Annotated in this window: 57 protein-coding genes (1 of these 57 cut by a window edge); 33 read left to right on the top strand and 24 right to left on the bottom strand. The window is 70.5% G+C overall.

Features of this window, described 5'->3' with window-relative positions:
• The 12 genes from QFW96_RS09675 to QFW96_RS09620 all read left to right on the top strand — a co-directional run.
• On the top strand, positions 1-519 hold the 3' portion of the coding sequence (locus QFW96_RS09675) for a DUF1295 domain-containing protein (RefSeq protein ID WP_281455244.1). 240 nt of this gene lie to the left of the window's left edge; 519 of the gene's 759 nt are visible here — the last part of the coding sequence; its start codon lies off the left edge, out of view; it ends in the stop codon at positions 517-519.
• A gap of 41 nt (positions 520-560) precedes the next feature.
• Positions 561-2054, top strand: coding sequence for a molybdopterin-dependent oxidoreductase (locus tag QFW96_RS09670; RefSeq protein ID WP_281455243.1), 1494 nt, complete (start codon positions 561-563; stop codon positions 2052-2054).
• An 89-nt stretch (positions 2055-2143) separates the two neighbouring features.
• Positions 2144-2806: a fasciclin domain-containing protein gene (locus tag QFW96_RS09665; protein ID WP_281455242.1), complete on the top strand. Its 663-nt coding sequence runs from the start codon at positions 2144-2146 to the stop codon at positions 2804-2806.
• A 196-nt stretch (positions 2807-3002) separates the two neighbouring features.
• Complete coding sequence (gdhA, locus tag QFW96_RS09660; protein WP_281455241.1) at positions 3003-4331, top strand: NADP-specific glutamate dehydrogenase; 1329 nt, start codon at positions 3003-3005, stop codon at positions 4329-4331.
• 231 nt (positions 4332-4562) lie between these two features.
• Complete coding sequence (locus QFW96_RS09655) at positions 4563-5495, top strand: YihY/virulence factor BrkB family protein (RefSeq protein WP_281455240.1); 933 nt, start codon at positions 4563-4565, stop codon at positions 5493-5495.
• A gap of 133 nt (positions 5496-5628) precedes the next feature.
• The gene (locus tag QFW96_RS09650) at positions 5629-6165 is read left to right on the top strand and encodes an RNA polymerase sigma factor (RefSeq protein WP_281455467.1); all 537 of its coding nucleotides are present in this window, start codon (positions 5629-5631) and stop codon (positions 6163-6165) included.
• A complete protein-coding gene (locus QFW96_RS09645; RefSeq protein ID WP_281455239.1) occupies positions 6158-6724 on the top strand; it encodes a hypothetical protein in 567 nt (188 codons plus the stop codon). The genes QFW96_RS09650 and QFW96_RS09645 overlap by 8 nt, the downstream gene beginning before the upstream one ends.
• A 132-nt stretch (positions 6725-6856) precedes the next feature.
• On the top strand, positions 6857-7381 hold the full coding sequence (locus tag QFW96_RS09640; protein WP_281455238.1) for an Asp23/Gls24 family envelope stress response protein: 525 nt from the start codon (positions 6857-6859) through the stop codon (positions 7379-7381).
• A gap of 47 nt (positions 7382-7428) precedes the next feature.
• Entirely contained in the window at positions 7429-7608 is a 180-nt protein-coding gene (locus tag QFW96_RS09635; RefSeq protein ID WP_281455237.1) for a hypothetical protein, read from the top strand.
• A complete protein-coding gene (locus QFW96_RS09630; protein WP_281455236.1) occupies positions 7605-7967 on the top strand; it encodes an Asp23/Gls24 family envelope stress response protein in 363 nt (120 codons plus the stop codon). The genes QFW96_RS09635 and QFW96_RS09630 overlap by 4 nt, the downstream gene beginning before the upstream one ends.
• A gap of 5 nt (positions 7968-7972) precedes the next feature.
• Positions 7973-8506 (top strand): DUF6286 domain-containing protein, encoded by a 534-nt coding sequence (locus QFW96_RS09625; protein WP_281455235.1) that lies wholly within the window; start codon positions 7973-7975, stop codon positions 8504-8506.
• The gene (locus tag QFW96_RS09620; RefSeq protein WP_281455234.1) at positions 8506-9129 is read left to right on the top strand and encodes an Asp23/Gls24 family envelope stress response protein; all 624 of its coding nucleotides are present in this window, start codon (positions 8506-8508) and stop codon (positions 9127-9129) included. The genes QFW96_RS09625 and QFW96_RS09620 overlap by 1 nt, the downstream gene beginning before the upstream one ends.
• On the opposite strand, the gene QFW96_RS09615 is transcribed toward QFW96_RS09620, so the two are convergent.
• Complete coding sequence (locus QFW96_RS09615; protein WP_281455233.1) at positions 9122-9769, bottom strand: DUF3159 domain-containing protein; 648 nt, start codon at positions 9767-9769, stop codon at positions 9122-9124. The two genes, QFW96_RS09620 and QFW96_RS09615, sit on opposite strands and share 8 nt — an antisense overlap.
• Positions 9766-11634, bottom strand: a complete 1869-nt coding sequence (locus QFW96_RS09610; protein WP_281455232.1) for a S9 family peptidase — start codon at positions 11632-11634, stop codon at positions 9766-9768. Before QFW96_RS09610 ends, QFW96_RS09615 begins: the two co-directional genes overlap by 4 nt.
• 156 nt (positions 11635-11790) lie before the next feature.
• Between QFW96_RS09610 and QFW96_RS09605 the strand changes: the two genes are divergently transcribed.
• Positions 11791-12516 carry a helix-turn-helix domain-containing protein gene (locus QFW96_RS09605; protein WP_281455231.1) on the top strand — a complete coding sequence of 242 codons (726 nt, stop codon included), beginning with the start codon at positions 11791-11793 and terminating at the stop codon, positions 12514-12516.
• Positions 12517-12707: 191 nt separating this feature from the next.
• On the opposite strand, the gene QFW96_RS09600 is transcribed toward QFW96_RS09605, so the two are convergent.
• From QFW96_RS09600 to QFW96_RS09580, 5 genes are all read right to left on the bottom strand, one after another.
• Positions 12708-14453 (bottom strand): ABC transporter permease subunit, encoded by a 1746-nt coding sequence (locus QFW96_RS09600; RefSeq protein ID WP_281455230.1) that lies wholly within the window; start codon positions 14451-14453, stop codon positions 12708-12710.
• Complete coding sequence (locus tag QFW96_RS09595) at positions 14450-15931, bottom strand: ABC transporter substrate-binding protein (protein WP_281455229.1); 1482 nt, start codon at positions 15929-15931, stop codon at positions 14450-14452. Before QFW96_RS09595 ends, QFW96_RS09600 begins: the two co-directional genes overlap by 4 nt.
• Positions 15932-15968: 37 nt before the next feature.
• Entirely contained in the window at positions 15969-17240 is a 1272-nt protein-coding gene (locus QFW96_RS09590; protein ID WP_281455228.1) for an MFS transporter, read from the bottom strand.
• Positions 17237-17791, bottom strand: a complete 555-nt coding sequence (locus tag QFW96_RS09585; protein WP_281455227.1) for a GNAT family N-acetyltransferase — start codon at positions 17789-17791, stop codon at positions 17237-17239. Before QFW96_RS09585 ends, QFW96_RS09590 begins: the two co-directional genes overlap by 4 nt.
• Positions 17792-17985: 194 nt before the next feature.
• The gene (locus QFW96_RS09580; RefSeq protein ID WP_281455226.1) at positions 17986-18819 is read right to left on the bottom strand and encodes a hypothetical protein; all 834 of its coding nucleotides are present in this window, start codon (positions 18817-18819) and stop codon (positions 17986-17988) included.
• A 205-nt stretch (positions 18820-19024) separates the two neighbouring features.
• On the opposite strand from QFW96_RS09580, the gene QFW96_RS09575 reads away from it, so the two are divergent.
• On the top strand, positions 19025-19561 hold the full coding sequence (locus QFW96_RS09575) for an RICIN domain-containing protein (RefSeq protein WP_281455225.1): 537 nt from the start codon (positions 19025-19027) through the stop codon (positions 19559-19561).
• 256 nt (positions 19562-19817) lie between these two features.
• Here QFW96_RS09575 and QFW96_RS09570 read toward each other — a convergent pair whose 3' ends face one another.
• From QFW96_RS09570 to QFW96_RS09560, 3 genes are all read right to left on the bottom strand, one after another.
• Entirely contained in the window at positions 19818-20174 is a 357-nt protein-coding gene (locus QFW96_RS09570) for a hypothetical protein (protein WP_281455224.1), read from the bottom strand.
• Between the two features lie 46 nt (positions 20175-20220).
• On the bottom strand, positions 20221-20457 hold the full coding sequence (locus QFW96_RS09565; protein ID WP_093413953.1) for a DUF397 domain-containing protein: 237 nt from the start codon (positions 20455-20457) through the stop codon (positions 20221-20223).
• Between the two features lie 234 nt (positions 20458-20691).
• Complete coding sequence (locus tag QFW96_RS09560) at positions 20692-21558, bottom strand: helix-turn-helix domain-containing protein (protein ID WP_281455223.1); 867 nt, start codon at positions 21556-21558, stop codon at positions 20692-20694.
• A gap of 271 nt (positions 21559-21829) precedes the next feature.
• Between QFW96_RS09560 and QFW96_RS09555 the strand changes: the two genes are divergently transcribed.
• The gene (locus QFW96_RS09555) at positions 21830-22624 is read left to right on the top strand and encodes an exodeoxyribonuclease III (RefSeq protein WP_281455222.1); all 795 of its coding nucleotides are present in this window, start codon (positions 21830-21832) and stop codon (positions 22622-22624) included.
• 80 nt (positions 22625-22704) lie between these two features.
• Positions 22705-23109 carry a hypothetical protein gene (locus tag QFW96_RS09550; RefSeq protein WP_281455221.1) on the top strand — a complete coding sequence of 135 codons (405 nt, stop codon included), beginning with the start codon at positions 22705-22707 and terminating at the stop codon, positions 23107-23109.
• Positions 23110-23253: 144 nt separating this feature from the next.
• Here QFW96_RS09550 and QFW96_RS09545 read toward each other — a convergent pair whose 3' ends face one another.
• From QFW96_RS09545 to QFW96_RS09530, 4 genes are all read right to left on the bottom strand, one after another.
• Complete coding sequence (locus tag QFW96_RS09545) at positions 23254-23772, bottom strand: hypothetical protein (protein ID WP_281455220.1); 519 nt, start codon at positions 23770-23772, stop codon at positions 23254-23256.
• A complete protein-coding gene (locus QFW96_RS09540; RefSeq protein WP_281455219.1) occupies positions 23769-23993 on the bottom strand; it encodes a hypothetical protein in 225 nt (74 codons plus the stop codon). Before QFW96_RS09540 ends, QFW96_RS09545 begins: the two co-directional genes overlap by 4 nt.
• A 53-nt stretch (positions 23994-24046) precedes the next feature.
• Positions 24047-25282 (bottom strand): NAD(P)/FAD-dependent oxidoreductase, encoded by a 1236-nt coding sequence (locus QFW96_RS09535; RefSeq protein WP_281455218.1) that lies wholly within the window; start codon positions 25280-25282, stop codon positions 24047-24049.
• Positions 25283-25455: 173 nt separating this feature from the next.
• Complete coding sequence (locus QFW96_RS09530; RefSeq protein ID WP_281455217.1) at positions 25456-26949, bottom strand: S8 family peptidase; 1494 nt, start codon at positions 26947-26949, stop codon at positions 25456-25458.
• Between the two features lie 175 nt (positions 26950-27124).
• On the opposite strand from QFW96_RS09530, the gene QFW96_RS09525 reads away from it, so the two are divergent.
• The 4 genes from QFW96_RS09525 (at position 27125) to yhjD (ending at position 32420) form a co-directional block, all read left to right on the top strand.
• On the top strand, positions 27125-29710 hold the full coding sequence (locus QFW96_RS09525) for a bifunctional FO biosynthesis protein CofGH (protein ID WP_281455216.1): 2586 nt from the start codon (positions 27125-27127) through the stop codon (positions 29708-29710).
• Between the two features lie 286 nt (positions 29711-29996).
• The gene (locus tag QFW96_RS09520) at positions 29997-30218 is read left to right on the top strand and encodes a hypothetical protein (RefSeq protein WP_281455215.1); all 222 of its coding nucleotides are present in this window, start codon (positions 29997-29999) and stop codon (positions 30216-30218) included.
• Between the two features lie 43 nt (positions 30219-30261).
• Positions 30262-31308 (top strand): tryptophan--tRNA ligase, encoded by a 1047-nt coding sequence (gene trpS, locus QFW96_RS09515; protein ID WP_281455214.1) that lies wholly within the window; start codon positions 30262-30264, stop codon positions 31306-31308.
• Between the two features lie 62 nt (positions 31309-31370).
• On the top strand, positions 31371-32420 hold the full coding sequence (gene yhjD, locus QFW96_RS09510) for an inner membrane protein YhjD (RefSeq protein ID WP_281455213.1): 1050 nt from the start codon (positions 31371-31373) through the stop codon (positions 32418-32420).
• A 43-nt stretch (positions 32421-32463) separates the two neighbouring features.
• Here the strand turns inward: yhjD and QFW96_RS09505 are convergent, their stop codons facing one another.
• Complete coding sequence (locus QFW96_RS09505; RefSeq protein WP_281455212.1) at positions 32464-33687, bottom strand: D-alanyl-D-alanine carboxypeptidase family protein; 1224 nt, start codon at positions 33685-33687, stop codon at positions 32464-32466.
• A gap of 162 nt (positions 33688-33849) precedes the next feature.
• On the opposite strand from QFW96_RS09505, the gene QFW96_RS09500 reads away from it, so the two are divergent.
• Entirely contained in the window at positions 33850-34077 is a 228-nt protein-coding gene (locus QFW96_RS09500) for an SCO4848 family membrane protein (RefSeq protein WP_281455211.1), read from the top strand.
• Positions 34078-34145: 68 nt separating this feature from the next.
• Here QFW96_RS09500 and QFW96_RS09495 read toward each other — a convergent pair whose 3' ends face one another.
• The 4 genes from QFW96_RS09495 to sdhC form a co-directional block, all read right to left on the bottom strand.
• Positions 34146-34931: a succinate dehydrogenase iron-sulfur subunit gene (locus QFW96_RS09495; RefSeq protein ID WP_281455210.1), complete on the bottom strand. Its 786-nt coding sequence runs from the start codon at positions 34929-34931 to the stop codon at positions 34146-34148.
• Positions 34931-36721, bottom strand: a complete 1791-nt coding sequence (gene sdhA, locus QFW96_RS09490; RefSeq protein ID WP_281455209.1) for a succinate dehydrogenase flavoprotein subunit — start codon at positions 36719-36721, stop codon at positions 34931-34933. Before sdhA ends, QFW96_RS09495 begins: the two co-directional genes overlap by 1 nt.
• A 72-nt stretch (positions 36722-36793) precedes the next feature.
• A complete protein-coding gene (locus QFW96_RS09485) occupies positions 36794-37213 on the bottom strand; it encodes a succinate dehydrogenase hydrophobic membrane anchor subunit (RefSeq protein WP_281455208.1) in 420 nt (139 codons plus the stop codon).
• Positions 37214-37219: 6 nt separating this feature from the next.
• The gene (gene sdhC, locus QFW96_RS09480; protein WP_281455207.1) at positions 37220-37654 is read right to left on the bottom strand and encodes a succinate dehydrogenase, cytochrome b556 subunit; all 435 of its coding nucleotides are present in this window, start codon (positions 37652-37654) and stop codon (positions 37220-37222) included.
• Between the two features lie 431 nt (positions 37655-38085).
• Here sdhC and QFW96_RS09475 point away from each other — a divergent pair, with 431 nt between their 5' ends.
• From QFW96_RS09475 to QFW96_RS09450, 6 genes are all read left to right on the top strand, one after another.
• The gene (locus tag QFW96_RS09475; RefSeq protein ID WP_281455206.1) at positions 38086-39249 is read left to right on the top strand and encodes a BMP family lipoprotein; all 1164 of its coding nucleotides are present in this window, start codon (positions 38086-38088) and stop codon (positions 39247-39249) included.
• A gap of 243 nt (positions 39250-39492) precedes the next feature.
• On the top strand, positions 39493-41025 hold the full coding sequence (locus QFW96_RS09470) for an ABC transporter ATP-binding protein (RefSeq protein WP_281455205.1): 1533 nt from the start codon (positions 39493-39495) through the stop codon (positions 41023-41025).
• Between the two features lie 70 nt (positions 41026-41095).
• Positions 41096-42184, top strand: coding sequence for an ABC transporter permease (locus tag QFW96_RS09465; RefSeq protein ID WP_281455204.1), 1089 nt, complete (start codon positions 41096-41098; stop codon positions 42182-42184).
• Positions 42181-43437: an ABC transporter permease gene (locus QFW96_RS09460; RefSeq protein WP_281455203.1), complete on the top strand. Its 1257-nt coding sequence runs from the start codon at positions 42181-42183 to the stop codon at positions 43435-43437. The genes QFW96_RS09465 and QFW96_RS09460 overlap by 4 nt, the downstream gene beginning before the upstream one ends.
• Positions 43438-43812, top strand: a complete 375-nt coding sequence (locus QFW96_RS09455) for a cytidine deaminase (RefSeq protein WP_281455202.1) — start codon at positions 43438-43440, stop codon at positions 43810-43812. It abuts the gene before it with no gap.
• A gap of 239 nt (positions 43813-44051) precedes the next feature.
• Positions 44052-45308 (top strand): thymidine phosphorylase, encoded by a 1257-nt coding sequence (locus QFW96_RS09450; protein ID WP_425524740.1) that lies wholly within the window; start codon positions 44052-44054, stop codon positions 45306-45308.
• Here QFW96_RS09450 and QFW96_RS09445 read toward each other — a convergent pair whose 3' ends face one another.
• A complete protein-coding gene (locus tag QFW96_RS09445; RefSeq protein WP_281455200.1) occupies positions 45309-46547 on the bottom strand; it encodes a coiled-coil domain-containing protein in 1239 nt (412 codons plus the stop codon).
• 345 nt (positions 46548-46892) lie between these two features.
• Here QFW96_RS09445 and QFW96_RS09440 point away from each other — a divergent pair, with 345 nt between their 5' ends.
• The 3 genes from QFW96_RS09440 to QFW96_RS09430 all read left to right on the top strand — a co-directional run bounded on the left by QFW96_RS09440 (position 46893) and on the right by QFW96_RS09430 (position 49522).
• The gene (locus QFW96_RS09440; protein ID WP_281455199.1) at positions 46893-47981 is read left to right on the top strand and encodes an adenosine deaminase; all 1089 of its coding nucleotides are present in this window, start codon (positions 46893-46895) and stop codon (positions 47979-47981) included.
• 103 nt (positions 47982-48084) lie between these two features.
• Entirely contained in the window at positions 48085-48849 is a 765-nt protein-coding gene (locus tag QFW96_RS09435; protein WP_281455198.1) for an IclR family transcriptional regulator, read from the top strand.
• 94 nt (positions 48850-48943) lie between these two features.
• Complete coding sequence (locus QFW96_RS09430) at positions 48944-49522, top strand: RNA polymerase sigma factor (RefSeq protein ID WP_281455197.1); 579 nt, start codon at positions 48944-48946, stop codon at positions 49520-49522.
• Here QFW96_RS09430 and QFW96_RS09425 read toward each other — a convergent pair whose 3' ends face one another.
• On the bottom strand, positions 49523-50749 hold the full coding sequence (locus tag QFW96_RS09425; protein WP_093413907.1) for a primosomal protein: 1227 nt from the start codon (positions 50747-50749) through the stop codon (positions 49523-49525). It abuts the gene before it with no gap.
• Between the two features lie 268 nt (positions 50750-51017).
• Between QFW96_RS09425 and QFW96_RS09420 the strand changes: the two genes are divergently transcribed.
• From QFW96_RS09420 to QFW96_RS09410, 3 genes are all read left to right on the top strand, one after another.
• Positions 51018-51599, top strand: coding sequence for an SMI1/KNR4 family protein (locus tag QFW96_RS09420; protein WP_281455196.1), 582 nt, complete (start codon positions 51018-51020; stop codon positions 51597-51599).
• Positions 51600-51886: 287 nt separating this feature from the next.
• Positions 51887-52237 carry a PadR family transcriptional regulator gene (locus tag QFW96_RS09415; protein WP_281455195.1) on the top strand — a complete coding sequence of 117 codons (351 nt, stop codon included), beginning with the start codon at positions 51887-51889 and terminating at the stop codon, positions 52235-52237.
• Positions 52234-52854 (top strand): HAAS signaling domain-containing protein, encoded by a 621-nt coding sequence (locus QFW96_RS09410; RefSeq protein WP_281455194.1) that lies wholly within the window; start codon positions 52234-52236, stop codon positions 52852-52854. The genes QFW96_RS09415 and QFW96_RS09410 overlap by 4 nt, the downstream gene beginning before the upstream one ends.
• A gap of 15 nt (positions 52855-52869) precedes the next feature.
• On the opposite strand, the gene QFW96_RS09405 is transcribed toward QFW96_RS09410, so the two are convergent.
• From QFW96_RS09405 to deoC, 3 genes are read right to left on the bottom strand one after another with little or no spacing between them, the layout of a single operon-like run.
• On the bottom strand, positions 52870-53742 hold the full coding sequence (locus tag QFW96_RS09405) for an aldehyde dehydrogenase family protein (protein ID WP_281455193.1): 873 nt from the start codon (positions 53740-53742) through the stop codon (positions 52870-52872).
• Positions 53735-55171, bottom strand: a complete 1437-nt coding sequence (locus tag QFW96_RS09400) for an aldehyde dehydrogenase family protein (protein ID WP_281455192.1) — start codon at positions 55169-55171, stop codon at positions 53735-53737. Before QFW96_RS09400 ends, QFW96_RS09405 begins: the two co-directional genes overlap by 8 nt.
• Positions 55171-56118 (bottom strand): deoxyribose-phosphate aldolase, encoded by a 948-nt coding sequence (gene deoC / locus QFW96_RS09395; RefSeq protein ID WP_281455191.1) that lies wholly within the window; start codon positions 56116-56118, stop codon positions 55171-55173. The genes QFW96_RS09400 and deoC overlap by 1 nt, the downstream gene beginning before the upstream one ends.
• Positions 56119-56497: the final 379 nt, after the last annotated feature.

Genomic DNA, 56497 nt, shown 5'->3' with positions numbered 1-56497 from the left:
CTGCCCGAGGACCCGCGGTACGTGACGATGGCGGCACGCGCGCGCCGGTTCCCCGCGTTGCGCATGTTCGCCCGCGTCTACCTGGTCCAGGGCGTGGCGATGTGGTTCGTCGCGCTGCCCGTGCTGTTCGCCGGCCCCGGCATCGGGGCCTGGAGCGCGGTCGGCACCGCCGTGTGGGCGGTCGGGATGTTCTTCGAGGCGGTCGGCGACGAGCAGCTGCGGCGCTTCCGAGCTGACCCCGCCAACGCCGGGAAGGTCCTCGATCGCGGGCTGTGGCGCTACACGCGCCACCCGAACTACTTCGGCGACGCCTGCGCGTGGTGGGGCGTCTACCTGATGGCCTGCCAGCACTGGCCGGGTCCGCTCACCGCGCTCTCGCCGGTGCTGATGACGTGGCTGCTCGCGCGGGGCACCGGCAAACCCCTGCTGGAGGAGCGGTTGCGCGAGCGGCGACCGGGTTATGCCGACTACGTCGAGCGCACCAGCGGTTTCCTGCCGATGCCGCCGAGAAGGCGCTGAGCCCGACCAATCCGGCCGGGACCTCGCGACGAACGAGGGGCATGAGATCAACCGCGATCCGCGCGCTTTCCGGGATGCTGGCCGTCGCGTCGGCTCTCGCCGCCGGGCACCTGCTCTCCGGGCTGGTCGAGCAGAACGCCTCCCCGTTCCTGGCCGTCGGGAACACCGCGATCGACCTGACCCCGGAACCGGTCAAGGCGCTGGCCATCCGGTGGTTCGGCGAATCGGACAAGCTCGTGCTGCTGGCGGGGATGGCGGTGGTCATCGGTCTGCTTGCGGCCGTCGCGGGGCTGGTGTCGCGCAGCGGGCCCGCACCCGGCGCGGTGCTGATCGCCGCGTTCGGGCTGCTGGGCGTCGTGGCGGCCGCGGCCCGGCCCGACGTGGGCGTGCTCGGGATGTTGCCCTCGCTGGCCGCCACCGTCGCCGGGGTGGGCGCGTTCGTCGCCCTGCACCGGTCCGCGTCCGAAGCCGAGCCGCCGGCGGGGCGGAGGCGGTTCCTGCTCACCGCCGGTGGTCTTGCGGCCGGGTCGTTGATCGGGGCTCTCGGCGGCTCCGCGCTGGCGCAGCGACCGGACGGCCGCGCGCGCGAAGCGCTCGCCCGTCGCGTTCCGGCGCCGCAGCCGATTCCGGGAGGCGCGGACTTCGCCGCCAACGGCACCCCGGCGTTCCGCACCTCGAACGCCGATTTCTACCGCGTGGACACCGCGCTGGCGGTTCCCCGGGTGGATCCGGATTCGTGGCGGTTGCGGGTTCACGGCATGGTCGATCGCGAGCTCGCGCTGTCCCTCGACGACCTGCTCCGCCGCCCGCAGGAGACTCGCACGATCACCATGACGTGCGTGTCCAACGAGGTCGGTGGTCCCTACACGTCGACCGCCGACTTCACCGGGGTGCCGATCCGGGACGTCCTGCGCGAAGCCGGAGTCCGTCCGGGAGCCGAGCAGGTCTTCAGCACCAGCATCGACGGGTACACCGCGGGCACCCCGGTCGACGTGCTCGCCGACCCGGACCGCCCCGCGCTGCTCGCCTACGGCATGAACGGAGAACCGCTGCCCGCCGAGCACGGGTTCCCCGTCCGGATGGTGACCTCCGGGCTCTACGGCTACGTCTCGGCCACCAAGTGGCTGGTCGACCTGGAGCTGACCACTTTCGACCGGGAGACCTACTGGGAGCAGCGGGGTTGGGCGCAGCGCGCGCCGATCAAGGCGCAGTCCCGAATCGACCGGCCGAAACCGTTCGAGAAGGTGCCCGCCGGGCGGTTCACCGCGGCGGGAACGGCGTGGGCGCAGCCGCACGGCATCGCCCGGGTCGAGGTCCGGGTGGACGGCGGCCCGTGGCGGGACGCGCAACTGTCCACAGAGGTCTCGGGCCACACCTGGCGGATGTGGCGCGCCGAGCTCGAACTCCCTCCCGGTGGGCGAACCGTGGAATGCCGGGCCACGGACCGGGCGGGCACCACGCAGACGCCGCAACGGGTGCCGACCGTCCCGGATGGAGCGACGGGCTGGCACTCGATCTTCTGCACCGCGAGATGACTTCCGAAATCTGCGCGATCGAACCAATCCCGCGCCGCACCTGGTCCGAATCCCGGATGACCGATGTTCGACAGAGGAGATGATGGTCCATGACCGCACTTCGCCGCACTGCCCTCGGTGCCGGTGCTGCGCTGCTCACCTTCGGGCTCGCCGCCTGCAGCGGGCAGTCCGCGCAGCAGCCGGCGGACGAGCCGCAGGCTCCCCCGCCACCGCCCCCGGTGCCGGCGGCGCCGATGCAGCAGGGCACGACCACGGCCGCGGACGTGTTCGGACCGGGTTGCGCCCAGGTTCCCACCGACCCGTCGAATCCCGGCTCGGTGCAGGGCATGATCGATGATCCGGTCGGCACCGCGGCCTCCAACAACCCGCTGCTGACCAAGTTGACCGCCGCGGTGAAGTCGGCGGGCCTGGTCGACACGTTGAACAAGTCCGACGCGCAGTACACCGTGTTCGCCCCCGCGGACCCGGCGTTCGACGCGATTCCGCCCGATCAGCTGCAGGCGATGCTGACCGACCCCGCCCAGAAGGAGGCGCTCACCAGCACCCTGACCTACCACGTGGTCCCGCAGCGGATGACCGCCGACGACCTGGGCAGGGCGGGCACCGTCGACACCGTTCAGGGCGGGCAGGTCAAGATCGAGGGATCCGGCGACCAGCTGAAGGTCAACGGTGCGAACGTGCTGTGCGGCAACGTCCCCACCGCCAACGCGACGGTCTTCGTCGTCGACCAGGTGCTCATGCCACCGCGCTGAGCGAGCGGGGCGAGCTCGGGCGCACCGAGCTCGCCCCGTCTCGCGGGTGGTTCAGCGGACCCGGCAGCAGGAGCGCGAAGACCGCCGATGATGTTTCCTCCGCGTCAATGTTCTGTTAGAAGCAGCACGAACGTTCTGCGTTGCCGACGACGAGGAGACTTCGCCCGTGATGAGCCGCGATCCGGATGGTCTGCAGTTGACAGCCGATGTCTACCGGGCCATCCAAGCCCGTGACGGGCACCAGCCCGAGTTCGGCCAAGCCGCCTACGAGGTCCTGGAGTCGTTGGAGCCGGCGCTCGCGCGGCGCCCCGAGTACCTGCGGTCCGGCGTGCTCGAACGGCTGTGCGAACCTGAGCGGCAGATCATCTTCCGGGTGCCGTGGATCGACGACGCGGGTGCGGTCAAGGTGAACCGGGGTTTCCGCGTCGAGTTCAACTCCGCGCTCGGGCCGTACAAGGGCGGACTCCGGTTCCACCCCTCGGTGAACATCGGCGTGATCAAGTTCCTCGGTTTCGAGCAGATCTTCAAGAACGCGCTCACCGGGCTGCCGCTCGGCGGCGGCAAAGGAGGTTCCGACTTCGACCCCAAGGGCAGATCCGACGCGGAGATCATGCGGTTCTGCCAGTCGTTCATGACCGAACTGCACCGCCACCTCGGCGAGCACACCGACGTGCCCGCAGGTGACATCGGGGTCGGGCGCCGCGAGATCGGGTACCTGTTCGGCCAGTACAAGCGCATCACCAACCGCTACGAGTCCGGCGTGCTCACCGGGAAGGGACTCGACTGGGGCGGGTCGCAGGTGCGGACGGAGGCGACCGGGTACGGCACGGTCTACTTCGTCGAGCAGATGCTGCGTGCTCGTGGAGACCGGTTCGACGGTCGCCGCGTGGTGGTGTCGGGGGCGGGCAACGTCGCGATCCACGCCGCGCGGAAGGCCGAGGAGCTCGGCGCCACGGTGGTGGCGATGTCGGACTCCGAGGGCTACGTCGTGGACGAGGCGGGCATCGACGTCGAGGCGGTGCAGGAGCTCAAGGAAGTCCGCGCCGGGCGCATCAAGGAGTACGCCGAGGGCCACGACCGCGCCGAGTTCGTCGAAGCCGGTTCGATCTGGGACGTGCCCTGCGCGATCGCGCTGCCCTGCGCCACCCAGAACGAGCTCGACGACGAGGCCGCCCTCGCCCTGGTGCGCAACGGCGTGGTCGCGGTCGGCGAGGGCGCGAACATGCCGACGACCCCGGCGGCGGTGAAGATCTTCCTCGACGCCGGGGTCGCCTTCGGACCGGGGAAGGCGGCCAACGCGGGCGGTGTCGCCACCTCCGGGCTCGAAATGCAGCAGAACGCCTCGCGGGATTCCTGGTCTTTCGAGGACACCGACGCGAGGCTGTCGAAGATCATGGCCGACATCCACAACGGGTGCCGGGCGACGGCCGAGGACCACGGAGCCCCCGGCAACCTCGTCCTGGGTGCGAACGTCGCAGGCTTCACCAGGGTCGCCGACACGATGCTCGACCTCGGAGTCATCTGAGGGCGCTTCGCCGGTTCGATCGGCGGTGGTCCTCGTCGTCGAACCAGGAGCCCGCGCCACCGCGGGCGAGCCGGGGACGCGCCGTTCCCCGCTCACCCGCGCGTGTCGGCGAGGCGGTTCGGCACGACATCGCCGAAAATCACGGATCTGGACCGTGACGCCGGAGCCCTCCCGCGCATCGGACAGTTCGTGATCGAAACGCAAGAGGCAGAGCGCTCGGAGGAGGGGGTCGTGCCGCACAAGGTCGTCGCACGGCTCCGGCACCCGCGCAACCGGCGGCTGCGGGGCCTGGTCCGGCTGACCGCCCGCACCGTGGAGAGCAGCGGCCGCTACCGGCTGACGGGCCTGGCCGGGGAAGCGGCGTTCTTCACCCTCACCTCCCTGCCGCCGGTCCTGCTGAGCGTGGTCGGCACGCTCGGCTACCTCGCCGGCTGGCTCGGCCGGGAGGGCACCATGATCGCGGTCGAGGAGACCTTGGTGCGGGCCGCCGGGACGGTGCTGTCGCCGCAGGCGATCGACCAACTGCTGCGGCCGGTGCTGGTCGAAGTCCTGGGTTCGGGACGGGCCGGGATCATCTCGATCGGTTTCGTGCTCGCGCTCTGGTCGGGGTCGACCGCGCTGAACGTCTACATCGACACGATCTCGGTGGTCTACGGCCTGGGCGGGCAGCGCGGCGTGGTGCGGCAGCGGTTGATGTCGGTGCTCGTGTACGTGGTGGGGCTGCTGGTGGCGCTGGTCCTGCTGCCGCTGCTGGCCGTCGGCCCGGCGGTGATCGCCGGGTGGGTCCCGCAGGCCGCGGGGCTGGTGTACGGGCTGTACTGGCCGCTGATCGTAATCGGATCGATCGCGTCGCTGAGCACGCTGTACATGGTCTCGGTCCCGATCCGCACGCCGTGGCACGAGCACGTCCCGGGCGCCGCGGTGGCGCTGGTGGTGTGGCTGCTGGGCAGCTTCGCGCTGCGGATCTACCTGAACGTCAGCCTGGAGAACTCGCCGGTCTACGGCGCGCTGGCCGCCCCGATGGGCGTGCTGCTGTGGCTGTACGTCACGGCGTTCGCCGTGCTGCTCGGCGGCGCGGTCAACGCCGAGCTCGACACCGTCCAGCCGTCCCGGGAGATCGCCATCGCCCGGCGGGCCGTCCGCGCGGGGGGAGGCACTTCGTGAACCGGCGCCCGAGAGCGCGCCGCGCGCCCGCGCGGCCGGAGAAGCACCTGGTGAGGACGCTGGCGGAGTCGCCGCGGTGGAGCTGCGGGAGATCCCGGACGTGACCGGGCGGGACGATACCGACCGGGACCTGATGGCCGCCGCCCAGCGCGGGGACGGCGTGGCCTTCGACGAGCTGGTCCGTCGGCACACCAACACCATGTACCGGGTCGCGTACCGCATCCTCGCGGACGCCGCGGAAGCCGAAGACGCGGTGCAGGAGGCGTGGGTCGCCGCGTGGCGCTCCCTCCGCCACTTCCGCAACGAGGCGGCGCCCACCACGTGGCTGTACCGGGTGGTGACCAACGCGGCACTCGCCCAGGTCCGGCGGCGCAAGCCGACGGTGCCGATCGACACCAGCGACGAGTCGATGAACCACTTGATCCCCGACGACGGGACGGGCAACCCGGAGGGCCACGCCGTGCGTTCGGAGGAGGCCGATCTGGTGCACCGGGCGATCGCCACCCTCGAACCGTCGCAACGGGTGCCGCTGGTGCTGCGCGAGTTCGAGGGCATGTCCTACGAAGAGATCGCCGAGGTGCTAGAGGTGAACACCGCCGCGCTGCGATCCCGGCTGCACCGCGCGCGGTTGGCCCTGCTGACGAGGTTGGAGGAGATGCGCCGTGGGTGAAGCGTCCTTCGACCCCGAGCAGCGGCTCAGCTGCGGGCACACCATCGGCGAGCTGGTCGAGCACCTCGCCGGGGACGCGCCGCCGGAGTTCGCCGCGCACGTCGCGAGCTGCCCGCACTGCCAGGCTGCCATGGCGGGCTTCGGTCCTGGCTGGGCCCCGGTCCGCCGCGCCGCGGAGGTCGCCGTCGAAACGCCGAACGGCCTGCTTGATCGGGCGTTGCTCACCGCGCGGCGCGCCCGGGGGCTGGACAGCGGTCCGTTGATCGAGATCGCGCAGGACGGCGGTGCGCTGCGCGTGACGCCGCACGCCGCGCTGGTGCTGGCACGACGGCTGAGCGCGGAACTGCTCGCGAACGTCCCCGGCGCCCGCGTGCTGGCCTGCACCGGCGACTCGCAGGAGATCTGCGTGGAGCTGGAGGTGAGCTACGGATCGGCGGCACCCGAGCTGGCCACGAGACTTCGGACGGATCTGGAGGACGCGCTGCGGGTCACGCTCGGTCCCGGCGTTCCGGCGGTGTGGGTGCGCATCGCCGATGTGGTGCCCCCCGAGGCGACCTGACGGTTGAGGTGTGTTTCAGCTCACTCTTCCGTCACGGTCGGTCGGGCACCCGCATCTGACTGTTCGTCGGCAGCGACCCGGCCCGTGAACCGCACGGCCCGGCCGCGAGCGATCGAGCGGAAGGAATCAGCAATGGCCCAGTCGAGCGGAAGCACCAACCAGCGCACCGAGACCCAGACCACCCAGCCGTCCGGGGGTTCTTCGCTGACCACCGGTTCCGGCGTGGTCCCGGCCCGACCGGCGGACGAGACGTCGCACGGCAAGACCACGATCGCCGCCGCAGTGGTGCAGAAGATCGCGGGGATCGCCGCGCGCGAGATCTCCGGCGTGCACGCGATGGGCGGCGGGGTCTCCCGTGCGTTCGGCGCGATCCGCGAGCGCATCCCGGGCGGCAGCGGCACCTCGTCGACCTCGGGCGTGCAGGTCGAGGTGGGTGAGAAGCAGGCGGCGATCGATCTGGACATCGTCGTGGAGTACGGCGCGTCCATCGTGGAGATCGCCCGCGCCGTTCGCGGCAACGTCATCAACGGCGTGGAGCGGATGACCGGTCTGGAAGTCATCGAGGTCAACATCGCGGTCAACGACATCCACCTGCCCTCGGACGACGACGAATCCGGCGACGGCGTTTCCGCGGGGGCGTCCGCCCGCGTCGAATGATCGTGCGCTTCCCGGAACGTGGTTCGACGAGCAGGGAGGTTGTGGCGATGAACGGTGCGCAGGCGGGGGTGCTGGCCGGGTTGATCCTCGGTGTGGCCGCCGCGGCAGGAGGTTTCACCGGTTTCCTGGTGGCGCTGGTGCTCGGAACGATCGGTTTGGTCGTCGGCCGGGCGCTGGACGGGGAACTGGACGTCGATGAGCTCCTCGGCCGGGGCAGGGACCGTTGAGCGCCCCGGCCGCCGAGCGGAGCGCAGCGGAGGTCGAGTCCGCTCGGGTCCCGGAAGAGCGCGGATCGCTGCGGATCGACCGCGGCGTGCTTCGCAAGATCGTCGAGCACGCCGCGGCCCGAGTCCCGGGAACCGAGCGCACCCGACGTGGTCCGAGGGCGACGCTCTCCGGGCCGGACGCGGAGCTGCGCATCCGCTTGGACCTGGCGGTGGGCTACCCGGCGCCGGTGCGCGAGACCGTCCGCGCGGTCCGCGGCGCGGTGCGCGACGAGCTGACCCGGCTTGCCGGTGCCGGAGTGCTGAACGTGGAGGTCACCGTCTCCGCCTTGGTGCCCGCCCAACGAGATCGAGTGGAGTGAATCCCGTGCGCGTCGTCGTCCGTTCGCTCACGTCGCTGGCCGGGCTGGTCGTCGTGGCCGCCGGTGCGCTGCTGGTCGTGGAGATCGTCGGAATCTGGTTGCGACCGGGCTCCGGCGGGGTGCTCGTGCCCTGGGCGGACGCCCGGCCCGAGTTGACGGGGTGGACCTGGCGCGACGTCCCGGTGCTGGTCGTCGCGGCCGGCTGCGTGGTCGTGGGCCTGGTGCTGCTGGTGGTTTCGCTGTCCGCGGGGCATCGAGCGATCCGGTTGCTCGACCCGGCCCCGGAAGTGACCGCGACGTCGGATTCGCGTTCGCTGGCCCGCTTGGTCGGGCACCGGGTGCGAGCCGAGGACGGGGTGGCGGCTGCTGCGGTGACCGCGCGTCGGCGACGGGTCCGGGTGAAGGTGACCGGGCGGTTCCGCACCACCGGTGACCTGCGCGAGCGGGTCGCGGAAGCGGCGTCCGCCGCAGTCGGGACGCTGCCGCTGCAACGCAGCCCGCGCGTGTCGGTGTCGGTCTCTCCGGCGAAGGAGCGGTGATGGAACAGGTGGGAGGACCGGTGGACGACGCGAGGCCGAGCAGCACACCGGTCGGACGATCGTTGGGCTTCGAACGCTCGCTGCTGATCGTGCTGGCGTTCGTGCTGCTGGCCGCCGGGGCGTCGGCGCTGGTGGTCGGACTGGGCCTCCTCGGGCGGTTCCGCGCGGAGCGGCCGGTGCTGGACCCGGTGCTGCAGGACTGGGTCGGAGCGAACCGCGTGCCCGCCCTCGCCGCGGGCGTTGCCCTGGGAGTGCTGCTGGTGGTCCTCGGAGGCTGGTGGGTGCTGCGCTCGCTGCGCCCGGAGCGGCGACCGGACGTGCTGCTGGCGGACGAGTCCGGTGGTTCGGCCATCGTCACCGCCGTCGCACTGGCCAACGCGGTGCGCGACGACGCCGAGCAGGTCACCGGGGTCAGCAGTGCCCGGGTGCGGATGGCGGGCACCGAGAACCGGCCGCACCTGCGGCTTGCGCTGTCCTTGCAGGAGGGCGCGGACGTGCGCGGCGTGTGGGCCGAGCTGGACGAGAAGGTCCTGGCGCGAGCCCGCCGGGCGTTGGAGGCCGAGCGGCTGCCGGCCGCGGTCCACTTCCGCCTGGAACGCGCGGCCGGTCGCCGGGTCACCTGACCGGCTGCGGTGGCGAGGCCATGGACTCCACGACCTTGGTGGTGTGGCGGAAGGCCCAGAGGACCACCAACGCCGCCAGGGCAGTCAGCGGTGTTCCCATGGCGATCTTGGCGAAAGCCAGCCAGCCCGTGGCGTCTTCGAGGTAGAGCCATTCCTTGACCACGAAGCGGGCTGCGAACACCGCCAGCACCGCCAGCGACGCCAGGTAGTGGGCGCGGAGAGCGGACCGGTTCCGGCGCCAGGTGTTCCCGCCGCCGTGGAAGAGGCTCCAGATGACGCCGGTCAGCGGGCGACCGACGAGCATCGAGGCGAGCACGACCACCGCCCCGGCGAGGCTGGCCCAGATCCCGATCAGGAAGAAGTCCTTCGCCGACCCGGTCAGCGCCGCGACACCGCCGGCCGCAGCGATGGCGATCACGCCGCCCAGGGCCGAGGAGAGGCGTTCCCCGCGCAGCACCCGCACACCGGTGAGCACCAGCGCCGCCGCGAGGGCGACGCCGATCGCAACCATGAGCGGCAGGAACGGGACCGCGGTCACGAACACCACCACCGGCAGGGCGGTGTAGAGCATCCCCATCGGCCCGCCGACACCGTCGACCAGGGCCTGCTTCACGTCGGTGGGCTTCTCGGTCGCGGTCATCGGGCGTCTCCTATGTGGCGGGCGAGGAAGCGGTCGGCGGCGCGGAACATGGTCACCCGGTTCTCCGGGTTGACCACGGCGTGCCCCTCGTCGGGGAACACCAGGTATTCGACGTCGAGGCCGCGAGCGCGGGCCGCCTCGACGATCAGGTCGGATTCGCCCTGCACGACGCGGGCGTCGTTGGCTCCCTGCACGACCAGCAGCGGCGAGCGGATCTTGTCGACGTGGCTGATCGGCGAGCGTGCCAGCATGTCGGCCTCCTGCTCGGGATCGGCCGGGTCGCCGACGTAGCGGAACCAGTTGGTGATCAGGGCGGGTTTGACGAACTCGGGCTGGGTGCGCATGAAGTTCGCCAGGTCGGAGATGCCCACGTAGTCGACGACGGCCGCGAACCGGTCGGGCGTGAACGTGGCGCCGACCAGCGCCGCGTAGCCGCCGTACGAACCGCCCATGATCGCCACCCGGTCCGGGTCGGCGTAGCCCCGCTCGATCGCCCAGTCCACGGCGTCGATGAGGTCGTCGTGCATCTTGCCCGCGAACTCGCCGATCGCGGCCTGCATGTGCGCCTTGCCGAACCCGTCCGAACCCCGGAAGTTGACCTGCAGCACCGCGTACCCGCGGTTGGCCAGCAGCTGCACCAGCGGGTTGAAGCCCCAGTGGTCGCGGTGCCACGGCCCGCCGTGCACCAGCAGCACCATCGGCAGCCCCGAGGGCTCCGCGCCGACCGGCAGCGTCAGGTACGACGGCAGCTCCAGCCCGTCGCGCGCGTTGATCGTCACCGGTGTCATCGGGGCCAGCGACTCGGGGTCGAGGTGCTCGTAGGGCTTGAACAGCAACCGCTTCTCGCCCGTGGCGTGGTCGTAGAACCAGGTCGCGCCCGGATCGCGGTCGTGCTGGAACGACACGATCCAGCGCTGCCCGGCGTCGTCGGACGACAGCTCGCCCACATCGCCGTCGGAGAGCTTCTCCAGCTCGGCCAGCACCTCGGCGAAGTGCGGGTCGATCGGGCGGATCTCCTGGCGCGCGCCCCGGTAGCGGGCGCCCAGCAGCTCGCCGCGCCGGTCGAGGACGAACGTCGCGGGCGCGGTCGGGAACACCTTCGGGATCGGGTCCAGGTCGAACGTCGGGTGGCTGTCGACCTCGGTCCGCTCGCCGGTGGCCAGGTCGACGCGGACCAGCCGCGAGCGGTCGCCGTCCTCGTACGAGCCGATCCACATGCCGGTGCCGTCGGGCGTCATCTGCGACAGGTGGCCCACCGGGTGGTCGGCTCCCGGGAGCAGCACGACGCGGTGCAGCTCGCCGTCGGCGTCCGGGCGCAGCAGTTCGAGGTCGCCGTCGGCGGTGAGACCGGTGACGAGCAGTTCACCGGAGGCCTGGAACCAGCTGCGTCCGAGCCCGGGACTCCGGCCGAGCAGGGTGAGCTCGCCGGTGGCGACGTCGAGCTCGTGCAGGTCGAACTCGGCCGGGGTGCGCGCGTTGAGCAGGACGGTGAGCTTGCCGGGCCGGCCGATCGACGGTTCCGCCGAGACGACCCGGGCTCCTGGGAACGGCGTCAGGTCCACCGCGGGCACGCCCGGGGCGTGGACGTCGGCGCGGTGCAGGTGCCAGTTCTCGTCGCCCCCGGAATCCTGCAGGTAGAGCAGCCAGCGCGGGTCGTCGGCCCAGTGGAAGTTCTCGACGCTGCGGGTCTCGTCGGCGGTCACGCACAGCGGTTCGGAACCGGGTTCGAGGTCCTGCACCCACACGTTGAGGCGGTTCTTCCACGGCGCGAGGAAGGCGATCCGGGTGCCGTCCGGCGAGATGCGGGCTTTGAGCCGGTGCGGGTCGCTGAACAGGCTCTCGACCGAGAGGTGAGCGGGTTTCATGGTGGTTCCCCCATGTCGGTGTCGGTGGAACCAGTCCAAGGCGTGCCGCTGCGGCATGCTCAATAGCCTGGAGCGGTGATGCGCGTCACGGTTGACCGTGCCGCAGCGGCACGGTTTTCACTGGAACCGCAATCCACGAGGGACGAGGAGAGACCGGTGGCCTGGAGCACCCGTGAAATCGCCGAGCTGGCGGGCACGAGCCTGCGCGCGGTCCGGCACTACCACGAGGTCGGGCTCCTCGACGAGCCCGAACGGCGGGCCAACGGCTACAAGCAGTACGGCGTCGCCCACCTGGTGCGGCTGCTGCGCATCAAGCGCCTGGTCGACCTCGGTTTCTCGCTGTCCCAGATCGCCGCCATGGGCGACGCCGACACGCACCCGGAGGAAGCCCTGCGCGCACTGGACGCGGAACTCGCCGCCACCATCGAACGACTCCAGCGGGCCCGCGTCGAACTCGGCCTCCTGCTGAACCAGTCCGCACCCACCGACCTGCCGCCCGAGCTCGGGCCGGTCGCCGGCGACGTGGAGATGACCGAGGCGGACCGCAACTTCCTCGTCGTGATGTCCCGGGTCGTCGGGCCGCGAGCGCTGGAGACCTACGCGGAGATGCTGCGCACCACCGCCGAGGAGGCCACGCTGCCGGAGTTCGACCACATGGCCCCCGACGCCGACGAGGCCACCCGGCAGTCGGTGGCCGAGACCCTCGCCGAACTCACCCGAGGTCTCTACGAGAAGCACCCCGGCCTGCGCGACCTCGACGCCGACGCCCCGGGCGGCGCCCGACACGCCTGGCAGACAGCGGGCAAAGCCCTCGTCGACCTCTACAACCCCGCCCAACTCGACGTCCTCACCAGAGTCCACCACCTCGTCCGCGGCGCCTGACGGCTCTGGGGGCGGGACATTCCACGCGAAATGCCGTTCGTTGGGGGTAACGACATTTCATCACCCGATCACGCCCCACCTTCGGTTGGTGCGTGGTCACCAGTGGACAGTTTTAGCCATAATCACCCATGATCAATGTCCCTTTTGTCCGGACAGTTATGGCTAAAACCGTCACCTGCCGAGGGGGAGCTTCACCGCAACCTCGGTGCTCTCGCTCGATCGTGTGGTGTGGGGGTGTCAGCGGGGTGTGCGGGGGTGAGGGCTGCTGTGAGGCCGAGGAGGGTCAGGCCTGCGGTGGGGAAGGCGACCGCCCAGGGAGCGGTCTCGGCGTAGTCCAGGGACTGGGCGAGGATCGCGCCCCACTCCGGGGAGTCGTGCGGAGCCGCGAGACCGAGGTAGCCGAGGCCCGCCAGGGCCAAGGCGTTGTGCGGCAACCGGATCAGGGCGTGGCGCAGCACCGGCGGCAGCACCGACGGGACCAGGTGGCGGCGCGCGACGTGCGCGCGTCCGGCGCCGGAAGCCCGTGCGGCGCGGACGAATCCCGCGTCGCGGACCTCGGCCACCAGCGTCCGCGTGTGCACCGCCAGCGGGATCCACGCCACGGCGCCGACCGCGACCAGGGCACCGGCCATCCCGGGCCCGGCGACCGCGGCGACCACGATCCCGGCCAGCACCGGCGGCACCGCGTTGAGCACGTCGGCCACGCCGGCGCGAGCGCGCGTCATGCCCACGACAACCCCGATGACCAGCGAGATCGTGCCGATGACGAGTGATCCGCCGATGCTCAGCAGCGCGCCGTGCCCGAAGCGGGCCAGCAGGTCCCGGCCCAGCGCGTCGGTGCCGAACGGGTGCGCCGCCGTCGGCGGCGCGAGCCGGTCGGTCAACGAGATCGCGCTCGGGTCCCGCAGCAGCCCGGCCACCACTGCCACCGCCAGCACCCCGGCCGCCGCCAGCGCCCAGCGCGCGCTCCCTCCGGAGTCCGATGTGGACTGCGGCAGTCCTGCGCCGCGGAGCGCCGGGCCCAGCATCCATCGGTGCGCGAGCACCCCGACCCCGCCGAAGGCCAGGCCCAGCAGCGCGAGCACGATCACGCAGCCCTGCACCACCGGCAGGTCCTGGGCCAGCACCGCGTGCAGCGCCGTCGCCCCGAGCCCGGGGATCGCGAAGACCGTCTCGACCACGATGCCCGACCCCAGCAGCCCGACGAACAGCAGCACCAGCTGCGGCACCGTCACCGCCACCGCGCGCCGCAGCACGGCCCGCAGCACCACCCGGCGGCGCACGCCGTTGGCCCGCCACACCCGCACCCACGGCTCCGACAGCGCGCCGTCGATCGCGCTGGCCAGCACCCGGCTCAACGCCCCGGCGGCCGGAAGTCCCAGTGCCAGCGCGGGAAGCGGCATGTTCGCCGGACCCGTCCAGCCCGACGTCGGCGCCAGCCGCCAGTGCACGGCCACCACCACGAGAAGGCCTGCGGCCAGCAGGAACTCGGGCAACGCCGCCAGCACCGCGCCGACGGCCACAGCGCCCCGCCCGACCCCACCGGTGCCGCGCGCCGCCCGCCGCAGGCTCGGGGCGAGCACCAGCAGCGCGCACACCAGCGACACCAGGGCGGCCACCAGCGCCAGCGTCACCGAGACACCGATGGCCGGACCGACCGATTCCGACACCGGCACGCCGCTGACCCAGGAACGCCCGAAGTCGCCGCGCACCGCACCGCCCAGCCAGCTCAGCGCACCGGTGAGCGGGTCGTCGGGAATCCCCGCCTCGCGGCGGATCGCGGCGAGCACCGCCGGGTCGAGCTCCTGCTCGGCGGAGCGGGCGCGCAGCACCGTCTGCGCCGGGTCATCGCCGCTGAGCCACGGCAGCGCGCCCACCACGAACGCGGGAACGAGAACCGCTCCTGCGGCCAGGAGCGGGAAGCGCAGGAACCTCATGCGCCGAGCGCGGTTTCGGCCGTGATCAGCCTGTGGTCGAACCCGTCCTGAGCCACGCCGCGCACGCCGGGAGCGACGCCGATGCGGGTCCGCTCGTGCGCGATCGGCACGACCGCGTCGGTGCCGATGACCTGCTCGGCGATGCGCACCGCGGCGCGCTCGCGCTCCTCGATCGGTGCGGAGCGGGCCGCGTCGACGGCGGCGTCGATCGCCGGATCGCACAGCCGCGACAGGTTGTAGGCGCCGTCGCAGGTCCAGTCGCTGCTCAGGTAGCTGATCGGGTCGCCGGTGTCGACGGAGTAGTTGCGGGCCCCGATCACCACGTCGTAGCTGCCGGAGAGCAGGTCGGACTCGATCGTCGAGTACTCCTGCGCGACCACGTCGCTCACCTGGAACCCGGCGGCGCGCAGGTTCTCGGCCACCACCGAGGCGATCTCGGGCAGCTCGGGGCGCTCGTCGTAGGTGGCGATGCGGATCGTGCCGCGCGCCGCCCCCGGTGCCGTCGCGGGACGCGGCGCCTCCCCGGCCCACGGGCTCGCGGGCCCGAACAGCCCTCGCGCGGGATCCGCCTGACCTGCGTAGACGCCCTGGGCGATGGCGACCGGGTCGATGGCCTGCCGCGCCGCCGCGCGCGTCGCCGGATCGGCGAACACCGCCGAGCGGGTGTTGAGGTGCGCGCCGACGAGCCGGGGCAGCGGCACGTCGAGGACCTCGTTGCCGGAGACGGTCGGCAGCTGCGAGACCGGCACGGTGTCGACCACGTCGACCTCGCCCGCGCGCAGCGCGTTCGCGCGGCTCGCGCCGTCGGCGATGAACCGCGCGTCGATCCCGGCGGTCTTCGGCGGCCCGCCCCAGTAGCCGGGGTTGGCGCTCAACGTCGCGCCGGAGGTGCCCTGCACCGAATCCAGCGCGTAGGGGCCGGTTCCGGCGCGCACCGGGTTCGGCGCGGCCGGGTCGGCGTAGGCCGATGGCGCGAGGATCGCCAGCTGGGGCGCGGTGAGCCGCTGCGGCAGGATCGGGTCCGGCTCGGCGGTGGTGATCTCCAGCGTCCGCTCGCCCGCGGCCCTCGCCGTCAGCTGCACGCCCTTGATCGCCCGCGGCGGGGTGGTCGCGGTGGTGACGTGGTTGATCGACGCGGCCGCGTTCTCGGCGGTCAGCGGCGTGCCGTCGTGGAAGGTGACGCCGGGGCGCAGGTTCAGCCGCAGCGTGCGGGGATCGGTCTGCTCCCAGCTCTCGGCGAGGCCGGGGCGCGGCATGCCGTCGGCGTCGAGGACGGTGAGGGTTTCGGTGGTGCCGAGCTTGGTGAGCAGCAGCGCGTCGTCGCTGTAGGGCGAGAGGTTCGCGACCGGCTGGAACGACAGCGCCACACCGAGCCGGTTCTCCGCGCCGCCTCCGGGAGCGGCGGCGAAGCAGCCGGAGAGCACGAGCGCACCGGCTAACAGCGCGACGACGCGAGCGAATCGGTGGGGCGAGGGCATGCGGGTACGAACCTCCTAGGGTGCAGGAACACCCAGATTAATGAGAACGACTTTCATTCCTGTACCGCTTGGCGAGTGCCAGCAGCGTGAGGCCACCCACAGCGGGCAGCGCGGCCAGCACCGCCCACGGCACCGGAGCCATCGGCCCCGGGTGCGCGGCCAGGTCGAGCAGCCCGCCCGCGACACCGCTGCCGACCAGCACCGCCAGACCGCCGGCCGAGGCCAGGAACCCGTAGTAGGAGCCGAGATTGCGGCCACCGGCCAGCCGCGGCACCAGGTCCTGGGCCACCGGCACCGCGAGCATCTGCCCGCAGGTCAGCAGCACCACGAACACCGCGGCGGGCACCAGCGACAGGCCACCGGGCAGCGCCCACGGCGAGAGCACCGCGACCGCGGCGAAGGAGAGGCTGAGCAGGCCGAACCCCAGCGGCAGCGCCCGGTGCGCGCCCAGCCGCGTCCGGGCCCACGTCGCCATCGGCAGCTGCCCGAACACCACCAGCACCGAGGCCAGCGCGAACATCCAGCCCAGCGCCCACTCCGCGCCCGACCGGCCCAGTTCCACCGGCAGCGCCAGGTAGAGCTGGTTGTAGCTGAGCAGGTAGGCGCTGTAACCGGCGGCGAAGACCAGGAACGTGCGGTTGCGCGCGATGTCGGCCCACCCCGCCAGCAGCGGCCGCCGCTCGGCGTGCGGGCCGCGCGGCAGGAAGCGCGCGTGCGCGAGAAGGATGATCACGAACACCGCGGCCGCCACCGAGCAGGTCAGCCCGAAGTCGACGCTGAGCAGCGCCGCCCCGAGCAGCGGCCCGGTCACCGCACCGACCTCGCCGCACACCGCGAACAGCCCGAACAGCTCGGTGCGGGTGATGATCCCGCGCTCCTCCAGCTCCGTGCCCTGCACGGCCAGCGCGGACTCGACGGCGGGGGAGAACAGCGCCGCGGCGAAGCCGATCAGCACCGTCCCGATCAGCACCGTCGCGAAATCACCGGCGGCGGCGAGCACGACGAAGCCCGCGATGCGCACCGAGCAACCCGCCAGCACCGTGGGTCGGACGCCGAAGCGGTCCGCCAGCGCCCCGCCGAGCGCGAACATGCCCTGCTGGCTGAACGTCCGCACGCCCAGCACGATCCCGACGGCCCACCCGGCCATCGCCAGGTCGTCGGCCAGGTGCGTGGCGAGGAACGGCACCACCAGGTAGAAGCCGATGTTGAAGGCGAGCTGCGTGAGCAGCAGCAACCGGGCGAGCCCTGGCAGCACCGCGAACCGCGCCAGCAGCGACCAGCGGCCGCGCCGGGTGTCGGTGGCGGTCACGAGCGGGACTGGGGGAGCGCGATCTCGAAGTGAACGACCGGCTCGCCGTCGGGGCGTTCGTCGAGGACCTCCTTGGCGAGGCTCCGCCAGAACGGTTCGGCGCCGTCGATCTCGGGATTGGTGTGCAGGTAGGCGGTGTCGTAGCCGGATTCGGCGGCGAACTCGCAGCACAGGTCCACCAGCGCCCGGGCCAGGCCCCGCCTGCGGTGGGCGGGCCGCACGTAGGTGCGCACCAGCTGCGCGGTCGCCCCGCGCGCGTAGTGCTCGGCCAGCCACAGCGGGTTCGGCGGGCTCTTCGGGCCGCCCGAGCGCACACCGCCGGTGGCCACGACCTCGCCGCCGCGCTCGGCGACGAACAGCGCCTGACCGGGAGTGCGCAGGTAGGTCCGCTCCAGGTCGATCACGTCCACGTGGAACGCGGGCACGTACCCGGTCCCCATCTCCCGGTAGAACGTGTCGAGCATCAACGACCGCGCGCCCTCGACGTCGTCGGGCGCGGCACGCCGCACCGAGTACTCCCCGACCTGGTACTCCCCGCCCTGCCGCACCACGCCACAACCCCCTCAACCGGAACCACTCCGTCCGAGGTTAAACACTCCCCACTTGCTGTAGCAACAACCTGGCAACAACACCGAGACGTAGGTCGCACCGGTCACCGCGTCGAAAACCCCGGTTCTCGCGCGACGAATGCTGCGGTTTTCGCGCGACGAATGTTGCGGTTTTCGACGTGGGGAGGGGTTCGGAGTCAGGAGCGGCGTTGGGCGGCTTGGTCGAGGAGTTCGCCGACGGTGCGGCGGCCGACGGCGTTGTCGCCGTTGAAGCGGCGGAGGAGCTCGATGCGGGCCTCGGTGGCCTGACCCTGGGCCACCTGCAGCAACAACAGGTCCTTGTCCGCGGAGGGGAGGTCGGTCACCCAGGCGCCGAGGGCCTTCGGGTCCAGGGCGTCCTGCAGCGGGGTGCTGTTCTCGGCCGCGACCGCCAGCAGGTCGTCGTCGAGGCGCAGGAACTCCGCCAGCTTCCGCTGAGCCGGGGTGAGCTGGGTCAGGCCCGGCGGCACGACCGGCTCGGGCTCGTTCTCGGCGTCGGTGTCGAAGGCGAACTCGTCGCGCTCCCACGCGCCGTACCCGGCCAGCCACGCCAGGTAGAGCGCCCGCAGATCGCCGTCGATGATCTCGTCGCGCACCGCGGCCAGCTCCGGCAGCAGCTCCTCGTGGTCCGCCGGCGGATCGGCCGGTTCCTCCTCCTCGCTGAGCAGGTCCAGCACCACGTGCTCGTCGGAGCTCCAGACCTCCACCCGCTCGGCGACCTCGAACTCCTCGGCCAGCGCGTCGTCGAGGGCGGTCAGCGGGACGCGCAGCATCAGCCGCCGGGTGCTCCAGGCCGTCACGTGCAGGTGCGCGTCGTAGTAGGACTCGACGAGCACGTCCGGGTCGCCGCGGAACGATCCCTGCTCGTAGACGGCGACGAACGAGGTCTCGTCAACGGAGGCCAGCTCGGAGAGCGCCCGCACCTCGGTCTGCTCGTCGTCGCTCAACGGCCGGTCGACCGCGAGGAACTCGTAGTACTGGTAGTCGCTCACGAAAACCCCGCAGCTCCTAGGGAACACCGAGCCGCCAGGCTACTCATCGGACCCGTCGCGCGGGTGAACACCTCGGCTCGGGCGGGCTTCGCCCGTTGTGATTACTGGCCGCGTCCGGCCGGGGAGGCGCTGGTAAGTATCGATTCCGGGCGAACCGGACCGGTTCGCCAACCCCGAAAAACCTTCATAGTGGAGGAGATCGATCATGAGACGCGCTCGCTGGACGCTGGGTGCGCTCGGCGCGCTGGCGGCACTGACCGTCGCGCCCGCGCTCCCGGCCTCGGCCGATTCCGTGCTCATCACCAAGATCACCAACGTGGCGGACCAGTCCCGCTGGGTCGTCGCCGACGCCGACGCCGCGATCACCGCCGTGGCACCCCAGTCGGTCCCGCAGCCCCGGGCGACCGACCTGTGGGCCATCACCAAGCGCCCCGACGGCTCGATGACCATCGAGAGCAGGCAGAACCACCAGTGCGCGACCGCACCGGGGCGCGCCGGAGGCGAACTGCGCACCGCCGACTGCGACGCGGGCGACGACGCCCAGACCTGGACGGTCAAGCGCCGCAACGACGGAACCGTCGTCATCAGCCCGAAGTCCGCGCCGCACCTCGTCGTCGCGATCCAGCAGACCCCGTCCAAGAGCGGCACCCTGCGGCTCACCGAACGAGAACAGGTCACCAGCGATTCCACCCAGGCCGATCACCACGCGATGGACACCCAGGCGTTCAAGCTCGACATCTGAAGGAGCTGAAAAGGCGGCTGCACCACCGTTTCCGCGGTGGAGCAGCCGCCTTTTTCGCACTGCGCAAGAAGAAGGGTCGGGTTCCCGCGCGCTTGGGGGGACTCGATGCGCGGGAACCCGACCCCTCGGGGGTGCCCGAACCGGCGCGGGATGGGGGGTGTTCGCGCACCGGTCGTCGGACGGGGGGTCGCGGCAGCAGGACCAGGCCCGGGGTGGGACGAGCCCACCGCGAATCAGGTCCTGCTGAGAACCGGGATCAAGCCGTGACGGCGAGCCAGCGGGACCGACCGGCGTGGGTCGGGATCCAGCAGCCGGCGGCTTCCGCGCCGCTCTCCGGCAGCGGTTCCGGCATCGCCAGGAGTTCGTTGATCACGTCGAGGGCGGGACCGTTGGTCCGCCACAGCACGCGGCTGGGGAAGAGCACGTCCGGCTCGTCGGCCGGGATGCGCGCGGCGTCGGCGTCGTTCTCGCCGAACAGCTGCAGGATGTCGAAAACGCCGCGGTGCACGCGGATTCCGACCACAGCGACCAGGCTTCCGCTGGCATCGCGGGGATGCGTGAACTGGAAGTCGCGGGCGACCAGGGCTTGCAGGCCGTTGGTTATGTCGTTCATGGCGCCACCGTTGTTCGTCGTAGGGGCTCAGACCATGTGGCGACGGTCAGACGATCAGGTCGTCGAACTCGCCGTCCTTTGCTCCGTTGAGGAACGCTGCGATCTCGTCCCTGCTGTAGACCAGTGCCGGGCCCTCGGGGTAGCGCGAGTTTCTGACGGCAACCCCGCCGTCGACCAACGGTGCCAGCTCCACGCAGTTGCCCACCGCTCCGCTGTGCCGGCTCTTGCGCCAGTCAGCGTTGGGAAGCTGCTTCGCGGGCATGCCGTTCTGGATGTTCGTCATCCGAACCCCACCCTTCCCCGACTCTCGTCTTGCACGGATCATCTGCACGTGCAGTTGATCGTGCACCGAAGGTATCAGTTGCAGATGCACGGTTGAATGCACGTGCAGATCACTGAGACCGTGATCACACGGATGGGGGTACGCGGAACGACGGCACTCGGTGCCGGTTGCATGGCGAACGTAGGTTCTTGATCGGCCGAACGGCCTATGAACTGGGAATTTCCCGAGTTTCGCTCAGAATTCGCGGAGGCGGTCCTGCAGCATCTTGCGGGTGCCCTCCGGGGTCAGCGCGTCCACCGCGAGGCGGTGGCTGACCTTGCTGTAGACCTCGATCTCCTCGGGTTTGTCCAGGTACAACGCTCCGCAGAGGTGTTCCAGGTAGACGATGTCCGGGATCTCCGGCTCGGCGAACCGCAGGATCGTGTAGGCGCCTTCGGCGGCGGAGCGGCCGAGCGCGAACGGCAGCACCTGCAGCGTGACGGTCGGCAGCTTCGTGGCGTCGAGCAGTGACTCGATCTGCTCGCGCATCACGCTCTTGCCGCCGATCGGGCGATGCAGCACCGATTCGTCGATCACCGCCCACACGCGCGGTGACTTCGGCTGGGCGAACATCCGCTGCCGCTGCATGCGCAGCCGGACCCGGCGGTCGACCTCCTCGTCCTCGGCCTCCGGGCGGCCCTGGCTGGCGACGGCGCGGGCGTAGCGCTCGGTCTGCAGCAGACCCGGGATGAACTGGAGCTCGTAGGTCTGGATCCGGGAAGCGGACTCCTCCAGGCCCACGAAGTCCTGGAACCACGGGGCCATCAGGTCGTTGTAGCGGTTCCACCAGCCCGGCTCGTTGGAGCGGCGCACCAGGTCCAAAAAGGACTCGCGCTCGGACTCGTCCGCGACGCCGTAGAGGGTCAGCAGGTCGGCGACGTCGCGCTCCTTGAAGCCGACGCGGCCGAGCTCCAGCCGACTGATCTTCGAGCCTGAGCCGCGGATCGCGTAACCGGCGTCCTCGCGGGAGATCTGCTTGGCCTCGCGCAACCTGCGCAGCTGGCTGCCCAACACGAGACGGCGGGCCGTGGGGCCGCTTCCCGTGGCGCTGTCCGGGGCCACGCAAGACCTCCTGCAGGAGTTTTTCCGATGCTCTACGACCCGTTGTCGAGTCGGAGGTGTGGAACGTTACGAGAGGCGATCTTAGTGGAATACCGCCGAAGGTCCAGTAGCTCGCCCCGGCCCGATCGGGGTTTCCCAGGTCAAACCCGCGAAATCAGCGGATTGCGGAGTGTTGGAATCCGGGTGAATCCGCCGAGCGGGTCGATCAGCGGCCGAAATCACTCGTGCGGGGCGGTTCGCCGGAGGAAACGCGGTAGTTAGGCTCGTCGATGTGCTGACTTTGTCAACGGTGAATGTAAATGGTTTGCGCGCCGCCGCGAAGAAAGGTTTCGTCGAGTGGCTCGCCGGAACCGGTGCGGACGTGATCTGCATGCAGGAGACGCGCGCCGAACCCGACCAGCTCACCGCCGAGGTGCGCGAGCCGGTGGGCTGGCACGCGACGCTGGCCCCGAGCTCGGCGAAGGGCCGCGCGGGCGTGGCGATCTACAGCCGAACCGAACCGGAGGACGTGCGCATCGGTTTCGGCTCCGCCGAGTTCGACGACAGCGGCCGCTACCTGGAGTTCGACCTCCCCGGCGTGACGGTCGCGAGCCTCTACCTGCCCAGCGGCGAGGTCGGCACCGCGCGGCAGGACGAGAAGGAGCGCTTCATGAAGGAGTTCGGCGAGTACCTCACCGGACTCCGCGAGCGCGCCACCTCCGCCGGGCGCGAGGTCGTGGTCTGCGGTGACTGGAACATCGCTCACCAGGAGGTCGACCTGAAGAACTGGAAGGCCAACCAGAAGTCCGCGGGTTTCCTCCCGGAGGAGCGCGCCTGGCTGACCGAGGTCTTCGAGGCCGGCTACACCGACGTCGTCCGCAGCCTCCACCCCGAAGGCCCCGGCCCGTACTCCTGGTGGTCCTACCGGGGCAAGGCCTTCGACAACGATTCCGGCTGGCGGATCGACTACCAGGTCGCCACCCCCGGTCTGGCCGAGCGCGCCACCGCTGCCGTCGTCGAGCGGGCGCCGAGCTACGACCAGCGCTGGTCCGACCACGCCCCGGTCACGGTCACCTACGACCTCTGATCAGGAGCTCCGCGGCCACGGTGCCGACGTGCGCAGCCGGGGCTTGACCTCCAGATAGCTCGAAGTTCGACACTCGTCCCATGCTGACATCCGACGAAGGGCCGATCCTCTTCCACAACACCATGAAGATCGCCGCCGGGCACCTGGACCAGTTCGTCGAGGCCGTGCGCAGGGCGGTGGCGTTCGCCGAGGTGCACGGGCCGCAGCTGATGGTGGACGTGCACGTCGACGAGGAGCGGATGCTCGCCCACAGCTTCCAGCTCTACCGGGACTCCGACGCGATCCGGGAGCACTGGCGGCTGTCGGACCCCTACATCCGGGGCGTCATGGAGCACTGCGAGGTCGAGCGCTTCGAGGTGTACGGCGCTCCCGACGACGCGGTCCGAGAAGGTCTGCAACCCATGGCGGAAAGCGGAATTCCGCTCACGATCACCGGGAGAACCGCGGGGTTCGCGCGATTCCTGGAGGACCCCGAAAAACTGTGATCTGACAACGCTCGTCGTCAACGTTCGCGATCATGTCATTGAGTGCTGTGAAGAACGGTTCTCCACTTTCAGCGACGGCGCCCCAGCGACTGCGAACGAGCTCCACCGCCGACGTGGCCGATTTTTTTTCAGTCGTCCTTCATGTCAAGCGGTCAGGATTCGGCAGAGCTCTTCGCGTTCCTTGTTGTCGCGCAGCATGTTTCGCGCTCGCACGAGGTGATCGGTCGCGGCGATCTCGACCTCATGCGCGGTGACCTCCGCTCCGGCGTTGAGATGACGAGTCGACCAGTCGACCACCTGCGACCAGGAATAAAGGGCCCACCCGTCCCCGGACATGGCCGGCGGGAATCCGCCGGGTCCGCGCTTGGCCGCGGCGAGCAGCCGGACGCTCTCGTAGCTCCGGTCCAGCCTCGCAGCGACCGTGCGCAGCGACACCAGGTCGTCGGTCTGCACGCCCTCCACGCGAAAACCCGCGCGTTCGGCATCCTGAATCGCTGAGACCAAGGCTTGGGCGAGACTGTCGGCTTCCCTGGTGAAGTCGAGCAGTCCGACGCGATCCCGCTCTTCAACCGCAGCATCATCACAACCTGCCTCGAAGAGCGCGTCGTGCTCCTCCTCGCTCGGAACGCGATCGAGGATCAGCGTGAACTCGTGGCTGTTCATGAGCACTCCCGGTGTCGTGCGCAGAATCGGTGGATCTTGGCGGCATCGTTCTCGGGCACCCTGGGCGTGCACCAGACGGAGAACCTTCCCTTGCAGCGCATGCAGACGATCACGCCCCAGCGGTGGCCGCCGTGTCGCTCGATCACGATTAGGCCCTGTTCTCTGGCGTGCTTGATCGCCTCGGCGATGGCTTTCTTGGGATGCCGCCCGCTGCTGATCACGTTGTGAGTATCCAACTGAGTGTTGTGAGTGTACAACACACGACCGGGTGGTGTCAGCGGGCGATGTGTTCGTTGAGGGGGACCGAGGGGTCTTCGAGGGCTTGGCGGTCGATCGTGGTGGCCGAGGTGATGAGCGTTTTGAGCTGGTCCCCGACGTCCCAGATGTTGACGTTCATCGCTGCCCGGACCCGGCCCTCGGCGAGCCAGAAGGCGATGAACTCGCGGGCTTCGACGTCGCCGCGGAACAGGACCTCGTCGTAGCCACCGGGGTCCACGTGGCCCAGGTACTCCATGCCCAGGTCGTACTGGTCGGTGAAGAAGTACGGGAGCTCGGAGTAGGTGGTGTCGCCGCCGAGCATCGACGAGGCGGCCACGGCGGGCTGGTTCAGGGCGTTGGCCCAGTGCTCGACGCGGATCTGCTTGCCCAGCAGCGGGTGGAAGGCGTTGGCCACGTCGCCGGCGGCGACGATGTTCGGGTCCCCGGTGCGCAGCGTCGCGTCGACCAGCACGCCGTTGTCCACGCGCAGCTTCGCCTCGGCGGCCAGCTCCACGTCCGGGTCGGCGCCGACCGCGACCAGCACCGCCTGGGCCTCGATCTCCAGGCCGTCGGTGAGCCGGACGCCGGTGACCTCGCCGGACGGGGCGAGGATCTCGTCGACGGCGGTGGTGAAGCGGAACGCCACGCCCCGGTCGCGGTGCAGCGCGGCGAAGACCTCCGCGACCTCGCGGCCCAGCACCCGCAGCAGCGGCAGCTCGGCGGTCTCCACGACCGTCACCGCCACCCCGGCCTCGCGGGCCGCGGCGGCGACCTCCAGGCCGATCCAGCCCGCACCGACGACCACCAGGTGCTCGATGCCGGACAGGGCCTGCTTGATGCGGTCGGAGTCGCCGACCCGGCGCAGCTGCAGGACGCCGTCGGCGTCGTGGCCCGGGACCGGCAGGGAGCGCGGGTGGGCGCCGGTGGCCAGCATCAGCTTGTCGAAGTCGAGGTGCGACCCGTCGGCGAGCTCCAGCCTGCGCAGCGAGCGGTCGATGCGCCGCGCGGAGGTGTTCAACCGCAGGTCGACGTCGTTGTCGGCGTACCAGGACTCGGGGTGGACGTAGGCGGAGTCGAACTCGGCGCTGCCCATCAGGTACTCCTTGGACAGCGGCGGTCGCTCGTAGGGGCGGTGCGATTCATCGCCCAGCAGGGTGATCCGCCCGTCGAATCCCTGGTCGCGCAGCGCCTCGGCGCACTTCGCGCCGGCCATGCCCGCGCCGACGATCACGAAGTTCTCGGAATCTCCCACCCCCGAAGCGTCCTGCCACCACCGGAACCGGGCAACCGGAGCCGCCGACCTCGGACCAGGCGCTTTCGGGTGAACCGACCGCCGGGCCCCTCAAGATGAGAACCGGGCTTTTCGACCCGTCGAACACCGCAGTTCTCGACCGCGCGAGAACTGCGGTATTCGACTTGAGGGCCTTATCGGGTGACTGCGTCGAGGGCGTCGATGAGCCCCGAGCCGTAGAAGCCGGCTCCGGTGGGGCCGCCGGCGCAGACCGCGTCGACGACGCCGTCGCCGTCCCCGTCGTAGTCCTTCGGGCAGGGCAGCGGGTCGGACCGGTCGTTCATCGCGCCGATGACCTGCTCGGCCGTCCAGTCCGGGTGGGTGCTGCGGACGAGAGCGGCGACGCCCGCGGCGTGCGGGCCCGCCATGGAGGTGCCCTGCATCCAGCCCCAGCCTCCGCCGGGAACGCTGGAGAGGATCCGGCCGTTGGCCGACGGGGTCTGCGGGATCTGCTTCGCGTCGCCGCCCGGGGCGGTCACCGAGATCGAGCCGAGTCCGTAGTTGGAGTAGTACGACTTGACCGCGTTCACGCCGACTGCGGACACCGACACCACGCCCGGCAGCTCACCGGGCAGCACGTGGCACTCCGGACCGGTGTGCCGGTCCTGGGTCGGCCCGCCGTTGTTCGGGCTCTCGGTGTCGTGGATCGGCTGCGACAGGTCCCAGTTGCTGTTGCCCGCCGAGACCACGTTGACCACGTCGTGGCCCTGCGCGTAGGCGACGGCGCGGCGGACCGCCTCGGCGGCGGCCCTCTGGTCCGGGTCGCTGTCGCACCACAGGAACCACGGGTCGACGAAGTAGGAGTTGTTGGTGACGTCGAAGTCGTGCTCGGCGGCCCAGATGAACCCGCAGATCGCGTACTCGGGGTAGATGAACCCGCCGTCGTCGATGACCCGCACCGACGCCAGCGTGACGTTCGGCGCGACCCCGGCGACGCCGACGCCGTTGCGCGCGGCGGCGATGGTGCCCGAGACGTGCGTGCCGTGGTCCTGCGTCGGGTCCTGCGGCTGCCACGCCTCCTGGTTCTGGTCCGGCACGCCCTCGTCGACGCAGCTCACCGAGCGGGACACGTCGAGGTTCGGCGCCAGGTCGGGGTGAGCGGGGTCGATGCCGTAGTCGAGGACGCCGACGGTGATGTCCTCGCTGCCCTGCGAGATCGCGTGGGCCTGGTCGGCCTTGATCTGCGGCAGGTCCCACTGGTCGGCTTCCAGCGGTTCCTCCCCGTCGACCGCGGCGGCGCCGACGCCGCTCGCGTGGCCTTCGAGGGTCTCCAGCCGGGTGGACTCGGTCGGCGGCAGCTGCTCGGCGAGGTTGCGGCTCGCGCCCGCCTGCTCCACGCCCGGCTGCTCCCGGACGGTCGCGGCGAAGGCGGGATCGGGCGAGCTGGCGACGACCACGCCGATCTGCGGCCAGCTCTGCACGACGGTGCCGCCGACGGCGCGCACCGAGTCCTCGGTCTGCGCGAGCCCGTCGCCGACCGGGCCGACGACCACGAAGTGCGCCGGAACGGCCGAGGTCGCGGGCGCTTGTGGCGCCGAACCCAGCAGACCTGCGGGCAGCAGCAACGTCAGGGCGAGGGCCGATCCCGCGATCCGCAGCGAACGACCACTCCTACTTCTGCGTGACAACTTGTCCCTCCCGTGGAGACGAAGAATTGGTTCACCCAGTGGCATTCGTCGGATTTTGCGCCTGATTCGGGGACACCCGGTAGGTCTCAACGGAGCAATTCGATAGCCGAAAGTGAGGGACTGCGCACTCGCGGGATGGCTGGGCAACGACTTCGAGCAGACTTAGAGTCGTCAGGTGTCGGTTGCAGATCTGAACATCACCCCGCCGGAACAGACCCCCAGCGCATCGGCGATGCGGCGCGCGCTGCGCCGCGCCACCGACGGTGTCACCCTCGACGCCACCGAGGCCGCGGTTCTGCTGCACGCGCGCGGCGATGACCTGGACAAACTCCTGACCGCAGCGGGCAGGGCCCGCGATGCCCACCTGGTCGCCGAAGGCCACCCGGACGTCGTCACCTACAGCCGCAACGTGTTCATCCCGCTGACCAGGCTGTGCCGGGACCGGTGCCACTACTGCACTTTCGCCACGGTCCCGCACAAGGTCGAGTCGGCGTTCCTGGAGCGCGACGAGGTCCTGGAGATCGCCCGCCAGGGCGCGGCCGCGGGCTGCAAGGAAGCCCTGTTCACGCTGGGCGACCGCCCCGAGGAGCGCTGGCCCGCCGCCCGCGAGTGGCTCGAAGCGCGCGGCTACTCCTCCACAGTGGACTACGTCCGGGCCTGCGCGATCGCGGTGCTGGAGGAGACCGGTCTGCTGCCGCACCTCAACCCGGGCGTCCTGTCCTGGTCCGAGCTGACCAGGCTCAAGCCGGTCGCGGCCAGCATGGGGATGATGCTGGAGACGACCTCGGAGCGGTTGTGGAGCGAGAAGGGCGGCCCGCACTTCGGCAGCCCGGACAAGGAACCCGCCGTCCGCAAGCGGGTCCTCACCGACGCCGGGCGCGTCGCGGTGCCGTTCACCAGCGGAATCCTCATCGGCATCGGCGAGACCCGCACCGAGCGCGCCGAGTCGCTGCTGGCGCTGCGCCAGTCCGCCCGCCAGTACGGGCACATCCAGGAGATCATCGTCCAGAACTTCCGGGCGAAGCCGGACACGGCGATGCGCAGCATGCCCGACGCCGACCTGGACGACCTGGCCGCCACGATCGCCGTGGCCCGGCTGCTGATGCCCTCCGGGGTGAGCGTGCAGGCGCCGCCGAACCTGGTCGGCGAGGAGCACCTGCTGATGCTGCGCGCAGGAATCGACGACTGGGGCGGCGTCTCGCCGGTGACCCCGGACCACGTCAACCCGGAGCGCCCGTGGCCGCAGATCGACGAGCTCGACGAGCTCACCGGCCAGGCCGGGTTCGCGCTGCGGGAGCGCCTGACGGCCTACCCGCGCTACGTGCGCAAGGGGCTGGCCGGGGACAGCACGCAGTGGCTGGACCTGCGGGTGGCCTCGCACGTGGACGCGCTGTCGGACGCCGACGGCTTCGCCGATCCCGATGCCGAGATCACCGGTAGGGAGTGGCAGGAGCCCGACGGCGGGTTCGAGTCGATCGGGCGCACCGACCTGCACCGCAGCATCGACACCGACGGCCGCACCGAGGACCGGCGCACCGACTTCGACACCGTCTACGGCGACTGGGACGAGCTGCGCGGCCAGGTGCCCTCGGCCGCGTCGCCGGAGCGGCTGGACGCCGACGTCAAGCAGGGGCTGCGGCTGGCCGAGTCGGACCCGGCGGTGCTGCTGGAGGAGCAGCACCACGAGGCCGCGATGGCCTTGATGACCTGCGACGGAGCGGCGATGGACGAGCTCGCCGGGATCGCCGACCGGTTGCGCCGCGAGGTCGTCGGCGACGACATCACCTACGTGGTCAACCGCAACATCAACTTCTCCAACATCTGCTACGTCGGCTGCCGGTTCTGCGCCTTCGCGCAGCGCGAGCGCGACGCCGACGCCTACCGGCTCTCGCCGGAGGAGGTCGCCGAGCGCGCCGACGAGGCGTGGCGGGCCGGGGCCACCGAGGTGTGCGTGCAGGGCGGCATCGACCCGCGGCTGCCGGTGTCGGGCTACGCCGACCTGGTGCGGGCGGTGCGGGCGCGGGTGCCGGAGATGCACGTCCACGCGTTCAGCCCGATGGAGATCGTCAGCGCCTCGGCGAAGGCCGGCGTGTCGGTCGAGGACTGGCTCGCCGAGCTCAAGGAGGCCGGTCTGGGCAGCATCCCGGGCACGGCGGCCGAGATCCTCGACGACGAGGTCCGCTGGGTGTTGACCAAGGGCAAGCTGCCCGCGGCCGAGTGGATCGAGGTGGTCAGCACGGCGCACCGGCTGGGCATCCCGTCGTCGTCGACGATGATGTACGGCCACGTCGACCACCCGGAGCACTGGCTGGGGCACTTCCGCACGCTGGCGGGGGTGCAGGACCGGGCGCGCGAGCACGGGCAGGCCGGGTTCACCGAGTTCGTGCCGCTGCCGTTCGTGCACCGCAACGCCCCGATCTACCTGGCGGGCCTGGCCCGGCCGGGGCCGACGCGGCGGGACAACCGGGCGGTGCACGCGATGGCCCGGGTCCTGCTGCACGGCCGGATCGACAACGTGCAGACCTCGTGGGTCAAGCTCGGTGATTCCGGGACCACCGAGGTCCTCAACGGCGGTGCCAACGACGTCGGCGGGACGTTGATGGAGGAGACCATCAGCCGGATGGCCGGGTCCGAGCACGGGTCGGAGCGCAGCGTCGAGGAGCTGCACGAGCTCGCGGGTCGCGCGGGCCGCACCGCGCGGCAGCGCACTACGACGTACGGGCGAGTGGGTCAGGTGCAGCTCGGCATCAGCGCTGTTTGAAGCCCTGAATGCTCCATTTGAGTGAGATTCAGGTCTCTCGGTGACGCTTGGTGGGGTCGGTGAGCCGCTGACCCCACCGCTCACCTGCGAAAGCCGTGATCAACAACCCGGGGGAAACTACTTAGGTCCGGAAAATATGATCACCCCGTCGTGGTTGGTTTACGCAAGGCAACCGCGATGGCAACAGGCGGTCGGTACTGTCCGCCATCGGACCACACGAGTAGATGGCCCCCGAAAGGGTCAACTTTCGCAGGGAGGCACGCTCTTGCGTAGCCGAATATCTCGCGTGATCGGGCGGGTTTCCGCACCCGGTGCCGTCGCGGCAGCGCTCCTGCCGGCGACCGCGGGCCTCGCCGAAGCCCAGTCCGAAGCCGCCGTCCTGGCGGCGCCGTCGATGGATTCGCTCGGCCCGGTCGGCCTCAGCGCCGTCGTGCTCGGCGTCGCGGGCATGGTCGTCGGCGTCTTCCGGAAGAAGAAGATCCAGCCGGAGAACCAGCGCAAGGGTTGAGCCCGGTCCCGGGCGCGGGGCGGCTCTTGCGAGAATCGGACTCGTGAGCAGCGACAGCCCCGCAACCCAGACCAGCGGCCGGTCCGAGGGCCGACGGCCCCGCGTCCTGTCCGGCATCCAGCCGACGGCCGACTCCTTCCACCTCGGCAACTACCTCGGCGCCCTGCGGGAATGGGTCACCATGCAGGACACCTACGAGTGCTTCTACAGCGTCGTCGACCTGCACGCGATCACCGTCGAGCAGGACCCCGAGCTGCTCCGGCAGCGCACCCGGCTGTCCGCGGCCCAGCTGCTCGCCCTCGGCATCGACCCCGACCGCTCGGCGCTGTTCGTGCAGAGCCACGTCCCCGAGCACGCCCAGCTGTCCTGGGTGCTGGAGTGCATCGCCGGGTTCGGCGAAGCGGGCCGGATGACCCAGTTCAAGGACAAGTCCGCCCGCCAGGAAGCCGACCACGTGAGCGTCGGCCTGTTCACCTACCCGATCCTGCAGGCCGCCGACATCCTGATCTACCAGGCCGACGCGGTTCCGGTCGGCGAGGACCAGCGCCAGCACCTGGAGCTCACCCGCAACCTCGCGCAGCGCTTCAACTCCCGCTTCGGCGAGACCTTCACGGTTCCCTCGGCGCACATCCCGAAGGACACCGCCAAGATCTACGACCTGCAGGACCCGACCTCCAAGATGAGCAAGTCGGTGCCCAGCGGCGTGATCGAGCTGATGGAGGAGCCCAAGCGCTCGGCGAAGAAGATCCGCTCGGCGGTCACCGACACCGAGCGCGAGATCCGCTACGACGTCGAGAACAAGCCCGGCATCTCCAACCTGCTGGCGATCTACTCGGCGCTGACCGGCCAGAGCGTCGCCGAGCTCGAAACCGCCTACGACGGGCGCGGCTACGGCGACCTGAAGAAGGAGCTCGGCGAGGTCGTCGTCGAGTTCGTGACGCCGCTGCAGCAGAAGGTCAACGGCTACCTCGACGACCCGGCCGAGCTGGACAAGGTCCTGCAGCGCGGCGCGGACAAGGCCCGCGAGGTCACCGCGCAGACCCTGCAGGCCGTGTTCGAACGGGTGGGATTCCTGTCTCCGTTGCGCTGACGTGATCAACCGCCGGTAGCCTGCCACCGTTCGGGGGAACGCCGTTGGGTGGGAGGCGCACCGTGGCGGAGCAGCTGGAGCAGCAGGAGCGATCGGGTCACCAGGAGCCGGAGGGGCGCCTGGCCCGGTTGCGTCGGCGGCACGAGTGGCTCGACCGGTTGGTCCGCGCCGCCACCGGCTACCAGCAGCAGTACGGCGACTACTACGCCGCCGCGATCACCTACTTCAGCGTGCTGGCCCTGGTGCCGCTGCTGATGATCGGGTTCGCGGTGGCCGGTTTCGTGCTCGGCGGCAACCCCGACCTGCTGGCGAGCCTCCGGCAGTCGATCACCTCGGCGGTCCCCAGCCCGGCGATGAGCGAGATGCTCAACAAGGTCGTCGACCAGGCCATCGAGCAGGCCGGGGCGGTCGGGATCATCGGCCTGCTCACCGCTCTGTACTCCGGTCTGGGCTGGATGACGAACCTGCGCGAGGCGCTGACCGCCCAGTGGACGCAGATCCCCAGCGCCCAGCCGATGCTCAAGCGGATGGCCTCGGACCTGGTGTCGCTGCTCGGTCTCGGGCTGGCGATGGCGCTCTCGTTCGGCATCAGCGCGCTCGGCGGCGGCGCCGGGCGGATCCTGCTGGAGGCCGCCGGGTTCGAGCGCAGCGCGATCGCCGGGGTGGTGCTGCGGGTGCTGTCGGTCCTGCTGTCGCTGCTGGCCGGGTGGCTGGTGTTCGTGTGGGTGCTCGCGCGCCTGCCGCGCAAGCCCGTGACGTTGCGCAGCGCCATCTGGGGCGGGTTGTTCGCCGCGGTGGGCTTCGAGATCCTCAAGCAGGTCGGCGTGATCTACCTGAACACGGTCACCAACTCGCCCGCCGGGGCGGCGTTCGGCCCGATCCTGGGTCTGCTGGTGTTCGCCAACCTGATGTCGCGGTTCGTGCTGTTCGTGACCGCCTGGACGGCCTCCGCCCGGGAGAACCGCGATGCGGCCGCGGTGCCCGCCCCGGGACCGGCCGTCATCCGCCCGACGGTCCGCCTCCACCGCCGGCCCGGCGCCCGCACCACCGCCGGTCTCCTCGGCGCGGGCGCGCTCGCGGGCTGGCTGCTGGGCAGGCGCCGGGACTCCTAGCGGCGCTCGGGTTCCGCCACGCGGTCGACCACGGCAACGGTTCTCAGGGGTGCTCCGCGGACTCCGCTGCCGCCTGGCGGCGGGCCTGGGCGAGCTGGGCTCGGCGACGACGCAGCAGCACGGCCGCGGCCACCGCGACCAGCGCCGCGGCGAGCAGCAGCAGCGGGCCGGTGATCGTGCCGAAGAACGACGAGTCGCGGACGCCGACGCCGTCGGCTCCCGGCGGCGGCAGGTCGGCGCGGGCGGCCGGGGCCACCGCCTCCGGGGCGCGCGGCGAGGTCGTCACCAGCTCACCCACCGCGGTGCCCTTGGGCAGCGAGAAGCCGTAGTCCAGCAGCGCCATCGCCTGGTGCGACAACCGCACCGGGTGGTTCTCGCCGCGCACCAGCACCGCCACCAGGCGGCGCCCGTCGCGCTGGGCGGAGCCGATGAAGGTGTGCCGGGCGTCGTCGGTGAACCCGGTCTTGCCGCCCAGGCCGCCCGGGTAGTTGCGCAGGACCTGGTTGTCGCTCCACAGCTCGTACGGCGGCTGCCCGGGGGCGCCGGGCAGCACCATCATCGGCGTGGCGATGGCCTGGGCGAACGCGGGTTCGCGCATCGCCAGCCGGAAGATCGTGGCCAGGTCGTAGGCGGAGGTGCTCATCCCGGCACCGTCCAGTCCGGACGGTGTGGCGGCGCGGGTGTCCAGCGCGCCGATCTCGGCGGCCACCGCGTTCATCTTCCGCAGCGCCACGTCGACGCCGCCCATCTTCACCGCCAGGGCGTGCGCCGCGTCGTTGCCCGAGCCCATCAGCATCGCCTGGAAGACCTGCCCGACGCTGTAGGTCAGGCCGGGCTGCAGCCCGATCCGGGTGCCCTCCTGGTTGGCGTCCTCCTGGGTGGCGACCAGGGTGTCGTCGAGCTTGAGCTCGCGCAGCGCGGTCAGCGCGGTCAGCACCTTGATGGTGGAGGCCGGGCGCTGCCTGCCGTGCGGGTCCTTGGCCGCGAGGACCTCACCGGTGTCGAGGTCGGCGAGCACCCAGCCCGCGGCGGCGTTGGCGACGTCCGGCGGCGGACCGGGCCGGTCCTGGGCCGTCCGCAGCTCGCAGCCGGCCATCGCGTCCCCGCCCACGGGTGTATCGGGGACCGGCACCGGGGCGGGCGCGGGCTGGCCGGGAGCCGGGACCTCGGAGGTGTCCACCGGCGGCGGAGGCGCCTCGACGTGCGGGCAGGCAGGCGCCTGCGCGGCGGCGGGTGCGGTGGTCAGGAGCGGGAGAGCGGCGAGCATCGTGGCGAGAATCGGCCAAAAAGGTGATTTCGCACGGGATTTCGCCGAGCGGTGTGGACGCGGAGGCACACGGGAGAGGTTAACGGGTCCCGTCCATGAACGTCCGGCGCGCACTCGACCCGGGACCCCGGGTGAGCCCGGTAACAGCGGATACTCGGGGACGTGACGATTTCTCGCCGAGTTGCGCTGTTCCTGCTGGCCTTCGGGGTCTGGTCCTACCTGCTGTGGCCGACGTTCATGCGCAACATCTGGAACAGCGACCGCTCCTGGGCGCAGGGCAGCCCCACGGCCTACCTGATCGTCCACCTGGTCATCGCCGTGGTCTCGCTCGTCCTGGGCACCATCATCGGGGTCCTCGGCTGGCGCGCCTTCCGAGCCACCCGTACCTGAACGTGATCCCCTGAACGTGACAACGGCGCCCACCCGTGTGCGGGGTGGGCGCCGTTGAGCTGTGCCGGTCAGCGGCGGCGGAACATCAGCGCGCGCTTGACCTCCTGGATCGCCTTGGTGACCTGGATGCCACGCGGGCAGGCGTCCGTGCAGTTGAAGGTCGTGCGGCAGCGCCACACGCCGTCGACGTCGTTGAGGATGTCCAGGCGCTCCTCAGCGGCCTCGTCGCGGCTGTCGAAGATGAACCGGTGCGCGTTGACGATCGCGGCCGGGCCGAAGTAGTTGCCGTCCGACCAGTACACCGGGCACGACGTGGTGCACGCCGCGCACAGGATGCACTTGGTGGTGTCGTCGAAGCGCTCCCGCTCGGCCACCGACTGGATCCGCTCGCGGGTCGGCTCGTTGCCCTTGGTCTGCAGGTACGGCTGCACCGACCGGTAGGCCTCGAAGAACGGCTCCATGTCCACGACCAGGTCCTTCTCCAGCGGAAGGCCCTTGATCGGCTCGATGGTCAGCGTGGTCTCGCCGTCCTTCTTCAGCATGTCCTTCATGAGGACCTTGCAGGCGAGCCGGTTGACGCCGTTGATCCGCATCGCGTCCGAGCCGCACACGCCGTGGGCGCAGGAGCGGCGGAACGTGAGCGTGCCGTCGACGTACCACTTGATGTAGTGCAGCAGGTTGAGCACGCGGTCCGACGGCAGCGCCGGGATCCGGTACGACTCCCAGTGCGGCTCCTCGTCCTGCTCCGGGTTGTAGCGGAGCATCTTGACGGTGACCATGACCGCGTCGTCCGGGATCGGCGGGGCGTCAGCCGGGATCTGCGTGGGGTTCGGGTCTGTGGTGGCGGCAGTCATCAGTACTTACGCTCCATCGGCTGGTACCGGGTGACGGTGACCGGCTTGTAGTCCAGGCGGATGTCGGCCTGGAACCCGGTCAACCCGAGCGGCGCGTTCGGATCTTCGGACTCGGGCAGCACCTTGTACTGCATGCTGTGCCGCATGAAGTTGGTGTCGTCCCGGGAGGTGTAGTCCTCGCGCGCGTGACCGCCGCGGGACTCCTTGCGGGCCAGGGCCGCGTTGACCAGGGCCTCGGCCAGGTCGAGCAGGAAGCCCAGCTCGATGGCCTCCAGCAGGTCGGAGTTGTACCGCTTGCCCTTGTCGTGCACGGCGATCCGGCCGTAGCGCTCCTTGAGCGCCTGCACGTCCGACAGCGCCGTCTTCAGCGTCTCCTCGGTGCGGTACACCGAGGCGTTGGCGTCCATCGTCTGCTGCAGCTCGGTGCGGATGGTCGCGACCCGCTCGCCACCGGTGTTGGTGCGCAGGTGGTCGACCATGCCCTCGACCAGCTTGGCCGGGTTCTCCGGGATGTCGACGAACTCGGCGCTGTGGGCGTACTCGGCGGCGGCGATGCCCGAGCGGCGGCCGAACACGTTGATGTCCAGCAGCGAGTTGGTGCCCAGGCGGTTGGAGCCGTGCACCGAGACGCAGGCGCACTCACCGGCGGCGTAGAGGCCGCGGACGACGTTCTCGTTGTCCCGCAGCACCTCGCCCTGCACGTTCGTGGGGATGCCGCCCATCGCGTAGTGCGCGGTCGGGTAGACCGGGACGGGCTCCTCGGTCGGCTCGACGCCCAGGTAGGTGCGGGAGAACTCCATGATGTCCGGGAGCTTGGACATCAGCAGGTCTTCACCGAGGTGGGTGACGTCGAGGAGCACGTAGTCCTTGTTCGGACCCGCTCCGCGACCTTCGAGCACCTCCAGGGCCATCGATCGGGCGACGATGTCGCGCGGAGCGAGGTCCTTGATCGTCGGGGCGTAGCGCTCCATGAAGCGCTCGCCGTCGGCGTTGCGGAGGATGCCGCCCTCACCCCGGACGCCCTCGGTGATGAGGATGCCCAGACCGGCCAGGCCGGTCGGGTGGAACTGGTAGAACTCCATGTCCTCCAGCGGCAGGCCCTTGCGGTAGATGATGCCCATGCCGTCACCGGTGAGGGTGTGCGCGTTGGACGTCGTCTTGAAGACCTTGCCGAAACCGCCGGTGGCGAACACGACGGACTTGGCCTGGAAGACGTGGATCTCGCCGGTGGCCAGCTCGTAGGCGATGGCGCCGGTGCAGACCTGCTCGCCGTTGGCGTCCTCGCTCATCATGACGTCGAGGACGTAGAACTCGTTGTAGAACTCCACGCCGTGCTTGACGCAGTTCTGGTACAGCGTCTGCAGGATCATGTGGCCGGTGCGGTCCGCGGCGTAGCAGGCCCGGCGGACCGGGGCCTTGCCGTGGTCGCGGGTGTGACCGCCGAAGCGGCGCTGGTCGATCTTGCCCTCGGGGGTCCGGTTGAACGGCAGCCCCATCTTCTCCAGGTCCAGGACCGCGTCGATGGCCTCCTTGGCCATGATCTCCGCGGCGTCCTGGTCGACCAGGTAGTCACCACCCTTGATCGTGTCGAAGGTGTGCCACTCCCAGTTGTCCTCTTCGACGTTGGCCAACGCCGCGCACATCCCGCCCTGCGCCGCACCGGTGTGCGAGCGGGTGGGGTACAGCTTGGTCAGCACCGCGGTCCTGGCGCGCTGGCCGGACTCGATCGCGGCGCGCATCCCGGCGCCACCGGCGCCGACGATGACCACGTCGTACTTGTGGAATTGCATGGTCGCCTCCTCGGGCTGTGGCGGGACCCGCGATCGGCTCAGCCTCGCCACGCTGTGGTCGTCTCTGCGGCGCTAGCCGATGTTCGGGTCGAAGGTGAAGATCACGAAGCTGCCCAGACCCACGGTCAGCAGGACGGAGACGTACAGCAGCATCTTCAGCCAGAAGCGCGTGCCGTCTTTTCGGGAGTAGTCGTTGATGACGGTACGAAGCCCGTTGCCGCCGTGCAGGCCGGCCAGCCACAGCATCGTCAAGTCCCAGAACTGCCAGAACGGGGAGGCCCAGCGGCCCGCCACGAAGGCGAAGTTGATCTTGTGGACGCCGCCGTCCAGGAACAGCATGATCAGCAGGTGGCCCAGCACCAGGAACAGCAGGACCACACCGGACAGACGCATGAACAACCAGGCGTAGAGCTCGAAGTTGTTGCGTCGTGCGGCGGACCGGCTCGGGGTGCGCGGCTTCTCCACGGCGAGAGGTGCGTCGGTGACGGACATTGGCGCTTAACCCCCGAGGATTTCCGTGACGGCGCGGGTGAGCATGCTGATCGCGGCCGGGATCATCAGGACGAGCCAGAGCCCGATCACGGTCCACAGCATCGGCTTCTGGTACTTCGTGCCCTGGGACCAGAAGTCGACCAGCATGACGCGGATGCCGTTGAACGCGTGGAAGAGCACTGCGGCCAGCAACCCGAGTTCGAACAGGATCATCACTGGGTGCTTGTAGGTCTCGATGACCGTGTCGTACGCGTTGGGCGACACCCGGACGAGGGCGGTGTCCAGGACGTGCACGAACAAGAAGAAGAAGGTGAGTACGCCCGTGATCCGGTGGGCGACCCACGACCACATGCCCAGATCGCCGCGGTAAAGACGTCCCTTGGCGCGCACGCTTTCGGCGCGCGTCGGTGCGTCGGCCGCGGAGGCGGTGGTGCTGGCCATGGTGGAAGGCCTCCAACCTCGCTGGTGGACTGGCGGCCCCGCGTTCGGGAACGAGGGCGGCCGGCCCCGAGTTGCAGTTGGTCCCAAGCGATGTTGGGTGCATTCCCGTCACCGGCCACGAACTGGGGCCTTGACGAATGGGATGCTAGACCCGACTAATCGCCTCGGCCTACTCGCCCGAGCTGTCTGTGATCGACCAGACAAGCCGGGTGGCGGGGTTAATCGAGCAAGAAATCATTTCGTGACGCGCGAGCAATGCGTAAGCAGCAGCGTCAAGCCTTAATTTCGAGAGTCACGTCACCGGCTGACGTGCGCCGAGTCCTGAGCGTGAGATCCACCCGAAAGTGGATCTTCGCTCGGGCGCCGCTCGTCCCGCTGATCCGGGGCGCGGCCGGGGGAGGCTCGGTGCCCTCGGATGAAAGGGGAACGGCATGCGGCGAACGCCGACATCAGCACGGCGCTCGGGTGCCGGACGACGCGGAGGCGTCGCGACGGTCGCACTGCTGCTCACCGGCGCGTTAGCGCTGGCGGGCTGCGCGAAGGACACCGGCGGTGGGAGCGCCGACGGGGGGAGCGGGCCGTGCCGGTTGAACGCGCCGCCCGCGGCGACGGCGGCGCCGGCCGGCTCGACGACCCAGCAGCTGCCGCCGCCGAACGCGAGCGGGATGCGGGTCGGGTTGGCCTTCGACATCGGCGGTCGCGGGGACGCCTCGTTCAACGACGCCTCGGTCGCGGGCCTGGACCGGGCCAAGGGCGACATGGGCCTGGGCGAGACCAAGGAGCTCGACGCCGGGGCCGGTGAGCCGGAGGACGCCAAGCAGACCCGGCTGCGCCAGCTCGCCCGCGAGGGCTTCAACCCGGTCATCGCGGTCGGCTACGCCTACGCCGACGCGCTCAAGATCGTCGCGCCGGAGTTCCCCGGGACGAAGTTCGCCATCATCGACGAGCAGATCGACGGCGTGCCGAACGTGACCTCGCTGGTCTTCGCCGAGGAGCAGGGCTCCTTCCTGGCGGGCGTGGTGGCCGCGCACAAGTCGAAGAGCTGCCACGTCGGGTTCGTCGGGGGCGTGCAGACGCCGCTGATCCAGAAGTTCCAGGCCGGGTTCGAGGCGGGCGCCAAGGCCGCCGCGCCGGAGATCCGGATCGAGCAGGAGTACCTGACCCCGGCCGGTGACTTCAGCGGCTTCCAGGACCCGAACAAGGGCTCCGAGGTCGCCACCGGCCAGCTGGAAGCGGGCGCCGACGTGATCTACCACGCGGCGGGCGCCTCCGGTAAGGGCGTGTTCGGCGCCGTCCAGGGCGCGGGCGCGCAGGCCATCGGGGTCGACTCCGACCAGTACAACCAGCCGACCGTGGCCGAGTACAAGGACGTCATCATCAGCTCGATGCTCAAGCGCATCGACCTGGCGGTCTACGACTACATCGCCGGTGTCGCGCGCGACGACCTGAGCACGGTGCCGAAGAAGTTCGACGTCGCCATCGACGGGGTCACCTACTCCACCTCGGGCGGCAAGATCGACGACCTCAAGCAGACCCTCGACGCCTACAAGGCGGCCATCGCGAGCGGCCAGATCAAGGTCCCCGAACAGCCCTGATCACCCCTGCTGTTTTCGTCGGGTCGAGAACCGCGGTATTCGACCCGACGAAAAAACAGCGGTTCTCGGCCGGTCGAAAACTGCGGTAATCGACCGGCCGAGAACCTCGGAATTTCGTCCTCGGGGCGGTGAGCGCGTCGTGCCGTTGGCGTGTTCACGCCAAGAACGCCGGTCGCGCGGTGAAACCGTCCACTGTTGAGCGTCCCCCTGGTTCGCTGCCGGTGAGACCCGTCCAGGAGCGCCATGAACACCTCTGCCGAACCCGACCCCGGTGACCCGCCCGCCGTCGAGCTGACCGGGATCACCAAGACCTTCCCCGGCGTCGTGGCGAACTCCGACGTCAACCTCCGCGTGCGCGCGGGCGAGGTGCACGCGCTGTGCGGGGAGAACGGCGCGGGCAAGTCGACCCTGATGAAGATCGTCTACGGGATGCAGGCGCCGGACTCGGGAACCGTCCGGGTGCGCGGCGAGGAGGTCGTCTTCCGCACCCCGGCCGAGGCCATCGAGGCCGGCATCGGCATGGTCCACCAGCACTTCATGCTCGCCGACAACCTGACCGTGCTGGAGAACGTCGTGCTCGGCGCCGAACGCGCCCACGGCATCGGCGCGGAGGCGCGCCGCCGGATCCGGGAACTCGCCGAGCAGGCGGGTTTCGAGGTGCGGATGGACGAGCTGGTCGAGCGCCTGGGCGTGGCCGAGCGGCAGCGGGTGGAGATCCTCAAGGTCCTCTACCGGGGCGCGCGGATCATCATCCTCGACGAGCCGACCGCCGTGCTCGTGCCGCAGGAGGTCGACGAGCTGTTCGCGACCCTGCGCACCATGCGCGAGCAGGGGTTCACGTTCCTGTTCATCTCGCACAAGCTCGACGAGGTGCGCGGCATCGCCGACACCGTCACGGTGCTGCGGCGCGGCACCACCGTGGGCACCGTCGCCGCCTCGGACGTCAGCAGCCGCGCGCTGGCCGAGATGATGGTGGGCAGCGAGCTGCCCGTCCCCGAGCGCGGACCGTCCACGGTGACCGACCGCGCGGTGCTCTCGGTCACCGGGCTCGACGCGCTCGAAGGGGACCGCCCGGTGCTCGCCGGCATCGACCTGACCGTGCGCTCCGGCGAGGTCGTGGGCATCGCCGGGGTCGAGGGCAACGGCCAGACCGAGCTCGTCGAGGCGATCATGGGCATGCGCCCGATCACCTCCGGTCGGATCGAGCTGGAAGACCGGGACATCACCGGGCTCGGCACGCTGGCCCGGCGCGAGGCCGGGATCGGCTACGTGCCCGAGGACCGGCACCGCCAGGGGCTGCTGCTCGACGAATCGCTGTGGCAGAACCGCGTCCTCGGCCACCAGACCCGGCCACCGGTCTCCCGGGGCCCCTGGATCGACCGGCAGGGCGCCAAGGACGACACCCGGCGCGTCGTCGAGCGGTTCGACGTGCGCACCCCCGGCATCGACGTCGACGCCGCCGCGCTGTCCGGCGGCAACCAGCAGAAGCTCATCATCGGCCGGGAGCTGTCCGGCGACCCGAGGCTGCTCATCGCCGCGCACCCCACCCGGGGCGTGGACGTGGGCGCGCAGGCGGGCATCTGGGAGCACCTGCGCAGCGCCCGCGCCGAGGGCCTCGCGGTGCTGCTGATCTCGGCCGACCTCGACGAGCTCATCGGCCTGTCCGACACCGTCCGGGTCATGTTCCGCGGCCGCCTCGTGGCCGAGGCCGACCCGCGCTCGGTGACGCCCGAGCAGCTGGGAGCTGCCATGACCGGTACTCAGGAGGCGGTGTGAGACACACTCGCTTCTCCTCTCGCAGCGCCGACCGGGGTGCGGGGTGCCCCCGCAGGACACAGGAGGCGGTGTGAACACCTGGCGGGCGCGGCTGCTGCCGCCGGCCCTGGCGATCGTCTTCTCCGCGGTGCTGTGCAGCGCGGTGCTGCTGATGTCCGGGGCCGACCCGATCGCGACGTTGCTGGAGATGGTCGCCCAGGTCGGCCGGGGCACGACCGCCGTGGACATCGTCAACACGGCGGGCGCCTACTACCTGGTGGCCATCGCGGCGGCGATCGGGTTCCAGATGAACCTGCTCAACATCGGCATCGAGGGCCAGTGCCGGCTGGCGGCCTGCGTGGCCGCGATCGTGGCCGGTGCGGTGAGCCTGCCGTTCGGGCTGCACGCCGCGCTGGTCGTGGTCGTCGGCGCGGTCACCGGAGCGGTGTGGTGCGGCATCGCGGCCCTGCTCAAGGTCTACCGAGGGGTGTCCGAGGTGATCTCCACGATCATGCTCAACACCCTGTCCATCGGCCTGATCGCCTTCCTGGTGCGGGTCTTCGGCGAGATGCGCGGCAACAGCCAGGGCACCGCGATCATCCCGCCGAGCGGTCTGGTGCCGGGGCTGCCGCTGGGCGGCGCGGGCACCGTGTTCGGCCTGGTGCTGCTGGCCGTGCTGGTCGGCGTGGGGTACGCGCTGCTGGTGGACCGGACCCGCTACGGCTTCGAGCTGCGCGCCTCGGGCCTGTCTCCCACGGCGGCGCGCGCGGGCGGCGTGAACTCCAAGCGCATGGTCCTGACCGCGATGCTGCTCTCGGGAGCGATCGCGGGCCTGGCCGGGTTGCCGGAGATCCTCGGCCGCGACCACACGTTCACCATCAACTTCCCGACCGGCTACGGCTTCGCGGGCCTGGCCATCGCGCTGCTGGGGCGGAATCACCCGCTGGGCGTGGCCTTCGGCGCGCTGCTGTGGTCGTTCCTGGACAAGAGCTCGCTGACGCTGGACAACATCGGCGTTCCGAAGGAGATCGTGACCATCCTGCAGGGAACCATCGTGCTGTCGGTCGTGGTCGCCTACGAGCTGGTGCGCCGCCGCGAGCTGGCCGCCGAGCAGCGGCGCGTCGGCACCGCGCTCCGGGCCCCGGAACCGGTCGCCGCGAGCGGGGGTGAGCGGGCGTGACCTCGGTGTTGGCGGGAAGGATCCCTTCCGCAGGGCGGGGCGGGAAGAAGCTGCCCGGCTGGGCGCGGGTGCTGCTGTGGGTCGTGGTCGGGTTCGTCGCGCTGGCGATCACCTCGTACCAGACGGGCGTGCCGCAGCTGACCGGGTCGGGCACCGTGCAGGCCGCCGTTCGGTTGGGCATCCCGATCCTGCTGGCCGCGCTGGGCGGGCTCTGGGCCGAACGCGCGGGCGTGATCAACATCGGCCTCGAAGGCATGATGATCATGGGTACCTGGGGCGGTGCCTGGGCCGGGTATCAGTGGGGACCGCTGGCCGGGCTGATCGCGGCCGCCGCGTTCGGGGCACTCGGCGGGCTGCTGCACGCGATCGCCACGGTGTCCTTCGGCGTCAACCACATCGTCTCCGGTGTGGCGATCAACCTGCTCGGCGCCGGGGCCGCGAAGTACCTGTCGACGCTGATCTTCGAGCCGATCTCGCAGAACCCCCGGCAGTCGCCGCCGGTGCCGAAGTTCGACACCTACTCGATGCAGCCGGTCGCGGGCTGGCTCCAGCAGCTGGAGGACCTGCAGCGGGTCGGGATCTCCGACGTCGCGGGCGTCCTCGGCGGGCTGGTCTCCGGGGTCTCACCGCTGACGATGCTGGCCTACCTGCTGGTCCCGGCGAGCTACCTGGTGCTGTGGCGCTCGCCGTTCGGGCTGCGGCTGAGGTCCTGCGGCGAGAACCCGGTCGCCGCCGCGTCGCTGGGGGTGAACGTCTACCGGTACAAGTACCTCGCCGTGATCATCTCCGGTGCGCTGGCCGGGATCGGCGGCGCCGCGCTGATCCTCAACCCCGGTCAGGCCGGGTACCTCGAAGGCCAGACCAACAACCGGGGCTACATCGGCCTGGCCGCGATGATCTTCGGCAACTGGCGGCCGGGCGGGCTGCTCGGCGGCGCCGCGCTGTTCGGCTACTCCGACGGGCTGCAGCTGCGCAGCGGCGAGACCAGCGTGCACGCGCTGTTCTACGGGGCCACCCTGCTGCTGGTGGTGGTCGCGGCGCTGCAGGTCCACCGGCGGCACTGGCTCGCGGCGGGAATCTCGCTGGTGGCCGCGGCGGCGATGTACTCGGTGTACTGGTTCACCGACGAGCTGCCCGAGGAGCTCACGGCCTACACGCCGCACCTGGTGACGCTGGTCGTGCTCGGCGTGGCCGCGCAGCAGCTGCGACCACCGGCGGCCAACGGGCTGCAGTACCGGAGGGGGATGGACTAGGTGGACGTCGACTGGGAATCGTTGCGCGCCAAGGCGATCGAGGCCGCGTCCCTGGCCTACTGCCCGTACTCCGGGCTGCAGGTCGGTGCCGCCGCGCTCTGCGACGACGGCCGCGTCGTGACCGGCTGCAACGTCGAGAACGGCTCCTACGGCGTCACGCTGTGCGCGGAGTGCACGCTGGCCGGCCAGCTCCACCTCACCGGCGGCGGCCGCTTCGTCGCGGTCGCCTGCCGCAGCGGCACCGGCGACCTCCTCATGCCCTGCGGCCGCTGCCGCCAGATCCTCCACGAGCTCGGCGGCCCCGACTGCCTCGTCGACACCCCCGAGGGCGTCCTCCCGATGCACCGGGTCCTCCCCGACGCCTTCGAACTCTGACACCGGCCGGGTACCGCCGGGGCCTCCGATTTCAATGGAAATCAGGGACCCGAGTTCCATTGAAATCGCGTCGACCTCGGCGGGAACCGGTGCGGTGCCGAGGAAAGACCACACGATCGAGGTGTATTCGGCCGACCGTGCATTTTCAGCGGCGGTGTGCGCCTCTGTACTGGTGAGGGCGAAGTGAGCGGCCGAGTGCTGGAGGTGTCGTCGTGCATTCCGCGGTGGACGTGATTCGGGTGAAGCGTGATGGGGGTCGGCTCAGCGATGAGCAGATCGACTGGGTCATCGATGCCTACACCAGGGGTGAGGTGGCCGATGAGCAGATGTCGGCGCTGGCGATGGCCGTGCTGCTGCGGGGGATGACGCCACCGGAGACCGCCCGCTGGACGGCCGCGATGATCGCCTCCGGCGAGACGCTGGTGCTCAGCGGTCTGGGACGGCCCACCGTGGACAAGCACTCCACCGGGGGCGTGGGGGACAAGATCACCTTGCCGCTGACCCCGCTGGTGGCCGCGTGCGGGGCCGCCGTTCCGCAGTTGTCCGGCCGCGGGTTGGGGCACACCGGCGGCACGCTGGACAAGCTCGAATCGATCCCCGGGTGGCGGGCGAGCCTGAGAGCCGACGAGATCCGCGACCGGTTGCGCGAGGTCGGCGGGGTGATCTGCGCGGCGACCGAGGGATTGGCCCCCGCGGACCGCAAGCTCTACGCGTTGCGCGACGTCACCGGGACCGTCGAGTCGGTGCCGCTGATCGCCAGCTCGATCATGAGCAAGAAGATCGCCGAAGGCGTCGAGTCGCTGGTGCTCGACGTCAAGTGCGGGTCCGGCGCGTTCATGAAAACCCCCGATCAGGCCGGGGAACTCGCCACCGCGCTGGTCGACATCGGTGCGGCGCACGGGCTTCGGGTCAGCGCGCTGATCACCGACATGTCGGTTCCGCTGGGCCGGGCGGTCGGCAACGCGCTGGAGGTCGCCGAGAGCGTCGACGTGCTGCGAGGCGGCGGGCCACCCGATGTCGTGGAGCTGACGGTCGAACTCGCCCGCGAGATGCTGCGGCGCGCCGGGGTGTCCGAAGTGGACCCGGCGGAGGCGCTGGCCGACGGCCGCGCGCACGACGTGTGGCGCCGGATGATCGCCGCCCAGGGCGGCGACCCCGACGCCGCGCTCCCGCGCGCCCGGTACGTCGAGACCGTCACCGCACCGGCCACCGGCACGCTCACCCGCCTCGACGCCTACGCCGTCGGCCTCGCCGCGTGGCGCCTCGGCGCGGGCCGGGCACGCAAGGAGGACACCGTCGACCACGGTGCCGGCGTGCGATGCCTGGCCAAACCAGGCGAGCAGGTCACCGAGGGCCGGCCGCTGCTGGAACTGCACACCGACCGGCCCGAGACCCTCGAACCGGTCCGGGAAGCACTCGCCGCCGCGTACGAAATCAGCGGTGCCGACGTGAAGTCGACACCGCTGATCCTCGACAAGGTCACCTCGGACCGATGATCAGGCGCTCTCGGCGGTGAAGTCCTCGTCGCCGCTCTCGATGGCCTTGTTCTCGCTGCTCTCGCGCTTGGCGCTCTTCGAGCGACCGCGGCGCTGCTGCCGGGGCAGCGTGGTGGGCGGCGGCGGGGTGGACTGGGCGCTGCCACCGAGGATGAGCTCGGCGAAGGTCGCCATCGCCTCGTCCAGCTGACCGGCGTGCCGCTGCTCGCTCTCCTCGTTGGCCTCGCGGACCAGCGCGTTGAGCTTGTCGGCGTCGGGGCGCTGGGACAGCGTGCCGGACAGCTGCGACAGGTTCTGCGACAGCGTGCCGCCCAGCTCGCCCAGGCCGGTCTTGACGCCCTCCTCGACGGTGTCCAACCGGGAGTTGACGCCCTGCTCGACGGTGTCGATGCGGGTGTTGACGCCCTCTTCGACCTGCGACAGGCGACCGGAGACCTGGTCCAGCCGGTCGGTCAGCGCTTCGAGGCGCTGCGCCAGGTCGTTGAGCTTGTCGGTCGGGTCCACGGCCGGGCGCTCGGCGAGGTGGTCGAGCTTGCCGTCCAGCTGGTCGCGGGTGCCGGCGACGGCGTCGGCCAGCTCCTTCTGCGACGCGGCCAGCTCCTTCTGAGCCTCGCTCAGGTCCTTCTGGGTGGTGCCCGCGGAGTCGGTGACCGCGCGCTGCAGGGCCTCGCGGGTGCCGTCGAGGTGCTCGTGCACGCCCTCGTCGATCTCGGCGAACCGGCCGCGCAGGCTGGTCTCCAGCGAGTCGATGCGGTCGCGCACCGGGTCGTTGACCGACGCCGGAAGGGCTTCCAGGCGCGCGTCCTGCTTGTCCAGGTGCGCGCCGAGCTCGTCCATCCGGTTGTGGATGTGGCCGAGCTTGTCCTCCAGGCCGTCCATGCGGCCGGACACGCCGTCCATCCGACCGGCGACGCCGTCGAGGCGGCCGTCGAGCTGGGCGAAGGGCTTGGCGAGCTTGTCGACCACGGCCTCGACGGCGCCCTTGAGGTCGAGCAGCGCGCCGTCGTGCGCCTCGAGCTTGGCCAGGGCCTCATCGAGTCGTTCGGCGAGGACGCTGACCTCGGTGCGGTCGGGCAGCTCGGACAGGCGCTTGCGCACGGAGCCCAGGGACTCCAGCGGGGAGAGCCGGGCGTGGATTTCGTCGAGTGCGTCGAAAATCTGCTGCTGTTCGCTTTCGCGGATCTCAGCCGCACGCGTGAGCATGTTGCGCATGCGGTCGAACGACATGTTCTCGGTCACGGCTAGGGGCGTCCTTCGTCGAGGGGGGTGAGGACTAGAGAAGCCTAGCCACTCCTTTCTCGCGCCCATAGCCGCCCCCCGTTACATTCGGCGACATTGATCCGCCAATTGGGTCCGATCAGCTCTGTTTCGTTGGTCTGATGGGATCAGCGATCCTGAACCGGATGCAGCAAGAATCGTGATTGCCTCCATACGGGTGAGTTTTTTCGCGGGTCATGTTGGGCCAATTGGTAGTGAACCCCGATCGGCGCAGCGGTGGAGCGCCGCTGAACAGCTGTGAAGCCCCAGGGTGATCGTGCGGTGGCGCTCTGTGAGGCGCCGAGGGCAGGCGGGTAACGTAGGCGCATGTCGACACCGGTGAACCTGGAAAACATCCGGCAGGCGCCGAAGGTGCTGCTGCACGACCACCTCGACGGCGGGCTGCGTCCGCAGACCGTCCTCGACCTCGCCCGCGAGGGCGGTTATCCCGGTCTGCCCCACGACAACGCCGATGACCTCGCGCGTTGGTTCGTGACCGCGGCCGACTCGGGCTCGCTGGAGCGCTACCTGGAGACCTTCGCGCACACCGTCGGGGTCATGCAGACGGCGGACGCGCTGTCCCGCGTCGCGGCCGAGGCCGCCGAGGACCTGGCCGACGACGGCGTCGTCTACGCGGAGGTCCGCTACGCGCCGGAGCTGTTCCAGGAGCAGGGCCTGACCCTGGACGAGATCGTGCAGGCCGTGCAGGACGGATTCCGCGAGGGAGAGCGCCGCGCGGCGGCCGCGGGCAAGCGAATCCGAATCGGCACGCTGCTGTGCGCGATGCGGCAGAACGCGCGATCCACCGAAATCGCCAATCTCGCCGTTCGCTATCGGGACGCGCAGGTCGTCGGCTTCGACATCGCGGGGCCCGAGGCGGGATTTCCGCCCACCCGCAATCTCGACGCCTTCGAATACCTGCGCCAGCAGAACGCGCATTTCACCATTCACGCAGGTGAGGCGTTCGGATTGCCCTCGATCTGGGAGGCGATCCAGCACTGCGGCGCCGAGCGGCTCGGGCACGGCGTGCGGATCGTCGACGACATCAAGGTCGACGACGACGGCACGGTGCACCTGGGCAGGCTCGCGTCCTACGTGCGGGACCGCCGCATCCCGCTGGAGATGTGCCCGTCGTCGAACCTGCAGACCGGGGCGGTCTCCGCGCTCGCCGATCATCCGATCGGGCTGCTCGCCCGGCTGCGCTTCCGGGTCACGGTCAACACCGACAACCGGTTGATGAGTCATTGCTCGATGTCCAGCGAATTCGCCGCGCTGCATGAGACATTCGGGTACGGCTGGGAGGAGTTCCAGTGGTTCACGGTGAACGCGATGAAGTCGTCGTTCATCGGTTTCGACGAACGGCTGGCCATCATCAACGAGCAGATCAAGCCGGGATATTCGGACATGCTGGTATGACTCGGGCGGTGCGCGGCAAGTAGGCTGCGTGGTCTCCGGCGGCGCGACGGGGTGCTGCCGGAGTCCCGCAGGTACGAGCCGCTGCACGGTCCTGGAGGCGCAGGTGAACAGAGGCAGCGAACCCACGTTGATCGCATCGGTCCAGCGGGCTCTTCGGCTGCTGGAGGTGGTCGGGCAGCACCCGAGCGGCATCACGGCGAAATGCCTGGCCCGCAACACGGGTTTAGCCCTGCCCACGACGTATCACCTGCTCCGCACCCTCGTTCACGAGGGCTACCTCGCCAAATTGGACGACGGCGCGTTCATCGTCGGCGAGCAGGTCGCCGGTCTGCACGACGCGGCTCAGGCGCAGCAGCTGCGCAGCACGATCCGCAGCACGATGATCGAGCTGCGGGAGGACCTCAGCGCGGCCACGTACCTGGCCCGCTACGACGACGGGGAGGTCCTGGTCGACGAGATCGTCGACAGCCCCCGGACACCCCGCGTGGACGCCTGGGTCGACTTCCGCCAGGCCGCGCACGCCACCGCTGTCGGCAAGTGCCTGCTGTCCGGGCTGAGCAAGGACGAGCGCACCGACCACTTCCGCCGCCACCCGCCGGAGGGCCTCACCCCGCGCACCATCACCGGACTGCGCGACCTGGTGGAGGGCCCGAGGTCGGCGCTGGTCACCGACACCGAGGAGTACTCGCTGGGCACGGCGTGCCTGGCGGCGCCGATCCGGGTCGCGGACCTGCCGGTCACCCTGGCCATCTCGTTCCCGGCGCGCAGGCTCGCCACCACCCGCGACTACGTCCGCCCGCTGCGCGCGGCGGCCGAGCGGATCTCGCGGTCCCTGGCCGTGGCCGGGAACTACCCGAGCTGGAACTGAGCGGTTCCGGGATCACCATCTGAAAAGCCGTGCCTTGTCGACCTCTCCGGCGCGGCGGGAGACTTGAACGCAGTCAGCCAACGAGGGGTATCCGATGCCAGCCGGCGACGACCGGAAGTTGTTGCGCAACGTCCGTTCCGGGTCGATGGTCGCGTTCGCGGAGCTCTACGCCCGGCACCATGCCGCGGCCCACACGATGGCGGTCCAGGTCGCGACCGTTCCCGCTGATGCCGAGGACCTGGTTTCCGAGGCGTTCACCAAGATCCTCGACGTGCTGCGCCGAGGCGGTGGACCGGAGCAGGCGTTCCGCGCCTACCTGCTGACCACGATCCGCAACCTCGCGGCCGCCCACGCCGCCAAGTCCCGCCGCACGCTGCTCGCCGCTGATCTGGACGGCTACTGCGAACCGCAGGAACCGGTGCCGTGCACCGATCCGATCAGCGAGGAGTGGGAGCGCACCCGGGTCTGCGAGGCGTTCTCCCGCTTGCCGCAGCGCTGGCGCCAGGTCTTGTGGTCGGTCGAAGTGGAGCACCAGACGCCGTCGGACCTGAGCCGCCGCTACAACATCAGCCGCAACAGCGCGGCGGCCCTGGTCTACCGGGCGCGCAAGGGCCTCCGGCAGGCCTACAACGAGGCCCTGCCGGGGCTGCAGGCGCTCACCGAGGCCGCCTGATCAGTGCGTCCGGAAGCGGGCCTCCAGGTCCGCGACCAGCTTGCGCCACACCTCGACCTCGTCGTCGAACGGTGCGCTCGGGGGCATCCGGTTCGGGTTCGGGCGCAGCACGAACGAGACCAGCCAGCCCAGCCGCTCGGAGGACTGCAGCGCCTTGTCGGCGGTGTCGTCACCGGCCCAGGCGGCCGCGTCCAGCAGCAGTTCCTCGGCGAGGTCGAGCTGCGTCGGGTCCACTTCGGACGGACCGGCGAGCAGGTCCGTGTCGAGGCCGTTGAGCACGTAGGTGTTGTCCGACTCGACCTGGACGTCGAGCTCGCCGCCGGTGGCGGCGTCGCGCAGCTGCTGCCAGGTGGCGACCCGGGCCATGTCGGTGTCCTCGACGGCCTCGTCGTCGGTGAGGAAGCGGGCCAGGGCGCGGGGCGATCCGAACACGTCGATCTTGCCGTCGTGGCCGAGGAAGACCGGGTCGTCGCCGAGGTAGCAGCGCAGCGTGTAGTACTCGGCGTCGCTGGTGATGATGTGGATCGGGTCGATGCCGATCTCGCCCCAGAAGCCGAGTTCGACCTCCTCGATCTCGTCCACGTCGGACGGCGTGGCCGCGGCGGTCTCCTCGTCGGCGTCGGTCTCCAGCGCTTCGGCGAGCTCGGTCTCGGCGGTGGCGACCGCGTCCGCGGGCACCTCGGGGGTGCTCACCACGGCGTCGATGGCGTCGAGGACCTCGTCCCAGCGCTCCACGACGACCTTGCACACCTCGTTCCAGCGCTTCTGCCCGTCGCGGCCGTTGAAGGCCAGCATGCCCTGGTTGAGCAGCGAGAAACCGTCGGCGGCGTCGAGGACCTCGGTGACGGCGTCGAGCTCGCACACCTCGGCCAGCGACCGGGCGATCTCGACGATGTCGGCGAGCTCGGCGACGGTCCAGGTGTCCAGCGGCTCGGCCACCAGCTCCGGCACGCCGACGAGGTCGAACTGGTGGTCCTCGTCGGGGCTGAGCTCCACGGCCGACAGCGCGGGCACCACGTGCCAGGCGGGGTGGTCGTCGAGGTCGTGCTCGCGCGCGGTTCTGACGAACGCGGCCAGCCGCGCGGGATCGGGGAACCCGTAGAGGTCATCTCCGTATCCGAGGAACGCTTCCCATTCCTCGCCATCTTCGCGCCAGTGCGGTGCCCACAGGGTGACGACGTCGCCCTGCGGCAGCCCGAGCTCGATGGGGACGATGTCCTGCGCCATCTCTCTACCTCCGGTCACCGGAACCAGACCCCGCGGGAGCCTACGGGTTGGCCTTGGGCCGCTAGTGCCCTGGTCCGGTGTCACCGTAGCTGGTTCGATCATTGCAACGGTCAACGGAACAGTTCGTAACGATGGTCTGTCGCTTCTGCGGCGTCGGAGGAACGCGGTTCCGCTGTTCGGCCCAGTGGTTCGTCGCGGGGCTCACCGTTCGTCGCCGGGTCCCCTTTGGCGGTACCGCCGGGGTTCCCGGGGCGAGACCATGATCAGAATGAATGTCACGGAGCTGTGGAGTCAGATCGCGCACTGGCTCGGGCGTCATGCGCCGGTCACCGCAGCCGCCCTGCGTCCGCCCGTCCGGGAACCGGACTTCGCCGAGCTGGAGGCCGAGTTCTCCGTGGAGCTCCCCGGCGAGCTGCGCGCGCTGTGGCTCAGCTGCGGTGGCACCGAGAGCGATGTGCTCGCCGACGTCCTGCCGCCGTTCTACACGCCCTACGGGGCGGAGCAGGCGCTGGCGTCGTGGCGCGATCACCGCAAGAACTGGACGGCGCAGTGGGAGCGGCCGGCCTGCGACTACTACGCGGGCTCGCCGGGATCGAGCTTCCACCCGTCGTGGATCCCGATCGCCGGCGACGGGTTCGCCGACGAGCTGGTGGTGGACCTGAGACCGGGTCCGCTGCACGGCTGCGTGCTGGAGTGGGAGCAGGAGCACGCGCAGGTGCTGCGGCCGGAGTGGCAGGGCATCGCGGCGATGCTGACCGACGTCCACCGAGCCCTGATCAACGGCGTCCCGGCCGGGCACAGCTACCCGACGGTGACCGAGGACGGCCGCCTGGACTGGCAAATCCGCTAGGGGCTGTGCGGGAATTCCTCTGCTTGGCGGTGCGGGTAGCAGGACCTGATCGGCTTCGCGGACTCCGTGCGCCGCTCCTGATGTACGCCAATTACACGGCGTTCCGGCGTGCTCGCCACGAAGCCGATCAGAACCTGCGGCGGTGCCGGTTGCGAGGGTGGTGAACGAGGATGCGGCTCCGCCGCATCGCTCAACAACTCCTGGTCGCATCCCCATCGGAGATCCGGTGGGGATTTTTCCTGACCCACTAGTTGGTGTCGCACACTAGTCGGTGTTACGTTCTAGTCATGGCGGAACGGACGACGACCAGGCAGACGCAGTGGCTCCGCGGGGTGCTCGACCTCGCGGTGCTCGCGCTGCTGGCCGAAGGCGGGGAGGGCTACGGCTACACGCTGCTGCAGCGGTTGGCCGAGGCCGGACTGCCGGACATGAAGGCCGGAACGCTGTACCCGCTGCTCAACCGGCTGGCCGCCGACGGCCTGCTGGACACCGAGTGGCGGGCCGGCGAGGGCGGCCCGGGGCGGAAGTTCTTCACGCTCACCGACCAGGGCCGCGCCGTGCTGGCCGAGATGGGACCGAAGTGGACCGAGTTCGCCCGGAACTCGATCGCCGTTGTCGAACGAGGGATGAAGGCATGATGACGCTGGACGCGAAGTACCGCGACGACCTGTACAAGGCCCTGCGCTTCCACGAGATATCCGGCGACCGCATCGGCGAGGTGCTCGCCGAGGTCGAGGCGCACGTCGCCGAAACCGGGGACGACCCGGTGGACGCGTTCGGCAAGCCGCGCGAGTACGCCCGGCAGGTCGCCGCGCAGCTGGACCCCGCCACCGGCAAGCGCTCGACCGGCGGAGTCATCCTCACCTTCGTCCTCGCGGCGGTCCTGGCGCTGTTCGGCCAGCGGTTCTGGGGCGACGGGCTGTCGATGGACCCCGCGGGGGTGCACTACACGATGAGCGACGTCGTGTCGCAGCCGCTGATGCTGGTGGCGATCATCGCCTTCGCGGTGCTGCTGTTCTACGCGCGCACCGCGTTCAGCCACCGCAAGATCTACGGCGTCGGAGCCGTCGTCGCGGCGGTCGTGGGAGTGGCCGCGCAGTTCCCCGCCCGCTGGTACCTCGACGACGAAGCCCCGGTCGTCACCGCCCCGAGCTGGCTGATCCTCACCCTCGGTGCCGTGTTCCTGGTCGCCATGTTCGGGATGCTCATCCACTCCATCCGCCGAGGCCGCGTCCGCTACCCGGAGAAGAAGTGACGTTCCAGCCGGGACCTACGTCCCCACGGGGTGCCAGACGGTTTTGATCTCGGTGAAGGCGCGCAGGCGCTGGAGGTCGGGTTCGCCGGTCCAGTCGGGTTCACCGCGGACCGGCAGCACCCGTTTGACGGTGTCGGCGGCCGAGCGCGCGAGCTCGCCGCGCAGTTCGGCCGGGGCGCCGGTCGGGTCCAGCGCGTTGACGTCGGCGTGCGAGGCCAGCCACGGGCCGAGCTCGGCGGCCCGCCCGGTCAGCAGGTTGACCACCCCGCCGGGCACGTCGGAGGTCGCCAGCACCTCGGCGAGCGTGATCGCAGGCAGCGGGCGCTCGCCCGAGGTCACCACCACGCAGGTGTTGCCCGCCGCGATCACCGGCGCGACGACGCTCACCAGGCCCAGCAGTGACGACTCCTGCGGTGCGAGCACGCCCACGACACCGGTCGGCTCCGGCGTGGAGAACGAGAAGTACGGTCCCGCAACGGGGTTCGACGCACCCAGCACCATCGCGATCTTGTCGGTCCAGCCCGCGTACCAGACCAGCCGGTCCACCGTAGCATCCACAGTGGACAACGCCGCGGCGAGCGAGACGCCTTCGGCCGCAGCCACTTCGGCGGCGAACTGCTCGCGGCGGCCCTCCATCACCTCGGCGATGCGGAACAGCACCTGACCCCGGTTGTAGGCCGTGGCGCCCGACCAGCGGCCGAAGGCCTTGCGCGCCGCGGAAACCGCGTCGCGCACGTCCTTGCGGGAGGCGTGGGCGACGTTGGCCAGGAACTCCCCGTCGGCAGAGGTCACCGCGAACACCCGTCCCGACTCGGAGCGCGGGAACGCGCCACCGATGTAGAGCTTGCACGTCTTGGCAACGGCCAACCGGCCGGTCACGTCAGACATCGAGGTACGCCTCCAAACCGGCCCGGCCGCCCTCGCGGCCGAACCCGGACTCCCGATAGCCGCCGAACGGCGCGGTCGGGTCGAACCGGTTGAACGTGTTGGCCCACACCACGCCCGCCCGCAGCTCCTGCGCCGCCCGCAGGATGCGCGAACCCTTCTCCGTCCAGATCCCCGCCGACAGCCCGTACGGCGTGTTGTTGGCCTTGGCGATCGCCTCGTCGGGCGTGCGGAAGGTCAGCACCGACAGGACCGGGCCGAAGATCTCCTCGCGCGCGATCCGCATCGACTGCTGCACCTCGGAGAACACCGTCGGCGCGAAGAAGAAACCGCGTTCGGGCAGCTCGCAAGGGCTGTTCCAGCGCTGAGCGCCCTCCGACTCGCCGCTGGCGGCCAGCTCGGTGATCTTGCCGAGCTGCTCGGCGGAGTTGATCGCGCCCACGTCGGTGTTCTTGTCCAGCGGATCGCCGACGCGCAACGCGCTCACCCGCGCGCGCAGCTTCTCCAGCAGCTCCTCGGCGATCGACTCCTGCACCAGCAGCCGGGAACCCGCGCAGCACACGTGGCCCTGGTTGAAGAAGATGCCGGTGACGATGCCTTCGACGGTCTGGTCCAGCGGGGCGTCGTCGAAGACGATGTTGGCGGCCTTGCCGCCCAGCTCCAGCGTCAGCTTCTTGCCGGTCCCGGCCACCGCGCGCTGGATCTGCTTGCCGACCTCGGTGGAACCGGTGAACGCCACCTTGTCCACATCGGAGTGCGCCACCAGCGCCGCCCCGACGTCCCCGGCGCCGGGCACGATGTTGACCACGCCCGGCGGCAGCCCGGCCTGGCGGCACAGGTCGGCGAAGACCAGCGCGCTGAGCGGGGTCGTCTCGGCGGGCTTGAGCACGACGGTGTTCCCGCAGGCCAGTGCGGGTGCGATCTTCCACGCCAGCATGAGCAGCGGGAAGTTCCACGGGATCACCTGACCGGCCACGCCCAGCGGTTTCGGGTTCGGCCCGTACCCGGCGTGGTCGAGCTTGTCGGCCCACCCGGCGTGGTGGAAGAAGTGCGCGGCCGCGGTCGGGATGTCGACGTCGCGGGACTCCTTGATGGGCTTGCCGTTGTCCAGCGTCTCCAGCACCGCCAGCTCGCGGCCGCGCTCCTGGATGAGCCGCGCGATCCGGAACAGGTGCTTGGCCCGCTCCTTGCCCGGCAGCGTCGACCACACCTGCTCGTAGGCGCGGCGAGCCGCGGCGACGGCCCGGTCGACGTCGCCGGTGTCGGCGGCCGAGACCTCGGCGAGGGTTTCCCCGGTCGCCGGGTTGAGGGTCTTGATGGGCTGGCCGCCGCCGTCGACGAACTCGCCGTCGACGAACATCCGGTAGTTCGGCTTGAGGTCGGCGAGCTCGCGCGACTCCGGCGCGGGCGCGTACTCCCAAGGGCTGGTCATCAGTCCACCGCCACGTGTTCGGGGCCGCTGTAGTGGCCTTCGAGCTGGGTTCGCCGCTGCATCAGCAGGTCGTTGAGCAGGCTGGACGCCCCGAACCGGAACAGCTCGGGGGTGAGCCACTCGGGTCCGGCGACCTCGTTGACCGCCACCAGGTAGCGGATCGCGTCCTTGGTGCTGCGGATGCCGCCGGCGGGTTTGACGCCGCGCAGCTCACCGGTGGCGTCCCGCCAGTCGCGCACGGCCTGCAGCATCAGGTGCGTGACCGGCAGCGTCGCGGCGGGCGAGATCTTCCCGGTGGAGGTCTTGATGAAGTCGCCCCCGGCCAGCAGCGCCAGCCAGGAGGCCCGGCGCACGTTGTCGTAGGTGGCGAGCTCGCCGGTTTCGAGGATGACCTTGAGGTGCGCGTCCCCGCAGGCGGCCTTGACGGCCTTGATCTCGTCGAAGACCTGCCCGTAGCGCCCGGCCAGGAACGCGCCCCGGTCGATGACCATGTCGATCTCGTCGGCCCCGGCCGCCACGGCGTGCTCCACGTCGGCGAGCTTCACGGCCTGCGCCGCCCGCCCGGACGGGAACGAGGTGGCCACCGAGGCCACGTGCACGCCCGACCCGTCGAGCTCCTCGACGGCTGCGGCGGCCAGATCGGAGTACACGCACACGGCAGCGACCTGCGGAACCCCGTCCTGCCCGGGATCGGGGCGGCGCGCCTTGGCGCACAGCGACCGCACCTTGCCCTCGGTGTCGGCGCCTTCCAGCGTCGTCAGGTCCACCATCGAGATCGCGGTGTCGATGGCCTGCAGCTTCGAAGCCTTCTTGATGCTCCGAGTCGCCAACCCGGCAGCCCGCTGCTCCAACCCCACCTGGTCCACCCCGGGAAGCCCGCGCAGAAACCGCCGAAGCGACCGGTCATCCCGGGCGGCGTCATCAAGATCAAAAGGCGTCCGAGCCATACCCGCAGTCTAGGCACCCCGCACGCCATCACCCGCCCCCGAAAGCTCAACTCGCGCGAACTCGCCACATCACCCGATCCACTGATCCCCAGATGGCCCGGACGCGCAGGAATCGTCGCCCCACCGCGGGTAAGCCGGGTTTCGACAACTACCGGACCCGACGTAGTCAGAGGTCACTTGATCTCGGCTGCGGAGGAGCTGCGGGTGGGGGCGTCATGGCGAGTGATCAAGGTCGACAGGCTGCCGCACGGTCCGCCGTGCCTCGCGCGAGTTCCTGGCTTCGAGACGTCGACGTGGCGTCTCGCGTTGGGACAGTTTTAGGGTACGTTTCAAAAGGAACGCGACCAAGACGACCCAAGCTTTGGTAAACGCGACCCAC

It is taken from the genome of Saccharopolyspora ipomoeae (assembly GCF_029952525.1).
Classification (GTDB): domain Bacteria; phylum Actinomycetota; class Actinomycetes; order Mycobacteriales; family Pseudonocardiaceae; genus Saccharopolyspora; species Saccharopolyspora ipomoeae.
This window is presented reverse-complemented; position numbering and strand designations above follow the sequence as displayed.

Bases quoted from the DNA above. Each gene is read 5' to 3' on its own strand.
- QFW96_RS09650 (WP_281455467.1), top strand. From the start codon at position 5,629: ATGGCCGCCGCCCAGCGCGGGGACGGCGTGGCCTTCGACGAGCTGGTC.
- QFW96_RS09565 (WP_093413953.1), bottom strand. From the start codon at position 20,457: ATGACGAACATCCAGAACGGCATGCCCGCGAAGCAGCTTCCCAACGCT.
- QFW96_RS09505 (WP_281455212.1), bottom strand. From the start codon at position 33,687: ATGCTCGCCGCTCTCCCGCTCCTGACCACCGCACCCGCCGCCGCGCAG.
- QFW96_RS09570 (WP_281455224.1), bottom strand. From the start codon at position 20,174: ATGAACGACATAACCAACGGCCTGCAAGCCCTGGTCGCCCGCGACTTC.
- QFW96_RS09420 (WP_281455196.1), top strand. From the start codon at position 51,018: ATGAATGTCACGGAGCTGTGGAGTCAGATCGCGCACTGGCTCGGGCGT.
- QFW96_RS09485 (WP_281455208.1), bottom strand. From the start codon at position 37,213: ATGTCCGTCACCGACGCACCTCTCGCCGTGGAGAAGCCGCGCACCCCG.
- QFW96_RS09475 (WP_281455206.1), top strand. From the start codon at position 38,086: ATGCGGCGAACGCCGACATCAGCACGGCGCTCGGGTGCCGGACGACGC.
- sdhC (WP_281455207.1), bottom strand. From the start codon at position 37,654: ATGGCCAGCACCACCGCCTCCGCGGCCGACGCACCGACGCGCGCCGAA.
- QFW96_RS09495 (WP_281455210.1), bottom strand. From the start codon at position 34,931: ATGACTGCCGCCACCACAGACCCGAACCCCACGCAGATCCCGGCTGAC.
- QFW96_RS09440 (WP_281455199.1), top strand. From the start codon at position 46,893: ATGTCGACACCGGTGAACCTGGAAAACATCCGGCAGGCGCCGAAGGTG.
- QFW96_RS09635 (WP_281455237.1), top strand. From the start codon at position 7,429: ATGAACGGTGCGCAGGCGGGGGTGCTGGCCGGGTTGATCCTCGGTGTG.
- sdhA (WP_281455209.1), bottom strand. From the start codon at position 36,721: ATGCAATTCCACAAGTACGACGTGGTCATCGTCGGCGCCGGTGGCGCC.
- QFW96_RS09575 (WP_281455225.1), top strand. From the start codon at position 19,025: ATGAGACGCGCTCGCTGGACGCTGGGTGCGCTCGGCGCGCTGGCGGCA.
- QFW96_RS09415 (WP_281455195.1), top strand. From the start codon at position 51,887: ATGGCGGAACGGACGACGACCAGGCAGACGCAGTGGCTCCGCGGGGTG.
- QFW96_RS09670 (WP_281455243.1), top strand. From the start codon at position 561: ATGAGATCAACCGCGATCCGCGCGCTTTCCGGGATGCTGGCCGTCGCG.
- deoC (WP_281455191.1), bottom strand. From the start codon at position 56,118: ATGGCTCGGACGCCTTTTGATCTTGATGACGCCGCCCGGGATGACCGG.
- QFW96_RS09430 (WP_281455197.1), top strand. From the start codon at position 48,944: ATGCCAGCCGGCGACGACCGGAAGTTGTTGCGCAACGTCCGTTCCGGG.
- QFW96_RS09640 (WP_281455238.1), top strand. From the start codon at position 6,857: ATGGCCCAGTCGAGCGGAAGCACCAACCAGCGCACCGAGACCCAGACC.
- QFW96_RS09600 (WP_281455230.1), bottom strand. From the start codon at position 14,453: ATGAGGTTCCTGCGCTTCCCGCTCCTGGCCGCAGGAGCGGTTCTCGTT.
- QFW96_RS09620 (WP_281455234.1), top strand. From the start codon at position 8,506: ATGGAACAGGTGGGAGGACCGGTGGACGACGCGAGGCCGAGCAGCACA.
- QFW96_RS09400 (WP_281455192.1), bottom strand. From the start codon at position 55,171: ATGACCAGCCCTTGGGAGTACGCGCCCGCGCCGGAGTCGCGCGAGCTC.
- QFW96_RS09615 (WP_281455233.1), bottom strand. From the start codon at position 9,769: ATGACCGCGACCGAGAAGCCCACCGACGTGAAGCAGGCCCTGGTCGAC.
- QFW96_RS09410 (WP_281455194.1), top strand. From the start codon at position 52,234: ATGATGACGCTGGACGCGAAGTACCGCGACGACCTGTACAAGGCCCTG.
- QFW96_RS09425 (WP_093413907.1), bottom strand. From the start codon at position 50,749: ATGGCGCAGGACATCGTCCCCATCGAGCTCGGGCTGCCGCAGGGCGAC.
- QFW96_RS09665 (WP_281455242.1), top strand. From the start codon at position 2,144: ATGACCGCACTTCGCCGCACTGCCCTCGGTGCCGGTGCTGCGCTGCTC.
- QFW96_RS09545 (WP_281455220.1), bottom strand. From the start codon at position 23,772: ATGAACAGCCACGAGTTCACGCTGATCCTCGATCGCGTTCCGAGCGAG.
- QFW96_RS09470 (WP_281455205.1), top strand. From the start codon at position 39,493: ATGAACACCTCTGCCGAACCCGACCCCGGTGACCCGCCCGCCGTCGAG.
- QFW96_RS09595 (WP_281455229.1), bottom strand. From the start codon at position 15,931: ATGCCCTCGCCCCACCGATTCGCTCGCGTCGTCGCGCTGTTAGCCGGT.
- QFW96_RS09550 (WP_281455221.1), top strand. From the start codon at position 22,705: ATGCTGACATCCGACGAAGGGCCGATCCTCTTCCACAACACCATGAAG.
- QFW96_RS09610 (WP_281455232.1), bottom strand. From the start codon at position 11,634: ATGAAACCCGCTCACCTCTCGGTCGAGAGCCTGTTCAGCGACCCGCAC.
- QFW96_RS09405 (WP_281455193.1), bottom strand. From the start codon at position 53,742: ATGTCTGACGTGACCGGCCGGTTGGCCGTTGCCAAGACGTGCAAGCTC.